Origin of the sequence: Actinomadura coerulea (assembly GCF_014208105.1) — a bacterium.
Lineage (GTDB): Bacteria > Actinomycetota > Actinomycetes > Streptosporangiales > Streptosporangiaceae > Spirillospora > Spirillospora coerulea.
The window spans coordinates 5837258-5893778 of sequence record NZ_JACHMQ010000001.1 but is presented as its reverse complement, the minus strand read 5'-3'; the positions used below and the strand labels follow the sequence as shown (position 1 = coordinate 5893778).

Annotated in this window: 54 protein-coding genes, 1 tRNA gene and 1 pseudogene (1 of these 56 only partly in view); 33 read left to right on the top strand and 23 right to left on the bottom strand. The window is 68.0% G+C overall.

Annotation, left to right across the window (positions count from 1 at the left end):
* The first annotated feature begins 597 nt into the window (after positions 1-597).
* Complete coding sequence (locus BKA00_RS27095; RefSeq protein ID WP_221493305.1) at positions 598-1176, top strand: dienelactone hydrolase family protein; 579 nt, start codon at positions 598-600, stop codon at positions 1174-1176.
* Between the two features lie 159 nt (positions 1177-1335).
* Positions 1336-3366: a DNA translocase FtsK gene (locus tag BKA00_RS27090; protein WP_185029480.1), complete on the top strand. Its 2031-nt coding sequence runs from the start codon at positions 1336-1338 to the stop codon at positions 3364-3366.
* 124 nt (positions 3367-3490) lie between these two features.
* Here the strand turns inward: BKA00_RS27090 and BKA00_RS27085 are convergent, their stop codons facing one another.
* Both BKA00_RS27085 and BKA00_RS38365 read right to left on the bottom strand, forming a co-directional pair.
* Entirely contained in the window at positions 3491-4273 is a 783-nt protein-coding gene (locus BKA00_RS27085) for a hypothetical protein (protein ID WP_185029478.1), read from the bottom strand.
* Positions 4274-4743: 470 nt separating this feature from the next.
* Positions 4744-5649, bottom strand: a complete 906-nt coding sequence (locus BKA00_RS38365; RefSeq protein ID WP_221493304.1) for an AAA family ATPase — start codon at positions 5647-5649, stop codon at positions 4744-4746.
* A gap of 769 nt (positions 5650-6418) precedes the next feature.
* Here BKA00_RS38365 and BKA00_RS27070 point away from each other — a divergent pair.
* A complete protein-coding gene (locus BKA00_RS27070; RefSeq protein WP_185029476.1) occupies positions 6419-7762 on the top strand; it encodes a tyrosine-type recombinase/integrase in 1344 nt (447 codons plus the stop codon).
* Positions 7763-7938: 176 nt separating this feature from the next.
* Here the strand turns inward: BKA00_RS27070 and BKA00_RS27065 are convergent, their stop codons facing one another.
* Entirely contained in the window at positions 7939-9162 is a 1224-nt protein-coding gene (locus BKA00_RS27065) for a hypothetical protein (RefSeq protein ID WP_185029474.1), read from the bottom strand.
* Between the two features lie 170 nt (positions 9163-9332).
* On the opposite strand from BKA00_RS27065, the gene BKA00_RS27060 reads away from it, so the two are divergent.
* The 4 genes from BKA00_RS27060 to BKA00_RS27045 all read left to right on the top strand — a co-directional run bounded on the left by BKA00_RS27060 (position 9333) and on the right by BKA00_RS27045 (position 12115).
* Positions 9333-9614 carry a calcium-binding protein gene (locus tag BKA00_RS27060; protein WP_185029472.1) on the top strand — a complete coding sequence of 94 codons (282 nt, stop codon included), beginning with the start codon at positions 9333-9335 and terminating at the stop codon, positions 9612-9614.
* Between the two features lie 42 nt (positions 9615-9656).
* Positions 9657-10832, top strand: a complete 1176-nt coding sequence (locus tag BKA00_RS27055; RefSeq protein WP_185029470.1) for a hypothetical protein — start codon at positions 9657-9659, stop codon at positions 10830-10832.
* Positions 10833-10892: 60 nt separating this feature from the next.
* Complete coding sequence (locus BKA00_RS27050; protein WP_221493303.1) at positions 10893-11354, top strand: NUDIX domain-containing protein; 462 nt, start codon at positions 10893-10895, stop codon at positions 11352-11354.
* Positions 11355-11527: 173 nt separating this feature from the next.
* Positions 11528-12115: a DUF6939 family protein gene (locus BKA00_RS27045; protein WP_185029468.1), complete on the top strand. Its 588-nt coding sequence runs from the start codon at positions 11528-11530 to the stop codon at positions 12113-12115.
* Positions 12116-12309: 194 nt separating this feature from the next.
* Here BKA00_RS27045 and BKA00_RS27040 read toward each other — a convergent pair whose 3' ends face one another.
* Positions 12310-12777 (bottom strand): NUDIX domain-containing protein, encoded by a 468-nt coding sequence (locus BKA00_RS27040; protein ID WP_185029466.1) that lies wholly within the window; start codon positions 12775-12777, stop codon positions 12310-12312.
* A gap of 24 nt (positions 12778-12801) precedes the next feature.
* On the bottom strand, positions 12802-14028 hold the full coding sequence (locus tag BKA00_RS27035; protein WP_185029463.1) for a helix-turn-helix domain-containing protein: 1227 nt from the start codon (positions 14026-14028) through the stop codon (positions 12802-12804).
* A 174-nt stretch (positions 14029-14202) separates the two neighbouring features.
* On the opposite strand from BKA00_RS27035, the gene BKA00_RS27030 reads away from it, so the two are divergent.
* The 6 genes from BKA00_RS27030 (at position 14203) to BKA00_RS27010 (ending at position 18292) form a co-directional block, all read left to right on the top strand.
* Positions 14203-15276 carry a radical SAM protein gene (locus tag BKA00_RS27030; RefSeq protein ID WP_230299342.1) on the top strand — a complete coding sequence of 358 codons (1074 nt, stop codon included), beginning with the start codon at positions 14203-14205 and terminating at the stop codon, positions 15274-15276.
* Positions 15273-15404 carry a hypothetical protein gene (locus BKA00_RS40065; RefSeq protein ID WP_268248267.1) on the top strand — a complete coding sequence of 44 codons (132 nt, stop codon included), beginning with the start codon at positions 15273-15275 and terminating at the stop codon, positions 15402-15404. Before BKA00_RS27030 ends, BKA00_RS40065 begins: the two co-directional genes overlap by 4 nt.
* Before the next feature lie 74 nt (positions 15405-15478).
* Entirely contained in the window at positions 15479-16240 is a 762-nt protein-coding gene (locus BKA00_RS27025) for an aminoglycoside phosphotransferase (RefSeq protein WP_185029461.1), read from the top strand.
* Positions 16241-16284: 44 nt separating this feature from the next.
* Positions 16285-16743, top strand: coding sequence for a hypothetical protein (locus BKA00_RS27020; protein WP_185029459.1), 459 nt, complete (start codon positions 16285-16287; stop codon positions 16741-16743).
* Entirely contained in the window at positions 16740-17336 is a 597-nt protein-coding gene (locus BKA00_RS27015) for a DUF6879 family protein (protein ID WP_185029457.1), read from the top strand. Before BKA00_RS27020 ends, BKA00_RS27015 begins: the two co-directional genes overlap by 4 nt.
* 197 nt (positions 17337-17533) lie before the next feature.
* Entirely contained in the window at positions 17534-18292 is a 759-nt protein-coding gene (locus BKA00_RS27010) for an FkbM family methyltransferase (protein ID WP_185029455.1), read from the top strand.
* Here the strand turns inward: BKA00_RS27010 and BKA00_RS27005 are convergent.
* The 5 genes from BKA00_RS27005 to BKA00_RS26985 form a co-directional block, all read right to left on the bottom strand.
* On the bottom strand, positions 18289-21786 hold the full coding sequence (locus BKA00_RS27005) for an aminoglycoside phosphotransferase family protein (protein ID WP_185029453.1): 3498 nt from the start codon (positions 21784-21786) through the stop codon (positions 18289-18291). The two genes, BKA00_RS27010 and BKA00_RS27005, sit on opposite strands and share 4 nt — an antisense overlap.
* A gap of 329 nt (positions 21787-22115) precedes the next feature.
* A complete protein-coding gene (locus BKA00_RS27000; protein WP_185029451.1) occupies positions 22116-22322 on the bottom strand; it encodes a DUF397 domain-containing protein in 207 nt (68 codons plus the stop codon).
* Positions 22319-22879, bottom strand: coding sequence for a DUF5753 domain-containing protein (locus tag BKA00_RS26995; protein WP_268248266.1), 561 nt, complete (start codon positions 22877-22879; stop codon positions 22319-22321). Before BKA00_RS26995 ends, BKA00_RS27000 begins: the two co-directional genes overlap by 4 nt.
* 54 nt (positions 22880-22933) lie before the next feature.
* Positions 22934-24775: a group II intron reverse transcriptase/maturase gene (gene ltrA, locus BKA00_RS26990; RefSeq protein ID WP_185025919.1), complete on the bottom strand. Its 1842-nt coding sequence runs from the start codon at positions 24773-24775 to the stop codon at positions 22934-22936.
* A gap of 508 nt (positions 24776-25283) precedes the next feature.
* Positions 25284-25673 (bottom strand): helix-turn-helix domain-containing protein, encoded by a 390-nt coding sequence (locus BKA00_RS26985; RefSeq protein ID WP_185029447.1) that lies wholly within the window; start codon positions 25671-25673, stop codon positions 25284-25286.
* A 396-nt stretch (positions 25674-26069) separates the two neighbouring features.
* Between BKA00_RS26985 and BKA00_RS26980 the strand changes: the two genes are divergently transcribed.
* The 9 genes and pseudogenes from BKA00_RS26980 to BKA00_RS26935 all read left to right on the top strand — a co-directional run bounded on the left by BKA00_RS26980 (position 26070) and on the right by BKA00_RS26935 (position 34752).
* Complete coding sequence (locus BKA00_RS26980) at positions 26070-26456, top strand: ATP-binding protein (RefSeq protein ID WP_185029445.1); 387 nt, start codon at positions 26070-26072, stop codon at positions 26454-26456.
* An 861-nt stretch (positions 26457-27317) separates the two neighbouring features.
* Positions 27318-27698, top strand: a complete 381-nt coding sequence (locus tag BKA00_RS40905; RefSeq protein ID WP_420829721.1) for a plasmid mobilization protein — start codon at positions 27318-27320, stop codon at positions 27696-27698.
* Positions 27695-29236, top strand: a complete 1542-nt coding sequence (locus BKA00_RS26970; protein ID WP_185029442.1) for a relaxase/mobilization nuclease domain-containing protein — start codon at positions 27695-27697, stop codon at positions 29234-29236. The genes BKA00_RS40905 and BKA00_RS26970 overlap by 4 nt, the downstream gene beginning before the upstream one ends.
* A 221-nt stretch (positions 29237-29457) precedes the next feature.
* Entirely contained in the window at positions 29458-30024 is a 567-nt protein-coding gene (locus BKA00_RS26965) for a hypothetical protein (RefSeq protein ID WP_185029440.1), read from the top strand.
* 506 nt (positions 30025-30530) lie between these two features.
* Positions 30531-31154 carry a YaaA family protein gene (locus BKA00_RS26955; protein ID WP_230298759.1) on the top strand — a complete coding sequence of 208 codons (624 nt, stop codon included), beginning with the start codon at positions 30531-30533 and terminating at the stop codon, positions 31152-31154.
* Positions 31151-31852 (top strand): GIY-YIG domain-containing protein, encoded by a 702-nt coding sequence (locus BKA00_RS26950; RefSeq protein WP_185029438.1) that lies wholly within the window; start codon positions 31151-31153, stop codon positions 31850-31852. The genes BKA00_RS26955 and BKA00_RS26950 overlap by 4 nt, the downstream gene beginning before the upstream one ends.
* A gap of 125 nt (positions 31853-31977) precedes the next feature.
* On the top strand, positions 31978-32424 hold the full coding sequence (locus tag BKA00_RS26945) for an EcsC family protein (RefSeq protein WP_185029436.1): 447 nt from the start codon (positions 31978-31980) through the stop codon (positions 32422-32424).
* A 1152-nt stretch (positions 32425-33576) separates the two neighbouring features.
* Positions 33577-34416, top strand: a pseudogene (locus BKA00_RS26940) (IS5 family transposase).
* 165 nt (positions 34417-34581) lie between these two features.
* On the top strand, positions 34582-34752 hold the full coding sequence (locus BKA00_RS26935; protein ID WP_185029434.1) for a hypothetical protein: 171 nt from the start codon (positions 34582-34584) through the stop codon (positions 34750-34752).
* A 513-nt stretch (positions 34753-35265) separates the two neighbouring features.
* On the opposite strand, the gene BKA00_RS26930 is transcribed toward BKA00_RS26935, so the two are convergent.
* From BKA00_RS26930 to BKA00_RS26920, 3 genes are all read right to left on the bottom strand, one after another.
* Positions 35266-35339: transfer RNA gene (locus BKA00_RS26930), tRNA-Pro, on the bottom strand.
* Positions 35340-35376: 37 nt separating this feature from the next.
* A complete protein-coding gene (locus tag BKA00_RS26925; protein WP_185029432.1) occupies positions 35377-36003 on the bottom strand; it encodes a class I SAM-dependent methyltransferase in 627 nt (208 codons plus the stop codon).
* A complete protein-coding gene (locus tag BKA00_RS26920) occupies positions 36000-36899 on the bottom strand; it encodes a metallophosphoesterase (RefSeq protein WP_185029430.1) in 900 nt (299 codons plus the stop codon). The genes BKA00_RS26925 and BKA00_RS26920 overlap by 4 nt, the downstream gene beginning before the upstream one ends.
* A 94-nt stretch (positions 36900-36993) precedes the next feature.
* Here BKA00_RS26920 and BKA00_RS26915 point away from each other — a divergent pair, with 94 nt between their 5' ends.
* On the top strand, positions 36994-37446 hold the full coding sequence (locus BKA00_RS26915; protein ID WP_185029428.1) for a GatB/YqeY domain-containing protein: 453 nt from the start codon (positions 36994-36996) through the stop codon (positions 37444-37446).
* Positions 37447-37481: 35 nt separating this feature from the next.
* On the opposite strand, the gene BKA00_RS26910 is transcribed toward BKA00_RS26915, so the two are convergent.
* The gene (locus BKA00_RS26910) at positions 37482-39779 is read right to left on the bottom strand and encodes a transglycosylase domain-containing protein (protein WP_185029426.1); all 2298 of its coding nucleotides are present in this window, start codon (positions 39777-39779) and stop codon (positions 37482-37484) included.
* Between the two features lie 326 nt (positions 39780-40105).
* Here BKA00_RS26910 and BKA00_RS26905 point away from each other — a divergent pair, with 326 nt between their 5' ends.
* Positions 40106-40417 carry a WhiB family transcriptional regulator gene (locus tag BKA00_RS26905; RefSeq protein ID WP_185029424.1) on the top strand — a complete coding sequence of 104 codons (312 nt, stop codon included), beginning with the start codon at positions 40106-40108 and terminating at the stop codon, positions 40415-40417.
* A 337-nt stretch (positions 40418-40754) separates the two neighbouring features.
* Here the strand turns inward: BKA00_RS26905 and bagB are convergent, their stop codons facing one another.
* The gene (gene bagB / locus BKA00_RS26900; protein ID WP_185029422.1) at positions 40755-41912 is read right to left on the bottom strand and encodes an ATPase BagB; all 1158 of its coding nucleotides are present in this window, start codon (positions 41910-41912) and stop codon (positions 40755-40757) included.
* Between the two features lie 88 nt (positions 41913-42000).
* Positions 42001-42996: an ATPase BagA gene (gene bagA / locus BKA00_RS26895; protein WP_230298760.1), complete on the bottom strand. Its 996-nt coding sequence runs from the start codon at positions 42994-42996 to the stop codon at positions 42001-42003.
* A gap of 235 nt (positions 42997-43231) precedes the next feature.
* On the opposite strand from bagA, the gene BKA00_RS26890 reads away from it, so the two are divergent.
* A complete protein-coding gene (locus BKA00_RS26890; RefSeq protein ID WP_185029418.1) occupies positions 43232-44272 on the top strand; it encodes a slipin family protein in 1041 nt (346 codons plus the stop codon).
* A gap of 11 nt (positions 44273-44283) precedes the next feature.
* Here BKA00_RS26890 and BKA00_RS26885 read toward each other — a convergent pair whose 3' ends face one another.
* A complete protein-coding gene (locus BKA00_RS26885) occupies positions 44284-45522 on the bottom strand; it encodes an MFS transporter (protein ID WP_185029416.1) in 1239 nt (412 codons plus the stop codon).
* A gap of 82 nt (positions 45523-45604) precedes the next feature.
* Between BKA00_RS26885 and BKA00_RS26880 the strand changes: the two genes are divergently transcribed.
* On the top strand, positions 45605-46123 hold the full coding sequence (locus BKA00_RS26880; RefSeq protein ID WP_185029414.1) for a MarR family winged helix-turn-helix transcriptional regulator: 519 nt from the start codon (positions 45605-45607) through the stop codon (positions 46121-46123).
* Here BKA00_RS26880 and BKA00_RS26875 read toward each other — a convergent pair.
* On the bottom strand, positions 46113-47060 hold the full coding sequence (locus BKA00_RS26875) for an NADP-dependent oxidoreductase (protein ID WP_185029412.1): 948 nt from the start codon (positions 47058-47060) through the stop codon (positions 46113-46115). The two genes, BKA00_RS26880 and BKA00_RS26875, sit on opposite strands and share 11 nt — an antisense overlap.
* Positions 47061-47188: 128 nt before the next feature.
* Between BKA00_RS26875 and BKA00_RS26870 the strand changes: the two genes are divergently transcribed.
* Complete coding sequence (locus BKA00_RS26870; RefSeq protein WP_185029410.1) at positions 47189-47617, top strand: winged helix-turn-helix transcriptional regulator; 429 nt, start codon at positions 47189-47191, stop codon at positions 47615-47617.
* Here the strand turns inward: BKA00_RS26870 and BKA00_RS26865 are convergent.
* Positions 47605-48804 carry an FAD-dependent monooxygenase gene (locus BKA00_RS26865; protein ID WP_185029408.1) on the bottom strand — a complete coding sequence of 400 codons (1200 nt, stop codon included), beginning with the start codon at positions 48802-48804 and terminating at the stop codon, positions 47605-47607. The genes BKA00_RS26870 and BKA00_RS26865 overlap by 13 nt on opposite strands.
* Positions 48805-48957: 153 nt before the next feature.
* Here BKA00_RS26865 and BKA00_RS26860 point away from each other — a divergent pair, with 153 nt between their 5' ends.
* From BKA00_RS26860 to BKA00_RS39295, 4 genes are all read left to right on the top strand, one after another.
* A complete protein-coding gene (locus tag BKA00_RS26860; protein WP_185029406.1) occupies positions 48958-49113 on the top strand; it encodes a Sp36 family protein in 156 nt (51 codons plus the stop codon).
* Between the two features lie 56 nt (positions 49114-49169).
* Positions 49170-49631 (top strand): RidA family protein, encoded by a 462-nt coding sequence (locus tag BKA00_RS26855; protein ID WP_185029404.1) that lies wholly within the window; start codon positions 49170-49172, stop codon positions 49629-49631.
* Positions 49632-49679: 48 nt separating this feature from the next.
* Complete coding sequence (locus BKA00_RS39300) at positions 49680-50534, top strand: NUDIX hydrolase (RefSeq protein ID WP_230298794.1); 855 nt, start codon at positions 49680-49682, stop codon at positions 50532-50534.
* Between the two features lie 137 nt (positions 50535-50671).
* A complete protein-coding gene (locus tag BKA00_RS39295) occupies positions 50672-51463 on the top strand; it encodes an MBL fold metallo-hydrolase (protein WP_230298795.1) in 792 nt (263 codons plus the stop codon).
* Positions 51464-51473: 10 nt separating this feature from the next.
* On the opposite strand, the gene BKA00_RS26845 is transcribed toward BKA00_RS39295, so the two are convergent.
* A complete protein-coding gene (locus BKA00_RS26845) occupies positions 51474-52160 on the bottom strand; it encodes a Crp/Fnr family transcriptional regulator (protein WP_067483689.1) in 687 nt (228 codons plus the stop codon).
* A 231-nt stretch (positions 52161-52391) separates the two neighbouring features.
* Between BKA00_RS26845 and BKA00_RS26840 the strand changes: the two genes are divergently transcribed.
* On the top strand, positions 52392-53066 hold the full coding sequence (locus BKA00_RS26840; protein ID WP_230298761.1) for a TetR/AcrR family transcriptional regulator: 675 nt from the start codon (positions 52392-52394) through the stop codon (positions 53064-53066).
* On the opposite strand, the gene BKA00_RS26835 is transcribed toward BKA00_RS26840, so the two are convergent.
* Genes BKA00_RS26835 through BKA00_RS26825 form a run of 3 tightly spaced genes read right to left on the bottom strand, consistent with a single transcriptional unit; the run spans position 53053 to position 55864 of the window.
* The gene (locus BKA00_RS26835; protein WP_185029402.1) at positions 53053-54405 is read right to left on the bottom strand and encodes an alpha/beta hydrolase; all 1353 of its coding nucleotides are present in this window, start codon (positions 54403-54405) and stop codon (positions 53053-53055) included. The genes BKA00_RS26840 and BKA00_RS26835 overlap by 14 nt on opposite strands.
* A 23-nt stretch (positions 54406-54428) precedes the next feature.
* Positions 54429-54986, bottom strand: a complete 558-nt coding sequence (locus tag BKA00_RS26830) for a carboxymuconolactone decarboxylase family protein (RefSeq protein WP_185029400.1) — start codon at positions 54984-54986, stop codon at positions 54429-54431.
* A complete protein-coding gene (locus tag BKA00_RS26825) occupies positions 54983-55864 on the bottom strand; it encodes an SDR family NAD(P)-dependent oxidoreductase (RefSeq protein WP_185029398.1) in 882 nt (293 codons plus the stop codon). Before BKA00_RS26825 ends, BKA00_RS26830 begins: the two co-directional genes overlap by 4 nt.
* 163 nt (positions 55865-56027) lie before the next feature.
* Between BKA00_RS26825 and BKA00_RS26820 the strand changes: the two genes are divergently transcribed.
* Positions 56028-56521, top strand: partial view of a sigma-70 family RNA polymerase sigma factor gene (locus BKA00_RS26820; protein WP_185029396.1) — the 5' portion only. Its footprint extends 937 nt past the window's final position; only the first 494 of its 1431 coding nucleotides appear in the window; the start codon lies at positions 56028-56030; its stop codon lies off the right edge, out of view.

The window sequence follows — 56521 nt, the reverse complement described above, 5'->3', positions numbered from 1 at the left end:
GACCCGCAATGGCGAGATCAGGTCATCTGCTCCGGCGGGGCACCCGCCGTGGATTCTCACGGCCACTGCTGGACAGAGCGACTCCCTGGCGCTTTCCGGAATCAGGTGATGTTCGGTGAGGGCGTTTCGCTCCAGTTGAGCGGCCTGGACGAGGACGCCGCGTGGGGCCTGCTCGTCCGGCAACTCGGCCGAGACCTGCGGGAGGTGCCAGTACGACGAGCGCTGACGCGAAGACCGGGTCCCGCGCGCCCGAGCCGCCGCGCCAAGGCTGGCGCTCCCCTTTTATTGGGGATCTGGCGCGAATTCCTCTCCCGGCTTGCGCGCCGTAGAGGCACTCGGGTCGGCCGAAGACGAGTCGTCCTTCAAGAACGGAGTCCGCTCCCAAAGGAAACGGACCGATCAACCATAAACCAACCCCAGAGCCTGGCCCGCCCGCAGGGCAGGCTGGGCTCCTCGTCCAGCCAGTGAAAGAGCCCTCGATGCCGGCTCCACCGACCGCGGGGAGTGGCGCCCGCGATGTCTGTCTGGACCCTGCGTCGGCGCGGGCCATACTCGTGCTGCGGTGCCGCCCGGGCTCCGCCGCACGAGGGGAGCGAGATGGCTGAGGTGCTGGTCTTCCACCACGGGCACGGGCTGACCGTCGGCATCCGTGGGTTCACCGAGCAGCTGCGACGTGCCGGACACACTGTTCACGTCCCGGACCTGTTCGAGGGGCAGATATTCGACAGCCTCCAGAACGGCATGAGCTACGTCGAGGACGTCGGGTTCGGCACGATCATCGCGCGCGGAACCGCCGCCACCGAGGGCCTGCCTGCTGAACTCGTCTACCTCGGGTTCTCGCTCGGAGTCCTGCCGGCGCAGAAACTGGCCCAGACCCGCCCCGGCGCGAAGGGTGCGCTGCTGCTGGAGGCGTGCCTCCCCGTCGCGGAATTTGGCGGGGCCTGGCCCGCCGCCATCCCGGTCCAGGTCCACGGCATGGACGCGGATCCGTTCTTCGCGGGGGAGGGCGACGTGGACGCAGCCCGGGCGCTCGTCGAGACGGCGGCGGATGCCGAACTGTTCCTCTACCCCGGTAACAGGCACCTCTTCATCGACAGCAGCCTGCCGTCGCACGACGAACACGCCGCAACGCAGACCACTGATCGAGTGCTGGACTTCCTCGACCGCATCAAATGACCAGGCCCTGGCTACGTGGATCGGTCGCCGTGCGTGCCTATTGCCAAAGGCTCGGTCGTTGCTCAGCTCCGTGAGCGATGCCCAGGGACAGCAGGTGAAATCTCCTAGGCTGGGTGGGAGCCTTGCGGGTAGGGCGACGGACGGTGCGAGGGCGGGATTGTGCAGCCGGGACTGGAATTGGCGGGCCGGTACCGCCTGGAGACGTTGCTGGGTCGCGGCGGCATGGGCGAGGTGTGGCGCGGGCTCGACTTGTCGTTGGAGCGTCCTGTCGCGTTGAAGGTTCTGCTACCCAACTGGCGCGATGAGAACGAAATGGTCCAGGCGATGGGCAGGTTCCGCCGCGAGGGCCGGGCCGCCGCCCGCCTGTCCCACCCGGCCATCGCTGCGGTCTTCGATGTCGGTGAGGAACGCGGGCACCCGTTCCTTGTCCTTGAGCTGCTGACCGGGCAGGACCTGCGCAAGATCCTGGAACGGCAACCCGGCGGCCTGCCCATTGAGCTGGTCCTGGACTACGGGGCCCAGGTGGCCGAAGGGCTGGCGGCCGCGCACGCGGCCGGGGTGGTGCACCGCGATATCAAGCCGGCCAATCTGATGCTGCTGCCAAGCGGGCAGGTGAAGATATGCGACTTCGGCATCGCCAGACTGCAGGGCGCCACGGCGGGACTGTCGGCGACAGGCGTCCGAATGGGCACCTTCGCTTACATGCCTCCCGAGCAGGCCGCCGGCAAGCCCCTGGACGGACGGGCCGACCTGTACGCCCTCGGCTGCACTCTGTTCCACATGCTCACGGGCCGGTACGTCTTCCCTGGCGACGATCTGCAGGCCATCGTCGCCCAGCACCTGGCCAGACCCGCCCCCTCCCCCCGCGCGCTGCGACTCGACACCCCCATCGAGCTGGACGCGCTCATCCTGGCCCTACTCGCCAAAACCCCCGATGACCGCCCTGCGGATGCCGCCGCCGTAGCACGCGAACTGAAGCGCATCGGGCGCCTGTCATCAACGGTCAACGCTCGGTACGTGCTGCCCGATCCGGCGGCGTTGCGGCCCGGCAGTGTGTCCAAGCCGCGGACGAAGGCCAATGACACGGTGGTGAACGCGCTTACCGGGGTGTTGGAGCAGTTCGACATCGATGCGCAGGTCACGGGGTTCACGCGGGGGCCGACGATCACGCGGTACGAGATCGAGCTGGGTCCGGCGGTGAAGGTGGAGAAGGTCACGGCGTTGACCAAGAACATCGCGTATGCGGTGAAGAGCGCCGATGTGCGGATCATCTCGCCGATTCCGGGGAAGTCGGCGATCGGGGTGGAGATCCCCAACACCGACAAGGACATCGTCAGCCTCGGTGACGTGCTGCGCTCGCCTGCGGCGACCAACGAGCATCATCCGATGATCGTGGGTTTGGGCAAGGACGTCGAGGGCCGCACGGTGGTGGCGAACCTGGCGAAGATGCCGCACATCCTGATCGCGGGCGCCACCGGGGCCGGCAAGTCGACGTGCATCAACGGGCTCATCACCTCGGTCCTGATGCGGGCCACCCCTGACGAGGTGCGGATGATCCTGGTCGATCCCAAGCGGGTCGAGCTGACGATGTACCAGGGCATCCCGCACCTGATCACGCCGATCATCACCAATCCCAAGAAGGCCGCCGAGGCCCTGGAGTGGGTCGTGGGCGAGATGGACCGCCGCTACGACGACCTGGCCGCCTCGGGGTACCGGCACATCGACGACTTCAACAAGGCGGTGAAGGCGGGCAAGCTGGTGCCGCCGCCCGGCAGCGAGCGCGTGTACACCCCGTACCCGTACATGCTCGTCATCGTCGACGAGCTGGCCGATCTGATGATGGTCGCGCCGCGCGACGTGGAGGACTCGGTCGTGCGCATCACCCAGCTCGCCCGCGCCGCGGGGATCCACCTGGTCCTGGCGACCCAGCGACCGTCGGTGGACGTGGTCACCGGGCTCATCAAGGCCAACGTGCCGTCCCGGCTGGCGTTCGCGACGTCCTCGCTGTCGGACAGCCGCGTCATCCTCGACCAGCCGGGCGCCGAAAAGCTCGTCGGGCAGGGCGACGCCCTGTTCCTGCCGATGGGCGCGAGCAAGCCCATGCGCCTGCAGAACGCCTACGTCTCGGAGAAGGAGATCCACAGCGTCGTCGACCACTGCAAGGCGCAGACAAAGGCGAACCACCACTGACGTGTTCGACCCGGCCGAACCCGGCAGCCGGGCCACCCGAAGCCTGGGTCTCCGAAGTAACACAACGTCCGCTCATGCCACTGGTCGTGCGCTGCTGATCGCGGTGCCCGCCCAGCGGGCGGCGTCACGATTCAGCTGGGACGTCGGTGAGGTCGAGCCGATACCAGTCCGTGCCGGTAAGGATGTGCAGATCAGGCCCACGTCCGATGACGCGCGCGTCGCCGGGGAGTTCCTCCCCACCCGGAAGGACCACCCGATACTCCCCGCTACTCCGCATCTGGCCGTCGCTCAGTTGGCCTACGACCAGCCGATCGCGGTCGGCGCTGTACCCGCCGTACAGGGCGATGCGTGAGCCGTCGGTGATGAGCGCGTTCGCGGCAGTGCCGTCGCCGCGCCAGCCGGCGAGAACACCATCATGAACGCGGACAATGGGGAAGCTCGTGTAGTAGCACGTCCAAGCGGTGTCCGCGTCGACGTTGAGCGCATAGCAGTCGCTGATCGCGCCCCACGGATTGTCCTCGTGAAAGGGGAACCGCCAGTCGACCTTCAAATCCGGGGAGAATCGCACGAGCCCGCATGAGCCGATCGGTTCCCGGCCGTCGGCCCTGCCCCAGCCGAAGTTTCCGAAGACACCTTCGTCGAAGTAGCCCACCCACACGTGGCCAGTGCCGGTGGTGAAGACGTGCTCGATGCCGTCCCCGAGCGTTTCGGCGGCCAGAGCGGTCCCGTCGGCGGAATAGATGATCGCATTGCGGTCCGGACCGTCCTGGCGCCATCGAGCCCTGGCGCCCACGGCCAGGACCCGGCCGTCCGGCAGCGGCTGGACGGTCGGGTGCGCGAGCGGGAAGTCATGGATCGTGACCACGTTGGACAACGCCGGCGAATGCAGCGTCACGCGAGCGGTCACCGGGCGAGAAGCCCGAGGGTCTGGGAAAACAGCCCAGCCCGGCTGCGTCGTCGTCGACCTCACAGCCGGCACATCGGCAGGAGCCGACCACAGCGCTATGAGGTCACCGCCGGGACCGATCGAGGCGTTCACCAATGCATCGCCGCTCTGGGACCCCGCGATGCGAGCATGGTGACGCACGGGAAGAGACACCTTAGGTTCCATGGACCGCCGCTTACGCTGCTGCTTCACCCCGCCACTCCACCACCGCGATCCAATTAGGGCCACCGATTATTTGAGGCCGTCCCAGCAGTACCCTTTGCCGCCATCAGTACATCGCCCTGCCGTCCGGCACGCCTCTACGTCAACATCGCGCCCTAGCCGTAACGGGCCCAACCCAGAACCTCACGGCCTCAGGACCTCACCCAGCCATTTGGCCGCCACCGTTGTCATGAAGTGAAGTGGCCGTACCTGAGTTCCCTTCGGCCGCATCAGACGAAACAGAAGCGAGCGGCGGCTTCAGCGGGCGTGGTCGCTTGGCCACGTCCGGGGACATCGTGGACGGCGGTCGCACCTTCGGACCGGAGCTGGTCGGCACCGGCATCCCGGGTCATGACGGCGGCGTAGTCACGCACCTCCCCGGAAGTGAGATCCGTGCGGCCTCGCTCGGTGTACTGCTGAAGGAGGTCGGTGACATCCGGGTCGAACCGCAACATGGTCACCGGAGCATTGAAGCGCCTGGCTATGGCGATGAGCCGCGCGCGTGCCTGCGGTGTGACGTTCGTCGACTCGGCGACCGCGGTGCGTCCCGCGGAGAGCCTGGCAACGATCCTGCGGTCACGTGTCTCGAAGATCCGCGCGTCCGCCGCGTCGGATTCGGTCTCCGAGGATGAGGTCCCGAAGAGCTCCGCGCGGATCGCGTCGCTGGACACCACGGCTTCCGCATCGATCTGCCGGCGCTCGATCAGTGCCTGGACGAAGCTGGTCTTGCCCGAGGCTGGCGGGCCGACCAGGACAACGAGTCCTGCCGGCACCCGGATGACCGGCGCGAGAGCACTGAGGTAGAGGTCCCCCGCGCAGTCAAGAGCTTCCTCCGGGGAGCCGACGGGCAGCCCGCTGGGCAGGAGTTGGTCACGGTATGCCTTGTTGCCGCCCAGGTATAGGGCGAAGCCCCAGGTTTGCAGACCGCCGTTAAATCGCAGTCGGCACAGCGGCAGCCTCTCTTCACCGGGGAACTCGGCTGCCACATAAGCGAATCCCTGGCGAAAGCGGACCGTGATGGCGTCCACGTGAGGCCAGCATTCGAGTGCATGGCGGTTCAGGCGCCGGAGCACGTGGCGCTGCATCGCTTCCGACGGATCCTTCGTCATGAACCCATCCTGCCGGTACTCCACCACCGCCGTGATCGTAGCCGCGAGGATGAACGAGAGACAGGACGCCGACCGGCCGAGCCCCAGGTCCGCGCAGCGATCACGGCCACGCAGCCAACCTACGGCCACTCCCAAAGACCGACCTGGCCGCACCGCCTCCCCTCAGCAGTGCCCGGACGCCTGCTCACACCCCCTGCGTCCGATGCGCTCACAACCTTTCGAAGTCGACCACCATGCCGCGACTTCCGGCACCCGGACGATCCTCTCGAGAACCTCACCATCGCCACGTGCCGCAGGCCGTACTACGACCTTGCCTCCGCATAGTTTCCTGCTCTAGGTGACTCCAGGGCGGCAGAGTACTGAGCTTAAAAAGATAGGTCGACGCGAAGGGCCGGACACCACCAGCCTTTCTCTCTCCCAAAAGTCAGGATTAGAAGGCGCGCGAGCGGCCTTAGCGGTACGGGCGAATAGAGCGGTATGCTTGACGAATATGCCAACACAGTGCATCCCTGCAAGCCAGGGCGAACGGCGTAACATCTCAAGTTAATGCGCCCTGGGCAGTGCAAGATTGACAACCTTAACGTTCTCCGGGCTAGCTAGATCTGAACCTGCGACCTCTTAATCCCGAAGGGCATATTGTACGTTTTCTGCGGCTCGCAGAAAACGCTGGATCTCGATAAAATCCCAGGTAGATGGCCTGTTCGGCTGCCAGCGCGTGATCTCCAGGGTCACGCCATCACTCGCAGTCCGGGGTCAAACGAGGGTCAGATGATCAAGCCTGGGAGGCGGGAAGCCCATGGGGCAGACACGCAAGAGAGTGGGTAAGGACGGCAAGCCACGTTACACGGCCTACTACGACGACATTCGCGGCCAGCGAAGGTCTGCTGGAACCTTTGCGAGCAAGAAAGAAGCGGACAAAGCATGGCAGCGCGCCGAAGTGAAGGTCTCGGAAGGTAGAACCGGAGAACCTGCCCGCGGAAGGCAGCGATTCAGAGACTACGTCGAGAACACCTGGCTCCCGAACCACGAGATGGAGGCCAGCACCCGGGAGGGCTACACCTACGCCATCCACAAGCACCTCATGCCGGAGTTCGGCGGCATGCGGATGGTCGACATCCTCCCCGAGCACGTCCGAGCCTGGATCGCCAAGCTCAAGAACCAGGGCATGAAGCCCGTGACCATCCAGTGCAACAAGATCATCCTCAGTGCCATCTTCACCACGGCACTGGACGACCAGGTCACCTACCTGCACCCCTGCCGTGGGGTGAAGTCTCCTCCCATCGCGCGCAAGCCGCTCCAGATCGTCACCCCCGAGCAGTTCGACGACGTCTACAACGCCCTCCCCGAAGGCACCTTCCGCCTCCTCGCCGAAACCGAGATCGAGAGCGGCCTCCGCTGGGGCGAACTCAGCGAACTGCGTCCCAAGGACCTCAACCTCAAGACGCGCATCCTCACGGTCAGCCGCACGGTCGTGGAGCTCAACCCGAAGTTCCACCCGAAAGGCGGCCACTCCCTCGTCAAGGACTACCCGAAGGACAAGGAGTACCGCCGCTTCAAGCTCAGCGCCCAGATGACCGAGAAGCTCGAAGAGCACATCAGGGCGGCACGCCTCACCCGAGACGACCTCTTCTTCCACATGCCGCCTCAAGACAAGCCCCGCGCCCGCATCACCGAGATCCCAGACCCGGAGACCCTCGGCCGAACCGAACCCAACGAGAAGGGCCGCACCTACAACCACGGCACCCTCAGCGGCTACACCGCCGGCCGCTGCCGCTGCGACTACTGCCGAGGCGCCTTCTCCCTCTACCGAGCCGCCCGCCGCGCCAACGGCAAAGACAACCCGCGCCCCCTACGCACGCGCATGACGGACGGCCACATCCCCAACGACTGGTTCCGCCGCAACATCTGGAACCCAGCCATCGCCGTCGCCGGCCTCGACTTCAGGCCGACCATGCGCGACCTACGCCACGCCCACGCCTCCTGGCTCCTCAACGGCGGCGCCGACCTACAGATAGTCAAAGAACGCCTCGGCCACGCCTCCATCGCCACCACAGAGCGCTACCTACACACCCTCCCCGACGCCGACGAAACCGCCCTCGAAGCCCTAGCCAGAACCCGCAGCAGGTCAACCGCGCGATAGTCGAGAAGAATCGGCGGGGAGGGTCAGCCAACCCTTCCCGCTCCAGTCCAACGATGTGAAGCCGGGGCGGGGGACCACTTGCATCCCGACCTGCCTCGGACTCCGCTCTTGCTCACGACCACGCTAGCTAACATGTCCAACTGGCATGGTCGTCCGTTCCTGCTCAAGAGTGCTGGTCACGGACGCAGCCCTGCCCGGTCCAGCCTGGCTACGAACGACGTCTTGCGCTTGTGGCGGTTCCGGAGGTCGGCCAGGTAGCCGGCGAAACCGTCTTCGTCACCTGATCGCCGGTACGCCTCACCGAGTCGGGTGATCGTTTTGACCGCCTTGTTGTAGCGGTACTTGTCGCCGGTCATCGCCAACCGCAGCTCGATCAGGTCCTGGTAGGGCGCGATCACGTCGGCGGGGTGCCCGATCTCCCAGAGCTCGATCAGCCGGAACCACTGCGACTCGTGCAGGTCGTTCGGATGCGCGACCGCGAGGTGCCATGCCTCGTCCAGAAGGTTCTCATCGATCAAGACGTTGAGTAGTTCCGTGACGTAGCGGTGGTCGACCTGTGCCCGGCCGCGGATCACGCTCAACGCCGAGTTGCGCAGGTCGGGCCACTGGCCGGCGCGTTCGGCGGTCTTGCGGAGCGCTACGTAGTCGATGTGCAGCGTCCGGTGCTCCAGTGCGGTCCGGCGCAATGCGATGGCCTCGTCACCGCGACCGTGGTCCAACAGGAGATCCACCAGACGGTTCCGCAGCTCGTCGGCCTGGTGGCCTCCGCTGTCACGCGTCAGCCCCTCGCGGGCCCACCGTTCCGCGTCACCGTCCCGTCCGGCCGCCCGGAATGCGTTCACGATCTCGGTGTAGCGGTAGGTGCCGCGCAGGTCCTCGGCCAGCACGGCGACATGCGCGTCCACGTCGCCCGAGACCGCCGCCAGTTGCTCCCGCAGGTCCCGCACGCCCACAGTCACCGCCCATGAGTCCGGATCATCGGTGGCACGACGCTCCTTCAAGAGGCGGGCGAGTTCGCTCAGGCCTCGTTCCCCCAGCGCGGCCTTGAACTCCGCCAGCCGGATGTCCGGCCAGCCTGGCCCGTCCAGTCGTGTCCTCACCAGCCAAGCAGCCAGCCGCTTGGCATCCGGCGGCGCCGCCGTGCACGCCCGGGCGTACAGGAGCATCAGCTCGCGCAATCGGTCGCCCACGATCCCCGACGAGTCGTCCAGATACAGCAACGCCGAGGTGACTCGCTCCACCGCCCGGCGCGCCAAGGGAACCGCCTGAGCCGCCGCCTCGCCTCTGATCAGGTGGTCGATCTCCGCCGCCACCTCGTCGGCCCGAGCCGCGTACTCGCGGCGTCCCCGGTAAGGGTCCCGGCGGCGGTCCCACCGCAATCCGTCGATCAACCGCCGCACCTCGTTGACCTGCGTGTCCGTCACAGAGCCATTCAAGCCGAACGGCGGAACCCGCCGAGCGCCGACATCCCGCGCAGCCAGGCATCCGAGCCGAGGACCGGCGCCACCCATTGATCGTCGGGTCGGGCGAAACCTCACATCCTCAGTCCGGCCTCACTACGCTGACCAGGGTGACAAGCCTGAGCGATGCCGAACTGGACGCCCTGGTTGAGCAGGCCATCGTCGACGCTTACGACGAGCACGAGCAACACGCCGCGTTCCATTGCCTGCTGGAAGAGCATTTGATCGTGCCCTTCCAGACCACTGTCCTGGGCGTCGAGGTGACCGTCACGAAGATTGATCTTTCGCCTGATGGGGAGATCGTTGGGATCTGCACCCGCGGCAAGCACCGGCAGGCTATCGGGATTCTCGATCTGCCGCTTCCAACGCCACGCCCGGCGGGCGCCGAATGAATCGACGCCTACCGGCACTGGGCCCGCTGACGACGAGCGAAGATGAGCGAATACCAGTACTACGAGTTCCTGGCCGTCGACCAGCCCCTGGACGAGCGGCAGCAGGCCGAAGTCCGCGCCCTGTCCACTCGGGCACGGATCACCGCCACCAGTTTCACCAACGAATACCACTGGGGAGATTTCCGGGGTAATCCGCGGACGATGATGCGGCGCTACTACGACGCCCATCTGTACGTCACCAACTGGGGAACCCACCAGGTGATGCTTCGCCTTCCCTGCAGCCTGCTCCCCATCAAGGCCGCCGAGCGGTACTTCATCGACCCCTACGTCACCGCCGAAGTTTCCGGAAAGCACCTCATCCTCGACCTGACCAGCCAGGACGAAGGCGGAGACTGGATCGAGGGCGCCGACGACTCCCTCTCGGCGATCATCGGAGTCCGCACCGAACTCGCCGCCGGGGATCTGCGTCCGCTCTACCTCGCCTGGCTCGCGGCCTACGGAACCTGGGAACGCGACGAGGACGCCTTCGATCAGGACGAGGACGACGAACTCGAGCCGCCGGTACCCGCAGGGCTGCGTTCCCTCACCGCCCCCCAGCGCGCTCTCGCCGACTTCCTGCGCCTCGACTCCGACCTGCTCCGGGTCGCCGCCCAGACGAGTCCGCCCCTGGCCGAGACCAAGGACGACCCCGGCAGACTCGCCAAGTGGATCGAAGAACTGCCCATGAAGGAGGGGAAGGTTCTCCTCCTCCGAGTCGCGCAGGGCCAGGGGCCCCAGGTCCAGATGGAGCTACTCCGCCGTTTCCGCGGCGAACCCGACGCCGCAAGCGCGGACCGTCCCCGCCGCACGGTGGCCGAGCTGCTGGACACCGCCGCCGCACTCCGCCACGAGCGTGAACGCAAAGCCGAGGCGGCACGCGCGGAACAGGAGGTCCGCCGCGAGCAACAGCGCGCGGCGGCCCGCGAGAAGAGACTCGACGCCATCGCCCGCGACCCGGAGATTACCTGGGCACGCATCGACGAACTGATCGACGCCCGCAAACCGTCCGACTACGACGTGGCCGTCGAACTCCTCAAGGACCTGCAGGTCATCGCCGACCGTGCCGGCCTCCGCCAGGAGTTCACCGCGCGGCTCACGCACCTGCGCGGAAAGCACCACCGGAAAACGGGCCTCATCGCCCGCTTCGACCGCGCCGCCCTGCCCGCGGCACGGTCATGACCACCGCGCCGCCGTCGTGAACACCGTCGCCTCGCTTCCCGGGTGGGCTAACCTCCCAGCGTGACCACCGCGTCGGGGCTCGACATCCGGAAATTGCATGCCGGCGCCGACCGCGACGGCATCACCAAACTCGTGGTCGGCGCCATCGTCCATGCCGATGGCCGAGTTCTCATCCTGCGCCGCTCTGCCGAGGACACGTTCATGGCTGGCATCGAAGAACTCCCCTCAGGCGGCGTCGAGCCCGGCGAGAACCTGCTCACCGCACTGGAACGCGAACTCGCCGAAGAAATCGGCTGGAGCGGACCGCTCATCATCGATCCCGGCTTTGTCACCTACTTCGACTACATCTCCGGTTCCGGCCGCAGAGCCCGCCAATATACGTTCGGCGTGCCTCACCAAGGTCAGCCCGTCGTCCTGAGCACCGAACACACCGCCTACCGATGGCTCCGCCCCGCCGACCTGACCGACTCCGACGTCACTGCCGAGACCGCTCGAGCAATCCGGGACTTGACCGCCTCTTGATCCGACAGGAAGGCGGCGCGGGTGCGACCTGGACGAGTAGGACCGTGTGATCGTCGCTGCATTCCCACTGACAACGGTCACAGGAGCACGCATGTGGGCTTGTCTGCGGCGTCCAGTCTGTCAGTGGCATCGGGGATGCTGGCGGCTCATGTCACCGAGGCAGGGGGCTTCAGTTGTCGATCCGTGTTGCCAGCCGTCGCCGCGGGTTGGCGTCGCTGACCGCCGCGTTCCCCGGTGCTGAGGTCATCGATGTGACCTCCAAGGCGTCGGAGCCGTGGGTGCGGCTGAGTCCGTTCTATCCGCACGGTGGCATCCCGGTCCCCTACTGCGACGGCGTGACCAGCGAATCTGTGGAAGGGATCTGGCAGGCCCTCAAGGTCTTCAAGGACTCCGATGTCGACCCTGCGAAGCTCAGGATCACCAAGATGAAGGGGCTGAAGCGGACGGTGCGTCGATACGGTCCCGTCAAAGGTCACCGCACTGGCCTGTACGGTGACCGGCTCCTGCCCTACGAGACGGCCCGGCGCCGGATCTACCTGCCGGCCTACCGATGGGTCCTCGAACACCGCGTCGCTGATCTGGTCGAGCAGCTTCGGGACAAGGAGGATGTCGTCCTCCTGGACTACACCACCAACGGCGACGTCTCCGATCCCGCCAGCCCGCTCTCCCACGCCGCGCTCCTCCAACTGCACATAGAAGGCCGCTGGCCCCGAGAAGACGACACAGATGCTTCCAGCGCGGTCAGTGATCGAATGCAATGAATGACCTGGTGAGGGTGCGCCTTCGGTGAATCGACTGTGCCGTCCTGCCCGTGGGACCGTCGTGACCGAACACGCCGCCGCCGTCGCCGAAATAACAGCGCGGCAGCCGCGTGGACCAGTCTTGCTTTCGGGCTCGAACCGACCTCATCTTGGACTCGGCCGCGCAGGTCACTATCGGGTCGGTCTTCTCCTGCTCAGATGCGTTCGCCGTGTTCGAGGTAGCGGGTGCTGCTGTCGCGGTGGGCGGCGTGGGCGTGGAGAAGACGGCGAGCGAGACGCGGGATGGTCAGGTCGTGGATCTGGGCGATGTCGTGGAAGTGGTAGCCGACCAGTTCGCTGGGTTCGAGGCGGATGGCATTGAGTTGGTCGGGGTTGAGGGTGCCGCCGTCGAAGAGGAAGAGGACCTTGTCGCCCTCGGCCGCGTTGGGGGCCCAGTCGGCGACCAGGAGGCGTCCGATCTCTGGGCGGATGCCTAGTTCTTCAGCGACTTCGCGCTTCGCGGCTTGGTAGGGGGTCTCGTCGCGCTCGACGTAGCCGCCAGGGATGTCGCGGTAGTCCTTGTAGGACGGGTCGACCAGCATGATGTGGTCTTGCTCGTTGAAGAACAGGACACCTGCCGCTGCTCGGGCGTGGGCGAAGGTTGCTGCCGGGTCATCGGTCACGGGTGTTGAGCGTAGGAGATCGGGTTAGATGATGCTCATTCGGCGAGCGAGATCAGCCAGGAGGCGGCTTCTCTTGCCGGTAGCAGTGCCGCGGAGCTGGTGGACGAGTTGGCGGCTCATGACGTGGGCGTGCACCTGTTCGGCAGCCCGGCGCTCAGCGGTGAGCAGTTCGCTGATGGCCTCATCGACCTTGTTGCGGGCCCGGTAGGCGTTGACGACTTCAAGGCTGTGGCGGACCGAACGTTCGACAGGTAGGTGGGCGGTGGTGATGCCTGGAATGAGGTCGAGCGCGGTGGGGACATCACCCAGCGCCATGGCTGCAGTGACGCGGTGGATGCGCACGTTTGTGGGGCCAAATGCCGTCCACAGGTGGTTGGCGTCCGCGCCGAGCGCGTCGGCCATCTGCTCGGCTCGTCTCAGGTAGTCCATGGCATCGGCGCGGTTGTGGGCGCGGGCGGCGGCGACGGCTCCGGGGAGTAGCAGGGTTCCGTGGATCGACAGCAGCGTAGGTGAGAGATCAGCATGCTGGTGTTGTAGGTATCGCGACGCGTGTTGAGCCATTGTCGCTGCCTCGTCGAGGCGGCCTTGGGAGTGCAGTGCGTGGATCACCGAGCGGAACAGCGACCCAATGATCGTGGGGTCTGCGGTGCGTTCGGCCGCTGTCAGTCCGCGCTGAGCGGCGATCCAGGCGAGGTCGGCCTCACCGAGCTTGGTGAGCAGCATCGCGGCCGACTGGTTGGCAAGGGCGGCAAGCCGATCGGCGTTCGGCCGCTGTTCCTCGCGGGCTTCCCTGGCAGCGATCTGGGTCTGGGTGAGCAGCGCGGGCAGGCGGGCGAGCAACTGTCCGTAACATGAATGCTGATAGGCGGCCATCACTTCTGCCACATCGCGGCGAAGTACCTCCAGCCGGGGCGCTTCGGGCTCTGCTTCGATCGCTGCCAGCAGTGGGGACAGTTGCCGGTAGTCGGTGAGCGCAGAACGGACCGCGCTGACGTCCAGGTGGGACGGCTCACGGCGCGTCGACTCGGCAGGGTGCGGGTCGATGATGTCGAAGACGGAGATGCGCAGGGCATCGGCGAGTGCCCTGATGATCGAGAGTCTGTCCAAAGCCGCACGATCATTCTCGATCTTGCTGAGCCAGTCCTCGGTCCGTCCGACAAGGCCGGCCAAGACCTCTTGAGACATGCCTCGCCGGACGCGGTGCCAGGCCACGCGCTGCCCTGGTGATAGGTGCTGCAAGTGATCGGACATTACAGCCCCCTGTCAGGCGACCCCGGAATTTCTTTCCGGGTCGCACCCCTCCTGCGGTTTTAACGTCTTGGACGTCGCGCCGCAACGCGTCCGACGGATTCGAGCCGAGGCAATATGTACGGGACGGGCCAGATGTACCAATTAATCGCAAGTCCATTCCTAGGCGACTTTCTAGTGCTGAAGTCAGGAGAGACCCGAGGAATCAAGATTTCGCAGGGGGCCTACCGAGCACTTGCCGATGCCGAGGTGCTTCCTGATTGGCTGACGGCAGCCGCCCGAACCGCTTGGGGGATCGACCTTCACGGGCAGCCGCCCGGCGATCACCTGCTCATCCGCTGCGAATCGGTCCACGGGTTCGGCAAGGCGACCTATGAGCTGAATCTTGGCTGCAACTACGACTGTGAGCACTGCTACCTCGGCCTCAAGACCTTCGATGGGCTGGGCTGGCCCGAGCGTGAGCGGTTGCTGGAGGCAATCCGGGATGCCGGCGTCCTTTGGCTCCAGCTCACAGGTGGGGAGCCGATGGTGGATCGGCTGTTCGCCGCCGTCCACACCAAGGCCTACGAGCTGGGCATGATGGTGGAGATCTTGACCAACGGCTCCCGGCTGGCCAACCCAAAAATGCTCGACCTGCTGACGACCTACAGGCCGAGCAAGATGAGCCTCAGCGTCTATGGCGCTACAGCGGAGACCTACGACGGCCTCACCCGGAGGCCAGGCTCCTTCCGCAAGTTCATGCGCGGACTGTCGGCGGCGCACGAGGCCGGCCTCCAACTGGATCTGAGCCTGATCATCACCAACCGCAATGCCCATGAACTCCACCTCATGCGCCAACTGGCCGAACGGTTCGGGCTACGACATCGCGAGTACGCCAACATGTCCCCGACCATCCACGGCGGTGCTGAGAGCCTGCCCTCCCAGTCACCCCAGTTCCTGAGCAAGCGGGCACCCTTCACCGGCTGCGACGCCGGACACACGTCGTTCCACGTCGACCCGTTCGGCCGCGCGAGCATCTGCAAGATCGGCCGTGACCCCAACATCGACCTGGTACGCGAGGGGCCACAAGGGCTCCAACGCCTGGGCGGCATCAGCGACGATCTGCTACGCCGCCAGGGCGGATGCACCGGCTGCACGCTCCAGAGCACATGTGGGACGTGCATGCCGCTGGTGCAGCTCTACCGCAAAGCCAAAGCCCCGCTGGCCACCTACTGCCAGTACCAAGAGCCCCGAGAGGAGGTACCCCAGTGAGCATCACGATCGAGGTGCAGGACGGCCCCGCGACCGAGGAAGCCGTCGTCGAGATCGTCGAGGATGTCAACGACGCAGCCGAATACGCCATCGGCCTCGGCTGCGGCGACGACAACCCCTATCAATGACGACGCGTAGGGCACCGCAGCACGGCCCCTCGCCCATTCCCGCAGGCGAGGGGCCCCTCCAGTACGGTTCCGATGTGACCGAACGGCTCCCCTGGCACCAGACGCAGGCACTGATCGAGAAGCACACCGGGCCGGTGATCACTGCTCGCCCGGTCAGCGAGGGCTTCAACTCCGAGATAGCCGTGATCATCAACGACACCACGTTCGTCAAAGGGCTGCGCACCGATCACCCCCGCGTCTGGACCCAGGAACGTGAACGCCGGATCAACCCGCACATCCAGAACGTCTCGGCTCCGCTTCGATGGTCGGAGATCACAGGTGGCTGGGACCTCAACGGGTTCGGCTTCATCGAGGGCCGTCCCGCATCCTACGAGGCGTCCAGCCTCGACCTCGAACTCATCATCGCCATGATGGCTCACTGGCCACCCGCCCCTGACGGTGTCGAACTCAAGCGAGCCGAGCAACGCTGGTCGAGTTACAGCGATAAATCCGAGATGTTCGCCGGCGAGTGGCTCTCGCACACCGACTGGTCACCCACCAACATCCTCATCGGCAGTGACAAGCGGGCCTACATGCTCGATTGGGCCTGGCCCACCAGAGGGGCCCGCTGGATCGACCCTGCCTGCTGGATCGTCTGGCTCATCGCCTGCGGACACCACCCGGCGCAAGCACAGGCCTGGGCGTCCAAAATCCCGCTCTTCGCCGCCCCGCCCGCCGACGCGGTGACGGCATTCGCCAAAGCGCAGGCCGCGATGTGGGAAGACATCGGCGACCACGCACCCCACCCCGGGCTTGCCGCAGCAGCAACTCGCTGGGTCAAGCACCGAACCACCTAACGCACCCCTCAACCCGGTGCGCCAAGAACGCTGGAAGGACACACATGGCCCTCCAGGTCCATCCCTCAACAACACTGGTTCCTCCTCACCAGGAGGAAGCGGTCCTCATCGACAACGCCATGGTCGACCTCGTCCGCGTCATCTGGGCGAGGCGCTGGCAAACCGCTGCCTGCTGCCAGGACACAGGTGAGGCGGTCGAAGCCGAACGCAACGCCGTAGAGCCTGTCGGCGAGCCGACGGGCAACGCTGGTTTCATCGAGTACTACCGCGGGTGGGCCTGGCTCAAGATGCCGCACGGCGGTGCGCTGGCCCTTCTCAGCGATCTGGCGACCGATGACCAGTTCCGCGAGTTCGTCACCACTCGATGGGCCCAGGGCTCCTGGCGACTCCACACGCCCGTAGTCTGGACAGGCGAGCGATTCACGACAGCCGCCTTCGTCCAGATCTACTTCCCGTCAAATCAGATCGTCGCGCTGACGAAGGCGCTCATCCCGGACGAATGATGCATCAACCGCCTGCATGGTCGCTGGACGGCAGTGAGCGGCTCACCTTGGAGGGCTTCCTGGAGTCGTTCGGTGAAGCCTGGGCACGCACCGAGCGGCGCTTCCTCAAGTTGGAGTGCTGGCAGTCATATCGTGAGGCCGACGGTGTCCGATCGCAGGAGGCGTTCCAAGCGGGCGACGTCGCGCTGGCCCGCCGCCTCCTGGAGGAAGAAGCGATGGAGGACCAGCCTCTTCGCGACGAGGTGAGGTCGCGGAACCTGGAGTTCACTCGGGTGCGGCTGCTCTCCTACCCGCTCACCAACTACCTGCACTACGAGATGATCAACTATGAGGTGCGGAGCCGGCTGGGAGAGCGCATCGAGTTCTTCGTGCCGCCGTCTCCGGTGCACAGCTACTTCGACTTCCTGCTGTTCGACTCCCACACCGCCCTCATCCACGACTACGGGTCCGGGCCCGTCGGCTACCAGACCGGCGGCTGGCTCACCCACGCCCCGAAGACGCTGCACGCCCTGGCGGGCATAGCCACTGACTTGCGCACCCGCGGTGAGCGGGCGTGGCCGCTGGAAGGCGCCCCGGACCGCCCCCGCGCCTAATCCGGCGGTGCCATGCCAGGCAGAATGAGGTGCTCCGGCCCATCAGTCTTGCGATCATCCCGCGGGCTCCTTGCAGTCGAGTTCCCCGAGTCACGGCTGGTGCTGTAGAGGGACGACCCCATGAAGGATGGGCTCCGCCAATCAGCTACCCGGTGGTGTGAGGCAGAGACGAGCGCGACGTGGTTACGGTTGGCGGTATGGGGTCGAACCTGCCCGCTGGGTGCGATCTGGTCGCGTATGGCGGGAACGCCGAGGACGTTGTGCTGATGCGGGCCTTCGGTGACCGGCCTGGTGGGTTCTTCGTAGATGTTGGGGCCGGGAACCCGGTTCAGGGGTCGCTGACCAAGAATTTGGTGGATCGGCTTGGATGGCGCGGGGTCAACATTGAGCCGCTGCCCGAGCGTTTCGAGAGCTTGCGGGCTGCCCGGCCGGGTGATGTGACGCTGAACGTGGCGATCGGGCAGCAGCCTGGTCTGGCGAGCTTCTTCCGGATCGTTCCGGGGCCGGGGAAGACTGGTGGCGGTGGCCTCAGCACTCTGGAGCGGGATGTGCTGGCCCTGCACCTTGCCGATGGATGGCGTTGTGAGGAGTTGCGCGTCGAGGTGACGCGGCTGGAGACGGTGCTGTCGGATTACGCGCAGCCGGGATTCGATCTGTTGAAGGTAGATGTCGAGGGGGCTGAGGTCTCCGTATTGGCCTCGGCGGATCTGGCGGCGTGGCGGCCCAGGGCGATCGTGATCGAGGCGACGGTGCCCTTGACCTCGCGTCCTAGCCATCACGAGTGGGAGCCAGGCGTGCTGGCCGCAGGGTATGAGCTGGCGCTGTTCGACGGACTGAACCGCTTCTACGCGCGAGACGACGAGCCTGAGCTCCGTGAGCGGCTGTCGGTGCCGGCCAACGTGCTGGACAACTACATCCCGTATCGATGGGCGGTGCGGCTGGGCCTGGCGGATTAGAGGCTCAGCTCGTCTTCCACTAGCGCCAGTAGGTCCGGATGGTTCTCGCCCAGATGACGGGCTATCCACTGGCCGTCTGTGTCGGATAGCCCCAGGGCGACGGTGTCGATGAGGCGGCGCAACAGCATGAGCGGAAGCAGAGCGTTCAGGGCCACCCGATCGACTTCGCCGTAGCCCTCCAGGAGTGGGGCGGTCGACCCGCCGTGTGGGAGGTCCACGGCAAGCGCCCAGGCCAGGTCGAGCATCGGCGGGCCCTGTTCGACGGCGCCGGGGTCCAGGACGCCGGTGAGGGTGTCGCCGTCAAACAGCGCGTTATGGCCGACGGCAACATCCCCGTGGATCGGCATCATTGGCATGGCTTCGCAGGCGTCGCTGAGACGTTGGGCGAGAGCAGGGTAGGCGCGAGGGACGGCGCGGCGTGCCCAGCCGAGCAGGACGCCGAGCGCGCCAGGGTCGTCCAGCCGCAGGCCGGCGGCTGGGCTGTGCGAGTGCCACGAGCGCAGCATGCGCCCCAGCGCGCGCTGCTGCCCGGGAGTCGGGTGGTCGCTGTGTGTTCCAGGGAGCCGTTCGAGGACGGCCCACCAGGTGCCGCCAGGAAAAGTGCCGTAGTCGAGGAGTCGTGGGGCCGGGATGCCGGTCGCGGTGCGGAGGCGCTCCAAGTGCAGGGCGGTCTCCAGGCGTTCGTGGGCGCGGCGCTGGAGCTTGATGACAGTGCGTTCCCCGTTGATGATCCCGTCGTCGGCATGCTGGACGGGTGGCCCATCGAATGCCGGAGAGGCGGACGCCGACCGCACAGTGCGATCGAGGACATCGCCGGGTAGCCGGTTGGTGGGGATATACGCCTCTCGGTCAGCCACGTCGAGCGGTGCGCACACACTACGGTGTCGGCGCCGAAGCCGGTCTAGGGGCTCCTTCCAACGCTGTAGGGCGGTGTCGGTGCTATCGAGCCATCGCAAGGCCGCATCCTCCGGGGCAGGGATGCTGGCCCACCAACTGGTCACTTGGACCCAGACGGGTAGGCACTCGGGTTGCGGACCTTGGGAGGATGCGGCGAGGCGCGTGGCGATGGCCGTGGCTTGGTCGACGCGTCCGTCGGCGGCGTACTGCAGTACCCGGATGGCTTCCGCGGGGGTGAGTTCCCCGGTGGCGCCGAGCTCGTCGTACTGGCGGGTTGCGCTTTCCAAGAGGTCTGCGGCCTGCGCGTGCTCGCCGCGTAGGGCGTGAGCCATGGAGGCGGCCAGGTCGCACTGGGCCACACCGATAAGTTCCCCGACGGAGGAGTTGAGGTCGCGGGCGCGGGGGACGAGGGCGAGGGTGCGGTCGGGGTCGAACCACATGAGTGCGAGGGCCAGGTGGCGCAGGGCGCGGGCTTCCCACAACGGCGTTCCCGCGGCCTGGGCGGCTTCCAGCGTGGTCTCGAAGAGACGGGCGGCGTCGGCGAAGCGGGCGTTGTGGATGTAGGTGTGGCCGAGCATGTCGGCGACACGAATGCGGTCGAGGCCTTCGTCGGTGGCCTTGTCCATCAGTTCGGCGACCTGCCGGTAGTCACCGCGGCGAAGGGCGTTGTCTGCCAGGCCGAACAGAGCGCTCGCGCCGATCAGCGAGCCGTCGGCCGTGATCGCTGACAGATGACCGATCGCTTCGTTCAGGTGTCCGGCGACGTGGGCGCGGGTGCCCAGCTCCCAGCGGTAGTAGTCGGCGAATGGGTCGTTGGACTCAGGGGTTGCGTGCTCACCGACCAGCCTCTGCATCGCCTGGTAGCGGTCCTCGGCGTTGATGTCGCCGCGGGTAGTCAGCCGGGCGACGGCTGACAGCCGCGTTAGCTCGGGTACGGCGTCCGGTGCGGGGAGGGACGCCAGGACCTGCCAGTGGCCGGCGACGCTCAGGCTGTAGGCGAGGTCCCCCAGCACCGGCGGCACTGCGCCGTGCTCGATCGCGGCACGCAACAGCAGTAAGAACGCGGCGACGGTCCGGCGGCTCCGCTCAGCCAGCGAGGACGACTCTTCCTCGTCCCAGATCGACAACGCGACCTTCGCGAGGTGGTTGATGGCGCGCTGCAGGTGTTCGCGACGTTCGCTGAGGGTCCATCCATCGGGTGTGTGGGCGTCACAGTCCAGGACACTGCGTCGCAGGTTGTCGTGCAGCCGGTAGGCGGGCCACACCGACTCCTCGCGCCGGACGAACGGGAGGGAGGTGAAGGCCTCGATCCGCCGGCGGCGGATGCCCGGGAGCATCGCTTGCAGCAGGTCGGCATCGAACGCTTCGAGCAGCGCGGCGGCACGCAGGAGGTCACGATCGGTCTCCGACAGGTCCCTCATCGTCCGCAGCACCAGCTCGGGGAACCCGAGTCCGAACACCTCCGGGGGCGGCGCCTGGCCGCGCGCGAGGTACTGCCCATACAGGCTCGCCGACAGGTCCAGATACAACGGTGAGCCGCCGGATCCGGCGATCATCCGGTTCCGCACCGCCTCGTCGATGGCGGGGCGGTCGTCCACGGTCAGCCGCGTCGTCAGATACTCGTTCGCGGACACTGGGTCGAAGCCGTCCAGCCTGAGCTGGACCGGTCCGGCGAGATCGGGCCAGCGGTGCGCGCCGCCGTAGGTCAGTCCAAGGGCACGGGCCGGGTCGTGCCAGCCCAGCGGCAACCGGCTGGCCGCTAGGAACGCCACGTTCGGCATCAGGTAGACCAACCGCGACACCAGGTCCTCCAGGCCGCCGCGCTCGGACGGCAGCCCTTGGACGATCTCCAGTGTGTCGAGAACACACACCGCGAGTACGGGCCTCTTGGCTCGGGCGCGTTCCAGGTCGGCCGACAGCAGGACGGGCATGTAGCCGAGCATCCGGTCGGGGTCTGGCTCATCGAGGATGGGGTCGAGCGCGGGCAACTCGTTACGCAGCGACTTCAGCTTGGCCTTATGCGCGACGGTGCGTCCGAGCTTGTCCAAGACCTGGTAAGTGACGCTGACCGCGCCGAACCCGCCGAGGAACTGGTCGACGGTCCCGCTCACCTGATCCGCTGCTCGCCGTCCGTCCACCGACCCCTTGCCGAGAAAGGCGGCCAGCGACTCACCTGGATGCTTGCGCTCCCAGTAGAGGGCCAGTGCGACGTCGAAAGCCGGCCAGGAACGGGCCAGGCCCCCCAGCCCAGCCCGGACGCGCAGCAGCAACGACTCGAAGCTGGAGCTGTCGGGGTCTGCGAAGTCCAGCACGGCGCACGCCCGATTCTTGGGAAGCCCGTCCAACTCTCCCCGAACCGCGAGGTCAGCGACGTGCCGCGTCAGGGTGGATTTGCCGATGCCGCCCTCTCCAGCCACCGCGAGGATGTTGACCGCGGGCCGCTGGAAGTCCATGAGCGCCTGGACGGGCCATTCACGTGCGGAGTGTTCGATCAGCCAGCGATGACACCGATCGATCTGCTCCTCCCTGTTGGTGAACACCTCGTTGGTGGCGAACGGAGCTTCAGGCCCGTAGCCGAAGAACTGGTCGATGCTCACCGGAACAGCCGACCACATGGGGCCGCTCGATGACAACGCCGTCCGCAGCGTGCCCTGTGCCAGGGGCGTCGTGAGCCAAGCGCTTGCGGGCTGTGGGCTGGCCTCGTGTGCTGGAGTACCTCCGGCCGAGAGCGGCATCCCTGGCCTTCAAGGATGAGGCTGAGCCCGTCCGGGTCCCTGGAGTCGCGCACAGCCGCGCAATCGGCGTTGGTCGCGCTCTGGCATGCCCACCAAATAGAGGAAGCTACGCACGCTCTTGTTACGCGAGCGAACCAATGCAGGAGGGCTGGACGGATCTGGCCCTCCTGCATTTTCAAGGTCGCTCTTGCCTACCGCTGAGCGTTGAAGCCCAGTTCGTTCCTCTTCGCCCTGGCGACAAGGCCGGCAAAGCTGCCCATGGAAAGCGAGAGGTGCCCGCTGCTCGGGGCCTTGCTGTCTCGTAGGCCGATGGCGTTGTCGAGCTGGGCAACCTCCACGCACTGGCCGCTCGTCCCATCGCTGGATCGGCTGCTTTTGCGCCACTGGGGGGAAGTCACGTCAAGGCCTCCATCAGATGCTTGATCAGGCTCCGACTGGAGTCTACGGGGAGGGCGACCGCCCCTATGCGGTCGAACCTGTCGAGTAGTCCGTCGACCTCGGCGGCCTCTGGGACGAGCCTTCCGCCGGTGGGGGCCTCGACGTAGCCGACCTGTCCCTCCCTGACCTTGATGACCTTGAACGGCCCGTCGAGCCCGGCATTCGCGCCCGCCGTGTTCGGGACGATCCGCAGCATTACGTTCGGCAGCTCCGACACCTCAAGCAGCTTGGCGAGTTGCTCCCGCATGACCGTCCTGCCACCCACCAGGCAGGCCATGGCTGTCTCCGCCAGGAGAACCCACAGATCGGCCGGGCTTTCCTTGGTCAGGATCTGCTGCCGTGACATCCGCGCTTCCACCATCGCGTCTATCCCTGGCTCTCGCCCCTCAACCAGGAGGGCGCGTGCGTAGGCAGGCGTCTGCAGCAGGGCAGGAATCAGCTGGCCGCTGTAGATCCGCAGCACGGACGCGCGTCCCTCAGACTCCGTGAAGTTTTTGGTCGGGTAGCGGGGACGCATTACTGCGTCCCCGCCCCCTCAGAACCGTGCGTGCCATTCGTCACGGCACACGGCTCAAGCAGATCCAAGCGACGGTTCAGGGTCACGCTGCGTTCTGCTTCGACGTTGGCTATAGAGCCAGCTTCGATGACAGTGTGTATGCACTAAGCGGGTCCTGGCGCCACCATGGCGGCCGGATTCCGGGGCATCCACGATCAGGAGATAGCTCGCCGCTATTGCTCGCCGGGTAACTTGCTGCCACCAGCTTTCCCACTGTTGTGGGGATTGCGGCGGCTGCTCTGCGGTCAGCAGATAGTCCCCGCACCTCGGGCATATGGCGTTCTGTTCGTCCAGTAGCCTGATGGTGTACCGATCGAGCGGCGGCTTACTCCGTCTGCGGCGGTGAGCCCAGTACTCGGCCAGGAAAGGATCGTCCGGAGACGCCCATCCTTTAACCATGACGTGCCGTTTAATTTCCGTCCACCGAAACATAACCAAGTAGGCGCCGGACTCGAGATCCCCGAACACCCACCTGTCGTTCCGGAACTTGTTGAACTGGCCATAGTACCTGGGGATAATCCATGACTTTGGCTTATTCTGATGGCTGTGCGTGGCCCACTTGTAGGTGAGTCTCCACACGTGCGTGTCGAGATCTTCGAAAACCTTCGACGACACCACCGGTCGATAATACGCCGCCCACCCCCGGATCACGGGGTTCAGGGCGGCAATCACTGCTTTCGCGTTTGCGCCGCGCAGCCGACGCATTTCAAACGCGAGTCTCGACCTGATCCGCTGTACGGCCGCCTTACTAGGCTTGATCAGGAGTTTGGAGCCATACCGGCGGACGTTGAAGCCGAGAAAGTCAAACCCCTCGGCCACATGGACAATGCGGGTCTTATCCTCGTTGAAGGACAGGCCCCGACCGCCCAGCCATCGCGCCAGTCGCTCCTTGATCAGCACGGCCTGATGGCGGGTGTGACAGAGCACCACCAGGTCGTCCGCGTACCTGACCACTACCGGAGAATCCGGATAACTTCGTCCTGCCTTGGGCCCGGTAGTTCTGTACCTGGCCCCAGCGACCGTTTCCAGACCGTGTAACGCGACGTTCAGCAGTAGCGGGCTGATGACCCCGCCCTGCGGAGTTCCTTCCTCGGTGGGAGCGAACCCGCGTCCCGCCTCGAACACTCCCGCCTGGAGCCACTCACGCACCATCTCCCGAGCGGGAAACAGGCCGATAGCCTCCATCAGCGTTTCGTGGTCGATCCGGTCGAATGCCGCAGCCAAATCCGCATCGAGCACCCATAGCCGTGCTGCGGTCTTGCTTTTGCACGTCTCATAGATGGCCTCGATCGCGTCATGGCACCCTCGGCCCGGCCGAAACCCGTATGACTTGGCCTCGAACCGAGCCTCCCACTCGGGCTCCAGTGCATTCCGGACTCGCGCTTGATGACAGCGGTCCATCAGCACCGGTATGCCGAGCGGACGCATGCGCGCGGGGTTACCGGCCTTGGGAATGTGCACTCGCCGGACCGGACGGGGGCGCCAATCCTGCCTGCTGCGATGGACTCGCTTCGCCATGCGCATTCTGGCCTGGTGGGTCAGAGCGACCTCGCCATCGACCCCCGCCGTTCGCCGTCCAGCGTTCCGCTGCGTCACCTGTCGCACGCTCACCAAAGTGTTCGCTTGCGACCGCAGCATGAGTTTCTGTAGATTCCTGGCTTTCGCCAGGTCCCCTTCCTGCACCGCCTTGAAGATCCGCTGTCGTAGGCGGCGTACCTGCTTCTCCTGTTCGGACCAGTCAATACGCCCCCACTCTGAACTCTCATCCAGATCGAGACGACCCTGTTCCGGGATCGGCAGGCCCTCAGGTCCGTTCGCCGTTTCGGCGTCCAACTTGCCCCTCGGTTCGGATGCCATAGACAGTTTCCTTCAAAGATCCACCTGCTCACGTCAGCACGCTTTCGCGTCCGGGCATCGGCCCGTATCCGGCCAGTTATACGGACAGTCCATCGGAGGGCTGGCTTCGCAGTCCGCTTTCCTGTCACCTTTCGGCCACCGGCATTGGCTTCTTGAGCATCCTGTCCAGGCCAGGGATTATGCCCCTCTTACGATCGGCCTACCAACCTCGTTGGACCTGACCCGGGTTTCCATGTTCCGCACGTTCGAGAAGCGGTCGAGCTTGGGTGCCTTCTTTACTCCGGGGACAGCGGTGCCCATGCGGTGCAAGTGGTTTCCTTGCCCACCGCCGGCCGCATCTCAACGACCCGTCCCTGTCACGCTGCCTTCCCACCCGTCTCAGCGAGTCCCTATAACGGAGCATCACCAAAGATTCACTTGCGTTCACCCCGCACTCGACCTTCCCCACCTGTAGGACCGAGACGGAATCGGCCCCCTTGGGATTTCCGTGAGCTTCACACCCACTGACTCAGGAAGCCAGCACGCATGTCACGACGGGGACAGGCTCAGGCACTAGCCTGGAATGCATTCCGACTTTCCATCGGCCTCCAATCATGCATTCACTCGAAACGTGCGACTTCACGTCGCACAACCAGTTGGGGTCGTGTCCGAGCCGCGCGTACCAAAGCATGATCGCGAACGTCCCGCCGGTGTTCCACCGCTCGTCGAGGACGGCCGCCTGAGCGTCGGTCAGCTTCGCTTCGCAGTTCTCCAGTCTGGAAATCGAGGAACGCGCACAGTTGAGGAGCTCGGCAAGGGCGTGTCCTGACATGCCGTGCTGCATGCGCTGGAAGCGCAGGTGGTGGGCCATCCACGCCCACATCGACGATCGCGGGTCGGGGGACTCGTTGATGTGCATCGTGTCTCCGTCCATCGGACGAATTTCCAGGTGATCCTAGGAATGGCGACACGGTAACTCTCGCGGAGCACGCTTGTCCCGGAAACTGCAGGTCAGAGCAGCGGACGGGAATTCGATTATGTCGGACAAAGCAGAACAAGAACTGCATCCAAGGCAGCGCTGTCATCTTCTGACATGGCTGGCTGGCCAGTTGCCGCATCACCACGTACACCCCGAGGTCCTTGGGGCTGGCGAGAGAGCCGTCCTTCGTGTCACGAGCCGTCGGACCAACAAGGTCCGTTTCGTCGCCTGTGTCCCTGCCCCTCAGGCAGGAACGTGGGCCTGGGTGTGGTCTCGCGACTGGGCGCTGGTCACTGACCCTCGTGCCGTCCCAGCCATCGCGAAGGCGATGAGCTCATGACGACGTGGATCACTCTCGGTCGCGTAACCCTCCCGGCCACCCCCAAGAGCGTCGGTGAGGCCCGCCGATTCGCCGCCGCGGTACTGGACGGCAGCGACCGCACCGCCACGGCACAACTGCTGATCTCCGAGGCCTGCACCAACAGCGTCAGGCACTCCGACTCCCGTCATGGCGGTTCGTTCACCCTCACGCTGTATGACTGCGGGAGCTCCCTGCGCTGCGAGGTCATCGATGCGGGCGCCGCCACCATCCCCACCCGCCACCAGGGCTCCGAACCCCGCGACCACGGCCACGGCATCGTCCTCATCGAGACCCTTGCCGACCGCTTCGGCTACGACACCGACACTGCCGGTCGCTTGCACACCTGGTTCGAACTCGCCTGACAGCTCGCTCGCGCTGAGGCTGCGCCACCGGCCCCTGTCACTCCCGCTCTGCGGGTTGGTCTGCTGGGCCGAGTGGCGAGCCACGCCTGCGGTGCACGCATGTTGACCAGCACGCTGGGAGTCTCTTCGCGGATTTGTCCAGCGAGCCCGCCGCCACGCTTGGCTGGCGAGGCCGCGCCTCGATCCCCAGCTTGCTCCCGAGCCTCCTCCAGCGAGGAAGCGATAGGCACGACTTGCCTCGGCCGTGCGTGCTGGCCCCGAGCGCCCTACCAACGGCCCGCCGCGCCCGTCCGCCGGTGTGGACGGCTCCGTCCGCTTGGACGGCGGCTGCGAAACAGCGGCGGACGGCTCGTCCGCCGCGCGGCGGACGAGTGGACGGGCGCGGACGGCGTTAGGGCCACATCGAGGCTTCCGGCCCGAGACTGACAGCGAAGCTGGCATCGGCGGCTGCCGGAAGCGAACAGCTGCCGTTCCGAATGTCGCCGCGACTCTGCACTGCTTGCCGGTCGGCTATGGGTGCTTGCGCGGGGACTCCCGTGAAAAATTACGGGAGTCAAGTGTCGCGGAGCCCACTCATCCTCGAGGGCAGATAACGTATCTCCTGTTCTCTGAAAACCTGAATTAGATGGCACTGAACGACACCCTTCGGCACGGCTTGGGCTCTACCGACTGAGAATATCCTCAGTCGGTAGAGTCGAAGGGGCGACCTAATAGAGGGCTGCAAGGTAGGGCCGTGTCGCGACACGGTATGGACCCAGGATGCTCCATACCGCGTCCCTTTGCTGAGTCGACCGGGCGCGGTCCGACGAGTACGGCAGGAGGTGGAACACGGACGAGGAGCAGGTCAGCAGGCAGAGCAAGCTGCAACGACGTTCGCAGCTCACAGGTGGGCGTCGACGAGATCGAGAGATGAGATTCCGAGTAAGCGAAGAGGAGTACAAGGAGATCTGCGAGGCAGCCCATCGAGCGGGCGCTGCCTACGGAACATTTATCGTCCACACCGTTCAGGCAGCCACTCGCCAGCACAGGCTCGGACAGCAACCGACCCTGGCGCTATGTGAGGAACTGCGCAGTATTGCGCGACAGCTGAACCGTATTGGTGTGAACATCAACCAACTGGCCCGAATAGCGAACGCAACGGGACGGGCTCCTCAGGAGCTATCCGCTTCGTTAGCGTACCTGGAGAAGGTTCTCCGGAGAGTGGACGCCTCGTCTGTTGAGGTAGGTCGGCTGCTGCGTTGATCGGGAAAGTGACACGCGGCCAAGGCCTCGCGCGACTGCTGTCGTACCTCTACGGACCAGGGAAACGTAACGAGCACGTCGATCCCCACCTTGTTGCAGGGTTCCGCCTGCCCATAGCTTTGGAGCCCGGCACGGACAGCAGAGGCGACCGCGACTATCGGCATCTGGTGGGAGTCCTGACCTCTCCGCTCGACACGCTTCGTCATACGCCGCTTGCCTTGCCGATCTGGCAGTGCTCGATCCGGGCAGCGCCGGCGGACCGACGCCTGTCGGATGAAGACTGGGCCGACATTGCTGAGGAGGTCATGCACCAGACCGGGTTGGCGCCGCGAGGTGATGACAGGGCATGCCGCTGGATCGCGGTCCGCCATGCCGATGACCACATCCATCTCGTTGCCGTCATGGCCCGCGAGGATGGACGCAACCCGAACCTACGTCGCGACTACTTCAAGGTCGCCCATGCCTGCCACATTGTCGAAAACCGCTACGGCCTAACCCCAACCGCACCCGCCGACCGCACAGCAGCGCCCCGACCAACCCGAGCCGAGACGGAACTCGCTCACCGAAAGAACTGGTCGGAACCGCCCCGCAGTACCCTCCGCCGGCACGTTGCCACCGCAGCTGCCGGAGCTGAGACCGAGGACGACTTCTTCGTCGCCCTTGAGCAGGCCGGAGTGCTGGTCAAGGCCCGCGAGAGCGTCCGCACTCCCGGGGAGATCACGGGCTACGCGGTCGCGCTTCCGGGCCACACCAACCGAGAGGGGCAGCCGGTCTGGTTTTCCGGCGGCAAGCTCGCCGCCAACCTCACCCTTCCAAAACTCCGCTGCCGCTGGTCGGCTCCCGATGAAGGTAGGCACTTCGGCCAGCGCTCTTTCAGCCAAGCGAAGCTGACTCACCAGGAGCGAGATGCCGCCTACCAACAGGCCGCAAGAGCCGCCGCGACAGCTACTTGGCAGATGCGCCACATCCATGACCCCGCCGTTCGTGCCGACCTAGCAGCCGCGGCCTCCGACGTCTTACACGTAACCGCGGCCATCACCGGCAACCGGGAACTCGCCCGCGCGGCCGACTTCTATGACCGAGCAGCTCGCGAACCCTGCGCGCGCCAGTCCCCCGCCACGCCCTATGGCACGAACCTTCGTACGGTTGCGCGGGTTCTGGCTCTGTCCCAGATCGGAGGGGCGCACAGTCATCGCCCGAGCCTCGCAGGCGTCCTCTCCCACCTGATCGTGCAGCTCGCTGCCCTTATCGAAGCGATCGCGGAGCACCGGCAATCGCAGCAACGCTTCGCCCAAGCAGCTGCAGCCCGTAAGGCTGCTGCCCAGCTCACCCGACTCCGCCAACCGACCCCACGGCCGACAAACCCGACGTTGTTCCGGGTGCCGGCCAACGACACACCCGAGCACAACGCTGCGCGACTCGCTGCCGCCGGCTTTCCTCTGCCCTTCCCCAACCTGGAGGCAGACCGTTCCCACCGATCTACCGGGCCTGCGCCCACACCGCCGGCGCGCACCGCCCCTCGCCGCCTATCGCAGTAGCGACCAGAGAAGTTGGCGCCACACCGATAGCGGTCGTGGCGTAACGACCGACGCCACCGCATACTAACGGAGCGTAAACAAGCGTAACGATACGCAGATGTGCGCCAGTGCGGCGTTCGAGACGACGAGCCTGCGCACCCTCACCCCACCACACAAGGAAGGCGAAGCCATGACGGACCACAGCCTCGGCACGTGCCCCAAGGCCACAAGGAGTGACCCACATGACCGACGAAACGAAGGCTCCCCCGACCGCTCGTAACGACGAAGACACCACGCGTCTCGCGGCCAACCTGTACGAACACGTCCGCCAGCTCAACCACGCCTCCGTCGGCCCTCCGAGCCTTACACTCCCCGCCACTGCGTACACCATCCTCGGCAACCTTAGCGCGGCCGTCTACGGCCTTGACCAGCTCCTCGAGCAGATCAACCGCTTCTTCCTCCGAGAACTGCGAGCCGACCGTCTCGGTCACGATCACGGTGAAGACCTGGCTGCTGTTCTGAGCCGCCACGGCCGAGCCCTGGCTGAAGCAAGACCCCACCTCCAAGCTCTCTGCTCGGCCCTAAGCGACGCGCAATCCACCATCAATGCAGTCCACTCCCGACCTACCCGTCGAGGCGCAGCGTCCCCGGCCATCGGCGACAAGACGTACGAGGCCGACGCTGGCGTAAGAGCGGCGGCCAACGACTTCCCGAGACCGATTACCGACCCGACACTCCTCATACCGCCTGCGGTCAGCGGACAAAACGCCCCCCTCGACAATCGCCGCGCGAACACTCAGGAGGCGTGACCATGAAACCGATGACTCATGAGGAGTTGGCGGCCCTCCCCACTACCACCACCATCGAGACGGCCGCCCGCGCTCTCGGCCTCGGCCGAACCCGCGCCTACGAGCTCGCCCGCGAGAATCGCTTCCCTTGCAAGGTCATTCGTATAGGCAGCACGTATCGCGTAGTCACCGCTGACCTCCAACGGCTCGTCTCCAGCAGCCAGAGCCCGTGAAGCTCAGGGGTTAGCGAAGCATGCTCCATCCGTCGGCCGCCTCGCGTCGACGCTGGCGCCCTGCTTCACCCGGCGCGACCACACCTGATACCTGGTGACCGAGATGACGTGCATCTTGTTCAGGTCGTGGTCGCGCACGGGCCACCGGAGTCGTCTCATCTCGCGCTGGGCGAGCAGCCGGTTATGCCGCTGACGAGATCCAGCCTGGACGGTACCTGACCATTCGCCCAGGGTGTCCGGCTCTGATGGGTATTGCTATCCTGCAGGAACACCGCGTCGACGGATGGCTGGCTAATGATCTTACAAAAGCTTGTTGCTGCCGAGACTCTTCTGGTGATTCCTTGCTCGAAGGGGAAACAATCCGGTGGCGAGCCGAGCTCTCGGCAGCAAAGCCCATGGCCATCCGATCTGCTGACAGCACGGCAGTCCAATCTGGAGACAGCGAAAGCAGACGAACGACAGTTGCTGCCTGCCTGGCTTCGGTATACCGGCGGCTTCTACACCACTGCTGGAAGCGAGCTGCGCGACGCGGTAGCTCGTGACACGCCACTGCTCATTCTCAGCGGTGGATACGGGGTGCTGCATGCCGAGGAACCGATCGGTGACTACAACAAGATCCTGCGCTTAACGGACTGGCCTGGCGGGTTGCTCGAAGATCTACTGATTCGCGAGGCTGGACGTAGGGACGTCTCGTCGGTCGTCGCTTTCGCGGCGAGTAGCTCGGACTATGCGAAGCTCATACGGCGCACTAAATGGAAAGATGCGGGGCTCGGGGCTTTCCTCGTCACCATCAGGAACGCGGGCATGGGAGCCTCGGGTAAGGTGCCGCGTCGACTAGGTCAGGCTTTCGCCTGCTTCTGGCGAGGACAACCTGCCGAGATGTACCCGGAGGGTACGACCGTGGAGATCCTGGGTTGAGCGCCTTGCGAGACGATCGCCGAGCCGACACCGATCGATTTTACGGATTGCTCGATGAGCTGGCCGAGCGGCTGGGCGGACCACGACTGCTCCGGGATTGCACCCAGGAAACCGGATGGCCGCAGTATGGCGTCGAGTTCTTCCTCGAAAATGGCCAGGTCCGAGCGGGAGGAGATCGGCTCCGGGTGGTGCGCGTAGGGAGCCACGCCTTGAGAGCCACCTCCCAGGCGAACTTCTGGACCAGGCTCGCCCAACATCGAGGACCGGTGGACGGGGCGAAAGCTGGGGTGGGTAATCATCGTGGCTCGATCTTTCGCCAACACGTGGGCAGCGCACTGCTACAGACCGGTCACTGGCTGGCCGAGGTAGCTGAGTCCTGGGGACAGAAGGAAGTGAGTCCTCCGCAGCGAGTAGCCGAGCACCACCTTGAGGAGGCGGTAAGCGACCACATCGCCACGATGCCGCTACTCTGGTTGGAAGTGCCCGATCGTGAGCAACGTAAATCCATACGGGCCAACTCGATTGCCCTCCTCTCTCAGCGAACCGGTGGCATTCACCGAACCACTCCTAGCTGGCTCGGATTGTGCGCAAAAAACGAGAAGGTTGCAACCTCAGGACTCTGGAACAGCGACCATGTCGACGACCTTTACGATCCGTCCTTTCTTGACAATATGGAAGCCTGTGTAAGGCTGCCTTGAGGTCGGATTGGAGAGGTGCGTCGTCGTGGTCCCTAAGATCTCACCGGCTTGCTTCCGGTACTACTTCCTGCCCTCAACTTGCCGGTAGAAATGGATCCTGCAATGGTGTAGTCCTGCTCGGCGAGTTGATCGCCGATGGAGAGGCCGGAAAGGTCGCTGCCTACGCGAAAATCAACAAGCTTGTCCAAGCGCTCGCCCGCCGTGCGACATGGGAGCAACTGAACCATAACGTCGTGATCAAGGTGGTGCAGAAGGTCTTCGCACGCTTCGGATTCACCCTCACGAAGAAGAAGCTGGGACAAGTGTTACCGGTCATAGGTATCGCGTTCGGTGCCGGGGCAAACACGATATTCCTAAAGCGTATTACAGATGACGCGGAGCATCTGTACCGCGAGCGCTTTCTACGTGAGCGCTACGGGATTGAAGCGGAACCAGACTTGGTTACCACCGATGCAGACTCTCGTGAGGACGTCGTCATGGTCGAGATCGTCGACGCCGGGATCCTCGGTGAGGACAACGAGCGCGAACGTGACGATCCTATGCCGGCCACCGAAGGCGATGAGCGAGGGTGAGCCTGCTAAACGACTTCACCGAGTTGCTTCAGCGAGGCTCAGCTGAGCTGTACGCCGACAGCCCCGATCTCGTGAGCACCGGAGAACTGACTCCCACGGCCAACACAATCGATGCCGGCTGTTGCGTTGTTCTTTGCGGGGCCAGGCCCTGTCCGGTGGATCGTCCTCATGTACCAGTCGGTGACGAAGGAAGCGGTGGCAGCGAAGGCCGACAAGTCGCCCGGCACTGCCTGGTTAGGCCAGAAGACTCCTGAAAACTCGGGACACAGGGGCTGGCAACGAAGTAAGCTTCTGACTGGCGGATGCGCCCGCCAGTCTGAGTGCTACGGACCTACGCACCTAGTACGCCGAAGACGCAGCGGCCCTTCTTATGACGACGCGCAGTGGGTGTCCTGTCCATGCCGTCCAGCGGCGCGTAGGGCTGCTAGAGGACGTCATGAGTTCAAGCAGTCGGTCATCCCGTCGAGTGCAGCGTCGTGTTCGCGAGGTTCAGAGGGCCTTCGAGGTTCCCCTCGCCGAGGCGCGGGATCTCTACGAAAGAGCTGTAGATTTCACCAGGACGGATGGACCTGGCCTGACTCGGATCGCGCCCTCTATGTTCTGGCCGCGCCTGGACAAACTGATCACAGATCCGGATTGCCTCGTGATCGGAATGTCTCTTGACAGATCGCTCACAAACTATCGCCCATGGCACCTCTCACCAGGTCCCTTTTTTTCTGCGGGGTGGAGTGACTGGCCAAGTCGGTCGCTGACCAGCCTAAATACCCCTGAGTGGACGATCATGCATGTCAACAGTGCCGGGAGATTGCGCATAGTTCGGGAGCTCACTTTGTTCCCGCTTCTCACGGACCCGCTGTTCGAGATCAACTACGAGGCCCTTCGGAGGCAGGGAAAAGAGGAAGTCATATGAGGTCGTTGGACATCCTCCTGCTCTTGCTCGGCCTCTCGGCATCACTGAATGCCGCCCTCTTTGCGTGCCTGGTTACCTGGAAGATTGGGGCCAAACCGGCGGAGATGGTCCGTAACGGCGCGGCGACATACGCTGGCGTGTTCGCCATTTGGATGCTGGTTGTGTCCACTTATCATCGCTAGGTCGTGTCTTACGGACTCGGCTGGCCGAGGTCGATCAGTACTTCGGCGTGTGATGGTGGCGTGATTGGTCGTCATGAGTTGACTGATGCCGCCTGGGTGCGGATTGATCCTCTTCTCCCTGCTCGTCCGCCCGTAGTGGCCGGTGGATCGATCATCGATGTTGGATCGGGAGCTTGTGCAAGTTGGCGACCGGGTGCATCGTGGCGGGATCTGCCCGAGCGGTATGGCCACTGGAAGAGCGTCTATGAGCGGTACCGGCGCTGGTCGGTGGCGGCATCTTCGACCGGCTCCTGCGTTACGTGCAGGTCCATGACGACTCTGCGGGCCGTATCGACTGGACCGTCAGGGTTGGACTCCAGCATCGTCCGCGCCCACCAGCACGCGGTCGGCGCCCGCAAAAGGGGAACCCGCAGGGACAAACCGGCGAGCCATCGGCCGCTCACGGGGAGGGTTGACCACCGAGGTCCACCTGGCCGTCGACGGTCGCGGCCTGCCCTCAGACTCTGGTGGTCACCGCCGGAACGTCAACGACTGCACCGTCTTCGGCCACGTGATGGCAGCCATCCGCGTGCCCCGGCAAAGACCGGAGCGCCCCCGCACCCGCCCCGACTGCGTCGTCGCCGGACAAGGCCTACTCCTCACGCGTAACCCGCTGCCACCTGCGAGGAAGCGGCATCACAGCCACCATCCCCGAACGCGCTGACCACCAGGCCGGACGCGCCCGGCGCGGCAGCCGAGGCGGACGCCCACCCACCTTCAACCCCGCCACCTACCGCCACCGCAACGTCGTCGAGCGCTGCATCGGCAAAACTCAAGCACTACCGCGCCATCGCCACCAGATTCGATAAATTCGCCCACCACTACCAAGCAGCACTCACCCTGGTCAGCACGCTCCTATAGCTCAACACCTGATCCACCGGACAGGACCTAGAGCGCGGACTCATCACCCTGCATCACGGGGCGCGATTCAACGCGCCCGACGCCCTTCGGCCGTTGGGGTTGCTGTCGCGGTCGCGTGCCGGCGGTTGGCACAACGCCGAGTACCTTCCCCAGATCGCGACGTACGTGGACGCGATCACCAACCTTCGGTACCCGGCCGAGCGGGTGCTCTTCGAGCTGCCTTCCGCAGCCCCGCAACTGGACCTGGCCATCGTCGCCGATGAGTCGAACGTTGTGATCCTCGGTGAGGCGAAGCGAGACCCCCGTGCGCTGGAACGCTACGTGAGGGCGTGTTGAGCCGGTTCGCCGACAGGGCGCGTCAGGACCTGAGACGAAGAAGCGAGGCGACGAGCAGCGGCAGCTTGCCTGGCGTCTGTGGACCGTCCGACCTCGCCTGACGTGGCTGATTGGCCCGGGTTGCAGGGCTGCGTTCGCGACTAGCGCGCCGCCGCTGCAACTGACGGCACTCCCATGCCTTCCGGATGCTGAGGCGGGCGGCCTCGCGGACCGGCCAGCACGGATGATGCCCCCGCCTGCCCTAGCGACGTTCTGCCCATAGCCTGCGGGAAGACGATCTGGTCTTGAGGTGGTCTCCCACTCCGAGGGGCAAAGCAGGGCGCGCGGATGTTGGAGGGGATGAACCGGTAGTTCAGATGGGGGCTGGAGGGAGCGGGGATGCGGCCAGCGGGTGATGGGGCGTGACCCTGGATATCGCGGGGTCAACGACCGAAGTCGGGGTCAGATGGGGGTCGAAAGATCTTGAGGCCGGTCTCCGTGAAGGAGAACCGGCCTCTGACCTGGCGGTTTCTGTCGGGGTGGCGGGATTTGAACCCACGACCTCTTCGTCCCGAACGAAGCGCGCTGCCAAGCTGCGCTACACCCCGGTGGCGGCTGCCCGGGAGTTGTACGTCCTCCCGGCGCCTAGTCCACCTTAGCGGATGCTGGGGAGTGGTGCGTCCCTGATTTTCGGGCTGTGAAGGCGGTCACGGCGCCCGAGGTGGTGAGGGTGATGTTGGTCAGGGAGGCCTTCTCCAGCCAGGTTCGGAGGTTGGTCCTGGTGCCTGGGTTGCCGAAGGCGCCTTGGCGCTGGAGGAGCTTGATCAGAGGGTCGCGGCCGGCGCCCTTGATGACGGTTGTGCCCTGGAGGGTGCCGCCTGGGCGTAGGACTCGGGTTAGTTCATGGAGGGCTGAGGGTGGGTCCTCCAGGCAGTGCAGGCCGTTGTAGGTCAGGCAGACGTCGAAGGTGTCGGTGGGGAAGGGGAGGTTGTAGATGTCTGCCTGGACGAGGGTTGTCGACTTGCGGCGGGCCCTCTTGAGCATGGTCTGGGAGAGGTCGGCTGCTACGTGACGGGGGTTGTCACGTATGGCCAAGCCGCCGCCGCAGGGGATGTCCAGGGTTAGGGCCGAGGGGTCTTGGGCGGCGATGAGCTCGTGAAGGTGGTCGACGTCGTAGTTCCAGAGGGCGCGGGCTCCCAGGCGGGAGAGGGCGCGGTTCTGGACGGCGAAGTCGTACAGGGTCGGTAGGAGGGGGGCGGTCTTCCAGTTCACCGTCGGGGGACGAGGGTGAGCAGGGAGGCCTCGGGCGGGCAGCAGAAGCGCATGGGGGCCTTCGGGGACGTGCCCAGGCCCGCGGAGACGTGGAGCCAGGAGCCGCGGTGCCTGTGGAGGCCCTTCACGCGGGGGCGGTCGATGCCGCAGTTGGTGGCGAGGGCGCCGTAGAAGGGGACGCAGACCTGGCCGCCGTGGGTGTGGCCGGCGAGGAGCAGGTCGTAGCCGTCGGCGGTGAAGCGGTCGAGGTTGCGGGGTTCCGGGGAGTGCATGATGCCGAGGTGGACGTCGGCCTGGGGGTCGACGGGGCCGGCGATCTTGTCGTAGCGGTCCCGGTTGATGTGGGAGTCGTCGATGCCGCCGAACTCGATGTCCAGTTCGCCGACCTTGAGGCGGCCGATGCGGTTGTTCAGGTCGAGCCAGCCGGCGGCCTGGAGGGAGGAGCCGAGCTCGCGGTAGGGGAGGTCGGGCTCGCGGCGGCGGCGGCCGTAGTCGGACTTGCTCGTGCGCCAGATGTAGCGGAGCGGGTTCTTCAGGACCGGGGAGTACAGGTCGTTGGAGCCGTAGACGAAGACGCCGGGGCGGTCGAGGAGGGGGCCGAGGGCGTCGAGGAAGGGGCCGATCGCGTCGCGGTGGGAGAGGGTGTCTCCGGTGTTGACGACGAGGTCGGGCTCCAGGGCGTCCAGCGAGCGGACCCAGTGGATCAGGCGGGATCTGCCGGGCGTGAGGTGCGCGTCGGAGATGTGCAGGATCTTCACCGGGGGGCGGCCGGGCGGCAGCACGGGCACGTCGAATCGGCGGAGGCGGAACCAGTTCCGCTCGATCAACGAGGCGTACCCGAAGGTCGCGGCGCCCGCGCCCAGTACTCCCAGCGGCACGGCGTGGATCTTTCGCACGGCTCTCCCTTCTCAGGGTTCCATGCTTTCAGACATGGGCGCCGGTCGGTAATCCTGATGAGGCGGAAGCTCGCGGACGGGCATGATGTTGGGCATGACCCTGAAGGAGAAGCTGGAGACCGATCTGTCGTCCGCGATGAAGGCGCGCGACGAGCTTCGCACGCGCACGCTGCGCATGGCGCTCACGGCGGTGAAGAACGAGGAGGTCGCCGGCAAGCAGTCGCGGACGCTTTCCGACGACGACGTCGTGAAGGTGCTCACGCGGGAGGCGAAGAAGCGGCGGGAGGCCGCGACGGCGTTCGGCGACGCGGGGCGCGAGGAGCAGGCGCAGGCGGAGCGGGACGAGGGCGAGGTGCTGGAGCGGTACCTGCCCGCGCAGCTGTCCGACGAGGAGCTGACCGCGCTGGTGGCGGACGCGATCGCCGAGACGGGCGCGTCGGGGCCCCGGGCGATGGGGCAGGTCATGAAGTCGGTGAATCCGAAGGTGGCCGGGCGCGCGGAGGGCGGGCGCGTCGCGGCAGAGGTGAAGCGGCAGCTCGCGACATGAGAAAGGGCCCGGCATCGCGCCGGGCCCTTTTCGCGTCAGTCGCCTGAGGGCGGTGCGCCGCGCTTCTTGCCGGCGCTCACGTAGAGGATGACGGTGGTGCCGGGCGGGACGGAGCTGCCCGCGTCGGGCGAGGTGGACACGACCGTGCCCTTCGGCTGGTCGGAGTCGACGGAGCCGGACGCGACCTGGACCTTCAGGTCGGCGCCCTTGAGCTTGGCGGTGGCGGCGGCGACCGTGAGGCCCTTCACCTGCGGGACGTTCGTGGTGTCGCCGAAGTCGCGGGTCGGGGTCTGGAAGCCGGGGGCGGGCTTGCCCGCGAGGGCGTTGCGCATGGACTGCTGCCACATGCCGCCGGGGATGTCCGCGCCGTAGACGCCGTAGACCTTGTACTGCCAGGGGCCGCGGAAGTCCCAGTAGGCGGTGGCGGCGGCGAGGTTCGGGGTGAACCCGGCGAACACGGCGCAGGTGAACTCTTCACAGGTTCCGGTCTTGCCGGCGGCGGGACGTCCGATGCCGCGTCCGGCGGCGGTGCCCTTGGTGAGGACGCCCTGCAGGATCGAGTTGACCTTGTCGGCGACGTCCTGGTCGAGGGCCTGGTGGCAGTCCTGCTTGGGAAGCTTGAGCTTCTTGCCCTCCGGGTCGACGACCTCGGTCACCGAGACGGGGGCGCAGTACTTGCCGCGGGCGGCGAAGCCGGCGTAGGCGGCGGCGAGGTGCACCATGTCGATGTCGTTGACGCCGAGGACCTGCGACGCGATCGGCATCAGGGGGTCGCCGGTGGCCTGCTTCATCCCGAACTTCTCGGCCATCTTGACGGCGTTGCAGACGCCGACGCGCTTCTCCAGGACGGCGTAGAAGGTGTTGACCGAGTGCCAGGTGCCGGTCTTCAGGTCGAAGTTGCCCTTCTCGCTGTCACCCGCGTTCGACAGCGTCCAGGGGCCGCCGCCGACCATGGCGTTCTTCACCTTCTTGCCGTCGAACATCCCGGTGTAGCGGCACGGCTGGAACCCGGTGACCGTGGTGGTCTGCGGCGAGTTGATGGTCGTGCTGACCGGGATGCCCTGGTCGATGGCGGCGGCGAGGGTGAAGACCTTGAAGGTCGAGCCCGCCGAGACGCCGCTTCCGCCGCCGTGCGCGGAGTCGGCCGGGAGGTTGATGGTCGTGCGTCCCTTGCCGGGGCCGTAGCGCTTGCTCAGCCCGATGGCCCGGATCTTGCCGGTGCCGGGCTCGACCATCGCCTCCGCGCCGACGCGGTTGCCGCCGGGGGCGACGGTGCCGCGCAGGGCCCTGTCGACGGCGTGCTGGTCGTCCATGTCGAGCGTGGTGCGGATGGTGTAGCCGCCGCGGTTCAGCTTGTTGACGACGTTCTGCTGCTGCTTCGGCTTGAGCTGCCAGTACTTGCCGTCCGACAGGATGTTGAGCATGTCGTACTTCACGTACTCGCAGAAGTACGGCGCCTTGCTGGTCTCGCAGCCGCCGACCGGGTCGGTGCGGTTCAGCTGGATGGGCTTGGCGGCCTCCGCGTCGGCCTGCGCCTTGGTGATGTGGCCCAGCTGCGCCATCCGGTAGAGGACGACGTCGCGCCGCTTGCGTGCGTCATTGGGGTTGCGGATGGGGTCGTAGGCCGTGGGGTTCTGGGTGATGCCGGCGAGCAGCGCGGCCTGGCCGAGCTCCAGCTTGGACGCGGGGATGCTGAAGTACCGCTTCGCCGCCGCCTGGACGCCGTACGCGCCGGCGCTGAAGTAGGCGACGTTCATGTAGCCCTCAAGGATCTGGTCCTTGGTGAGGCGCTGCTCGATGTCGAGCGCGTAGCGGAGCTCGCGCAGTTTGCGTCCGACCGTGGGCGCCGTGACCTCGCGGTACTCCTCCTCGGACTTGGCGCTGTCGACCAGGAGGTTCTTGACGTACTGCTGGGTGAGCGTGGAGCCGCCCTGCGTCTGCTCGGACTCGACGTTGGACGCCATCGCGCGGATGGTGCCCTTGAGGTCGAGCGCGCCGTGCTCGTAGAAGCGCGAGTCCTCGATGTCGATCATCGCCTGCCGCATGATGGGGGCGACCTGGTCGAGCCGGACGGACTCGCGGTACTTGTCGAAGAACGTGGCGACCGGCTTGCCGTTGCCGTCGTACATCACCGTCTTCTCGGACGGCGGCGTCGTCTTGAGCCGGCTGTCCATGTCCTCGAAGTTGTTGGCGGCGTCGCGGGCGGTCAGCCCGGCGCTGCCGACGGCGGGCAGCGCGATGAGCGCGACGATGAGGCCCGCCACCACCCCGGCACCTAGCAACCTGAACAGTGTGGACGCGGCCTGGGCCCGATCGTTCTTCGCAACGCGCACGGGGTCTAGGGTACGCGGGACGAGCAGTGCATTAGGGACAGGTCCCCCGGGGTTCGTGCTTTCCGGACCGACTGATCAGGTTCTTCGTCCGTTATGCCCTCATCGTGACAACCTGCGCGGTGTCTGGCGCGTCAACTACAGGTAACTAGTCCGTTCCGGCGGTATGGCCCCGGTGGGCTATATCGAGAATGGGCCCAACGGGGGCTGTTGAAACGTCCCTCGCTTCCGTAAGTTCTTCCCCACGGCTTTCGTTTGGCGGCCTGACGTCCGCGCCCGTCCGGCCAAGGAGCGCAAATCGACACAGACCCTAGGGGAGTGGGGCCAAGATGTGGATCACGGATTGGACCGCCCGCGCCGCCTGCCGTAACGCGGATCCGGACGCTCTGTTCGTGCAGGGGGCGGCGCAGAACCGAGCCAAGCTCATCTGCCGCGGCTGCCCGGTGCGCACGGAGTGTCTCGCCGACGCTCTCGACAACCGGATCGAGTTCGGTGTGTGGGGCGGGATGACCGAGCGGGAGCGCCGTGCGCTGCTGCGGCGGCGGCCGGATGTGCGCTCGTGGCGCGAGCTTCTGGAGACCGCGAAGGAAGAGTACGAGCGGTCGGCGGAGGTCGACGAGGAAGAGCTCGTCGCGAGCTGAGTTCGACGGGCCGCCGAGGCTCGTCCGGCAGCGGTTCGAGGACCGGCAAGGTCCGAATAAAGCGTGGCCGGTAGGCCCGTACCCCTTTTGGGTGCGGGCCTACCGCCGCGCCGTTAATGCCCGTTTCCGCTGATCAGAGTACGGAAGCGCGCACAATCCGAGAGACCGAGCGGCGTACGGTTTGCGGTGCTGCCGACCCGGTTCTTCTGATCGGCGCGCGTCGGTGCGAGGCTGAACCGCCGCCGTTCCGGAACGGTCGCGAGGATGCGTCCCGACACCGGGGAGGCCGTCGAAGTCGGCGAAAGGCCGGTGCTTCCGGCCCCGCTTCCGAGGCCCGTCAGGCGGCGGAGGGGGACGCGGCGGGAGCGGCGAGGTCCTCGCCGACCTGGCGCAGGCCGTCAAGGTCGTGGACGTCCTCAGCCTGCGCCGGGACGGCCGTGACCGGCACGGTCGGGTGCGTGGACGCGAAGTGGTCGCGCAGGCGCTCCTCGCGGGCCGCCAGTTGCAGGCGGTCGGTGTGCAGGCGCAGCAGTGCCGCGGTCAGCGCGTGCTCGCCGCGCTCGTCCAGCGTCTCGGCGGCGGCCTGGCTGCGGGCCGCGGACAGCACGTCCCCGGCGGACTCGTGGACGCGGTTGACGACGAGGCCGGCGAGCGGCATCCGCTCCTCGGCGAGGCGCTCGACGAAGTAGGACGCCTCGCGCAGGGCGTCGGGCTCGGGCGCGGCGACGACGAGGAACGCGGTGCCCGGGGTCTGCAGGAGCTTGAACGTCTTCTCGGCGCGCTCCCGGAACCCGCCGAACATCGTGTCGAAGGCGGCGACGAACGTCTGCACGTCGCGCAGCAGCTGCACGCCGAGGACCTTGTTGATGACGCCGGTGAACACGCCGAACCCGGCGCTGATCACCTTGACGCCCAGGCGGCCGCCGGTCTTGGCGGGGGCGGCGAGCAGCTTCATGAAGCGGCCGTCGAGGAAGCGGCCCATCCGCTCGGGGGCGTCCAGGAAGTCCAGCGCGTTCCGCGACGGCGGGGTGTCGACGATGATCAGGTCCCAGGCGCCGGAGCGGTGCAGCTGCCCGAGCTTCTCCATCGCCATGTACTCCTGCGTCCCCGACAGGCTGGACGACAGCGACTGGTAGAAGGGGTTGGCGAGGATCTGCTTGGCCCGGTCGGGGTCGGCGTGCGCCTCGACGATCTCGTCGAAGGTCCGCTTCATGTCGAGCATCATGGCGTGAAGCTCGCCGTCGCCGTCGATGTCGATCCGGCGGGGGTTGTTGTCGAGCTCCGACAGGCCCATCGACTGCGCGAGGCGGCGCGCCGGGTCGACGGTGAGGACGACGACGTCCCGGCCCCGCTCGGCGGCGCGGACGCCGAGCGCGGCGGCCGTGGTGGTCTTGCCGACCCCGCCCGACCCGCAGCACACGATGATCTTCGTGCGCGGGTCGTCGAGCAGCCCGTCGACGTCGAGCACCGGTGGGGTCCTGCTGGTCTGGCTCATCGGTTCACCTCTGCCGGTCGGTCCCCGCCCGCGCGGGGGGTCAGCCTCACCCAGGAGACGCCGCGGCCGGGACCGCGGGCGGGCGCGGTCATGCCGCGCCCTGGTCGCGGAGGGCGGCGGCCAGGTCGTAGAGGCCGGCCAGGTCCATGCCGTCGGAGAGCAGGGGGAGGGTGTAGCGGGGCCGGTCGACCGAGTCCAGGCGCTCCTTCTCGCGGCGCTGGAGGGCGGTGCGGCGGGCGTGGTCGGCGGCCTCCCCGGCGAGGACGGCGGCGATCGCCTCGGCGTCGTGCTCCAGGCCGGCGGCCTTCACGCCGCGGACGATCTCGTCGGTGTCGAGGGACCCGGCGGCGGCGACGGCGAGGTCGTCCTCGGCGAGGACGGGCTGGTGCTCCATGTTGACGATCACGCCGCCGACCGGGAGCCCGACGGCGGTGAGGTCGCGGATGCCGTCCATCGTCTCCTGGACGGGCATCTCCTCCAGGAGCGTGACGAAGTGCACGGCGGTCTCGGGGCTGCGGACGACCTTCATCACGGTGTCGGCGTGGTTGCGGACGGGGCCGACCTTGGCGAGGCCGGAGACCTCGTCGTTGACGTTCAGGAACTTCGTGATGCGGCCGGTGGGCGGGGCGTCCATCACGACGGCGTCGTAGACGAAGGAGCCGTCCTTCTTCTTGCGGCGCACCGACTCGGACGTCTTGCCGGTGAGGATGACGTCGCGCAGGCCGGGGGCGATGGTGGTGACGAAGTCGACGATGCCGAGCTTGGTCATCGCCTTGCCGGCGCGTTTGAGGTTGTAGAACATCTCGAGGTACTCGATGAGCGCCTCTTCGGTGTCGATGGCGAGCGCGTGGACGTCCCCGCCGTCGGGTGCGACGGCGACGCGGCGCTCCTCGTAGGGCAGCGGCGGGCAGTCGAAGAGCTGGGCGATGCCCTGGCGGCCCTCGACCTCGACGAGCAGCACCTTGCGGCCGCCGGCGGCAAGGGCAAGGGCGAGGGCGGCGGCGACGGTGGACTTTCCCGTGCCGCCCTTGCCGGTGACCACATGGAGGCGTACGCCGTCCCAGTCGGTGTCTCTCGCGCTCACCCGATCGACCATATCGTTCACTCGTCAAACACTTGAGGGGGCGGTCGCCCTCATGCAAGTGATCCCTGACACGGTTCCCCCGCCCGACGCTGTCATTCGGCCTGCCCGCGCGGTTAGCTTGAAAACGTGAGCCGTGTATGGACGGTTCCGTCCGGACCCTGACCGGTCCGGACGCCCGCCGGAGCTCCGGGGGCGCCTCCCGGGGCCCGGGCCCTCATGCGAAAGAGGTGCCGTGATGGAAGCGGTGGCCCTGATCATCGTGCTCGTCCTCGTCGTCGTCGGGCTGATCGCGCTGTCGTCGTCGATCCGGGTCGTGCAGCAGTTCGAGCACGGGATCGTGTTCAGGTTCGGGCAGGTCCAGCGGAACGGGCAGCTGCGTCCCGGCGCGGTGCGCACGCCGGGCCTGACGGTGATCGTCCCGATCGCCGAGCGCATGCAGAAGGTCAGCCGGCAGACGATCACGATGGGGGTGCCCGGCCAGGACGGGATCACCCAGGACAACGTGAGCGTCCGCGTGGACGCGGTGGTCTACTTCCGGGTGATCGACCCGGTGAAGGCGATCGTGAACGTGCACAACTACGGGTACGCGATCTCGCAGGTGGCGCAGACGTCGCTGCGGTCGGTGATCGGGCAGGCCGACATGCAGGAGCTGCTCGGCGAGCGCGAGAAGATCAACATGAGGCTGCGGGCGATCATCGACGAGATCACCGAGGGGCCGTGGGGCATCCTGATCGAGCGGGTCGAGATCAAGGACGTGTCGCTGCCCGAGGGCATGAAGCGGTCGATGGCCCGGCAGGCGGAGGCGGAGCGGGAGCGCCGCGCCCGCATCATCACCGCGGACGGCGAGTTCCAGGCGTCCAAGCGCCTCGCCGCCGCCGCGGAGATCATGTCGCAGGACCCGGCGGCCCTGCAGCTGCGCCTGCTGCAGACGGTGGTGGAGGTGTCCGCCGAGAAGAACAGCACGCTGGTGATGCCGCTGCCGGTGGAGATCCTGCGGTTCTTCGAGCGCGCCGCCGGCGGCCCGGGGCGCTCCGAGGACGGGGACGGTGGCGAGAGCAGGCTCGACCTCGGTGAGCGGCTCGCGAGGGCCGAGGCGGAGCTGGCCAAGGCGGCCGAGCGGCCGTCGACGCTGGAGTCGGCGGAGGACGTCCCGCCGGTCATCGGGCTGGACGAGCCGAAGCGAGGCGGGTCCGAGGTGGCCGCGCCGCAGGACGAGCAGCGGCGCGGCATCGGCGGTGCGGCGCGTGAGGCCCCGGAGGAGCAGCCGCCCCGCTGATCCCGCGGGTCTCACCGAGCCTGCGGCCGAGGTGAGGCGGTCGCGGCGTCCGGTGCGGCCTCGGGCATGGTCAGGCGCCGGACGCCCGGCACCGCCGCCGTGCCCAGGCAGGCCGCGCCGACCAGGAAGGCGGCCGTCCACAGCGGGGCGGAGGGGCCCCAGGCGGAGGCGGCCCATGGGGCGAGCGCGTAGCCGAGTGGCGCCGCGGCCAGCGACAGCAGCCAGTCGTAGGACGTCACCCGGGCCAGCGCCTGCGGCGGTATGGACATCTGCACGACGGTCTCCCAGGTGGGGTTGAGGACGCCGAGGCCGGTGAGCGCGAGCCCGTACGCCGCGATGAGCAGGGGCGCGGGCGCGGCGGCCGCGAACAGGGCCAGGGGCAGCGCCAGCGCGGCCAGGCCCGCGTTCGCGACGAGGACGGGACGGCGCGGACGGAAGCGGGCGGCGAGCAGCGCCCCGGCGACGAGCCCGGCCGCGCCCACCTGGACGGTCGCGATCCACACCCCCTCGCCGCCGAGCCGCTCGACGGCGAGGGCGGGGCCGAGGGTGAGCAGGACGGCGGACGTGCCGTTCCAGACGCCGTGCGCGATGAGGCTCGTCCAGTACCAGTCGCGCGAGCGGACCTCCGACCAGCCCTCCGCCAGGTCGGCCCGCAGCGAGCGCCTCGGGATCGGGACGTGCCCGACGCGCGTCAGGGCGAGGAGCGCCGCGCTCGCGGCGAACGACGCGGAGTCCAGCAGGAACGTCCAGCCGGGGCCGATGGTCAGCACGAACGTGCCGGCGAGGGCGGGCCCGGCGAGGCGGGTGGCGCCGTTGGCGACGCCCATCAGGGAGTTGGCCTTCTGGAGCCCGGACGGCTCGACGGTGCCGGCGATCAGGGGTGAGACGGTCGGCGTCTGGAAGGCCGAGGCCGCGCCGCCGATCACCTGGGCGGCGGCGAGGTGCCACAGCCGCGGCTCGCCGCTCAGCAGTTCCAGCGCCGCGAACAGCTGCGCCGCGGCGCCGGCGAGGTCGGTCGTGAGGGCGACGCCCCGCGCGTTGAGGCGGTCGGCGAGCACGCCGCCGAGGGGCAGCAGGAGCAGGCGCGGCACCATCGCGCAGCCGAGCACGAGGGCGAGCGCGGACGTGGAGCCCGTCGCCCGCAGGACGGCGAGCGCCAGCGCGGCGGGGACGGCGGCGTCCCCGGTCAGGGACAGGACGCGGGCGGCGAACAGCAGCCGGAAGTCCCGGCCGCGCAGGGGATGGGTCATGGTCGGACAATATAGTTCGTCACCGAACTAATCGACAACGAATTATTCGTCACCGAACCAAGAAACCGACTACGATCCCGGCATGGGCGACAGGGACCGGACCGACGAGCATGTGGAGCGGTGGGCGCCGATCGTGCCCGACCTCGATCCCGACATCGAGGGCGCCGTGACCCGGATGATCTTCTTCGTCAAGCACGTCCGGCGGCTGAAGGAGGAGCTGCTCGCCGCCTCCGGCCTGCAGCGGCACGAGTTCGACACGCTGCACGCGCTCGCCGGCCGGCATGGCACCGCCGCGCCCTCCCGGCTCGCCGCCGACCTCGCCATGCCCCCGAACTCGATCACCGGGCGGCTGGACGCGCTGGAGCGCCGCGGCCTCGTCCGCCGGTCCCCGTCCGCCACCGACCGCCGCCGGGTCGTCGTCGAGCTCACTCCCGCCGGACGCTCCGCCTGGCGCGACGCGATGGACGTCCTCGGCGTCGAGGAGACCCGCCTGCTCACCGCCCTCGACCCCGCCGAGCGCCGCACCCTCTCGGACCTCCTCCGCCGCGTCATGCTCCGCGCCGAACGCCCCGCCGACCCGCCGGAGGGCTCTACGGGGTGAGGACCAGCCGTCCGCGCAGGCCGCCCGCTTCCAGGCGCTCGTGGGCCTTGGAGGCCTCGGCGAGCGGGAGGGTGCCGGCGACGCGGGGGGTGAGGCGGCCCTCGTCCGCGAGTGCGGCGAGCGCGGCCAGCCGCGCGGCGTCCGCGCGTATCCACACGTTGTGGACGGTGATTCCGCGCAGCGGGATCGGCGTGGCCGGACCGCCGTTGACCGCCGCGAACGTCCCGCCGTTCCGGACGGCGTCGAGGGCCGCGACCGAGAGGAGGGCGGCGTCGAGGGCGCCGTCCACGCCGCCCGGTACGAGTGCGCGGACGCCGTCCCCGAGGTGCGCGCCGCGCGGGACGAACATGTCCGCGCCGAAACCGCGCACCAGCGCCTCGTCGGACGCGGATGCCGCGGCGACGACGCGCAGTCCGCGGTGGGCGGCCAGTTCGACCGCGTAGCCGCCGACGGCGCCCGCGGCCCCCGTGACGAGGAGTGTCGCTCCCGGGGGCAGATCAAGGAGGTCGAGGGCCTGCCAGGCGGTCAGCCCGTTCAACGGGATCGTCGCCGCCTCGGCGGCCGGGACCGACCGCGGCGCGGGCGCGACGGCGTCCGCGTCCAGGACGATCGCGTCCGCGTAGGCGCCCAGCGGCACGTCGAGCCGGTCCTTCAGGCCGATGGCCTCGTCGCCGGGGGCGACCCGGGTCACGCCCTCCCCGACCGCCTCGACGGTGCCGGCGACGTCCCAGCCGATGCCGACCGCGGGCCGCGAACCGAACGGCGGCATCAGGCCCGCGCCCGCGAGCGCCCCCGAGCGGGTCGCGGCGTCGACCGGGTTGACCGCCGCGGCCGCCACCCGGATCCGCACCTGGCCGGGCCCCGGGACGGGCATCGGAACGTCGGCGAGCTCCAGCGCATCGGGCCCGCCGGGTGTCCTCACGATGATCGCGCGCATGGCAGAACTCCCTGGACGAAGTGGGTAGGTGTGCGGGGGACCCCGCACCGGCCACTGTCGCCGGAACAGCCGCGGGCCGGAAGAGGTTACTTCGGAGTGCGTTCGGCACCCGGAGGTGAACCCGCGGCATGGCCACGATGACGGCGGCGGAGCGTCGCGAGCAGGAGAAGGCGGCGTTCGACGCCTACATGGACGAATGCCCGACCCATCAGCTGATGGGGATCATCGGCAACAAGTGGAGCATGCTGGTCCTCACGGAGCTGGCGCGCGGCACCCGCAGGTACGCCGAGGTCAGCAGAGCGCTCCCGGGCGTCAGCGCCAAGATGCTCACGCAGACGCTCCGTTCCCTGGAGCGAGACGGTCTCGTGGCGCGCAGCGTGACCCCGTCCGTGCCCGTCCAGGTCGAGTACACCCTGACCCTGCTGGGCGAGCGGATCGTGCCGCTGCTCACCTCCATCAAGGAGTGGGCCGGCCGCCACATCGACGAGATCAACGCGTCGCGCGAGCGGTACGACGGGACCCCAGAGCGCGGCGGGGAGCCCGATCACACGGTGTGAGGCGCCCGGCGCGGCTCGGGGTACTCCCTCAGCTTGATCGCCGTGGCGGCCTGCGTGGTCAGCTTGTTGAGGAGCTTGATGAACGGGCCCGCGGTCAGCAGCCGGTAGACCGTCGTGCGGCGGCGCAGCGCGCGTTCGTTCTTCGGGGCGAAGAACGGCCCGACGCCTCCCGCGACCCGCTGGCACGCCGTCGTGAACTTCTTGACGCGCTCCTCGTAGGCGGGGAACGCGGCGCGGTGGTCGCCGTCCGCGGCGGCCAGCTCGCCCGCGAGGACGTAGGCGCACACGACCGCGAGGCCCGTCCCCATCCCGCCGCAGGTGGCGCCGTAGCCGGCGTCGCCGAGCAGGGCGACCCGCCCCTTCGTCCAGGCGTCCATCCGGACGATGCTGATCGAGTCGCAGTAGAAGTACGGGGCGTCCCACATGTCGCGCATCAGGGCGCCGGCGTGCCAGCCCATGCCGGCGAACTTCTCGGCCAGCGCCCGCTTCTGGGCCTCCTGGTCGCGGCGGTGCGGCTCCAGTTCGTCGTCGGCGAAGACGCACATGACGTTCGCGCCGGTTCCGCCGCGGGTCGGGTACACCGACACGCCGCGCCCCACTTCGCTGTAGAGCTTGCCGGTGCCGATGCCGAGCCGGTTCGGCGCCTCGAAGATCGCGACGTGGTAGCCCGAGTCCCGGACGAACCGGGCCTCGTCGCCGAACGCGAGCCGCCGGACGTTCGAGTGCAGCCCGTCCGCGCCGACGACCAGATCGAACGTTCGCGGAGCCCCGCGCTCGAAGGTGACGTGGACGCCGTCGGCAGTCTCGGTCATGGACGCGATCGAGTCGCCGAAGACGTACCTGGCGGAGTCCCGGGTGAGCTCGTACAGGAGCTCGGCGAGGTCGCCCCGGTGGATCTCCACGTCCCCGCCGGTGAACGAGTCGGGCAGGGCGACCCGCGTCCGTCCTTCGGCGTCGATGAGGTCGAGCGCGCCGCCGTGGGTCTGCCTCCGCCGGATCTCGTCCAGGACGCCCATCTTCTCCAGCACCCGCATGTGCACCTCGCCGCGGAAGTCGACGGCCTGCCCGCCCGGCCGGATCGCCTCCGCCCGCTCCACGACGGTGACGTCGTACCCGTACCGCGCCAGCCAGTAGGCCAGGGACGGTCCCGCGATGCTCGCACCCGAGATCAGCACGCTCTTGCTCATCGTTCTCTCCGTTCGTCGTTGCCGTCGAACAAGAGATTCGCGACCCGCCCTGACCAAGCCCGCACCACCCGCTGACCGTCACCGTGCCGGTCCGTCAGCGCACCGGGGCGGGTTCGAGCGGGTCCGGGTATGGCGATCGCTAGGGTGAGGGCCATGAAGAAGTGGGAGTACGCGACCGTTCCGCTGCTGGTGCACGCGACCAAGCAGATCCTCGACAACTGGGGCCAGGACGGGTGGGAGCTCGTGACCGTCATGCCGGGGCCGAACCCCGAGAACCTCGTCGCCTACTTCAAGCGCGAGGTCCAGTAGCGGCGACCCTGCCGTAACAGCCCCGTCGTAACGGACCTCAACGAGGAGGAATGGCGATGAGCACGCCTGAAGAGCGGATCCGCGAGCTCGGAATCGAACTGCCGGAGGTCGTCCCGCCGGTCGCGTCCTACGTGCCGACGGCGCGGACGGGGTCGCTCGTCTACACCGCCGGCCAGATCCCCCTGGTCAAGGGCGAGCTGGGCGCCACCGGGAAGGTGGGCGCGGAGGTCAGCGCGGAGGAGGCGGCCCGGCAGGCGCGGATCTGCGCGCTGAACGCGATCGCGGCGCTGAAGGCGGAGGTCGGCGAGCTGTCGCGGATCGTGCGGATCGTGAAGGTCGTCGGGTTCGTCGCCAGCGCGCCGGACTTCCACGGCCAGCCGCAGGTGGTCAACGGGGCGAGCGACCTGCTGGCCGAGGTGTTCGGGGACGCGGGCAGGCACGCGCGCAGCGCCGTCGGCGTCGCCGTGCTGCCGCGGGACGTGCCGGTCGAGGTGGAGCTGATCGCCGAGGTGGCGTGAGGCCTCGGGCTTGACGGAACGCCATTCGGTATGTCCGAATGGCCCGCCATGGGGATCACCAACGGACTCAAGCTGCCCGAGTCGTTCCGGGGGCAGGTCGAGGACATCCTGGAAGGCCGGACCGAGCCGGTGCCCGCCAAGGACGCGGCGACCGTGGTCGTGCTGCGCGACCACGACGAGCACGGGCTCCAGGCGTTCATGCTGCGCCGCGTCCGGTCGATGGCGTTCGCGCCCGGCGCCTACGTGTTCCCCGGCGGCTCGGTCGACCCGCGCGACGGGGAGGCGGCGCTGGCGTGGTCCGGGCCGTCCCCCGCCGAGTGGGGCGAGGCGTTCGGCGCCGACGAGACGCTGGCCCGCGAGTTGGTCTGCGCGGCGGTCCGGGAGACGTTCGAGGAGACGCTCGTGCTGCTCGCCGGCCCGACCGGGGAGACGGTCGTGGACGACACGCGCGGCGACGACTGGGAGGCCGACCGGCAGGCGCTGCTGGACCGCTCCCAGTCGTTCGGGGGGTTCCTCCACCGCCGCGGCCTCGTGCTGCGGTCCGACCTGCTGCGCCCGTGGGCCCACTGGATCACTCCGAAGATCGAGCGCAGGCGCTACGACACCAGGTTCTTCGTCGCCGCGATGCCGGCGGGCCAGCGGGCCAGGGACGTCAGCACCGAGGCCGACCAGGTCGCCTGGGTGAGCCCGGCGGAGGCGGCCGAGCGGGCCGCGCGCGGCGAGTGGATGATGCTTCCGCCGACGGTCGCGACGCTGGCCGAGCTCGCCGGGTTCGCCACGGTGGCCGACGTGCTGGCCGCGCGACGGGAGATCGTCGTACAGGAGCCGGTCGCCGAGATCATCGACGGGGACGCCTACCTCGTCCTGCCCGAGGGCGTCGCGCGGCACTACCCGGGGGGCTGAGGAAGGTGGCCCGCCGGGTGCCGCGGGGCCAGGCCGTCCTGTGGCGGCTGGCGGGCACGTCCGCGCTCCGGCGGCTGGAGCGCCTCGGCTGGAACCCGGCCCGCCACCCCGATCGCGCCTCGGGCAGGATGGGAGACATGACGGAGATCGACGGGATGGGTACCGAACGGGCGACCTGCGTGCTCGCCCCGAACCCGTCCGCCATGACCCTCGACGGCACCAACACCTGGATCATCGCCGAGCCGGGCGCCGCCGAGGCCGTCGTCGTCGACCCCGGCCCGAAGGACGGCGTGCACCTGCGGCGCGTCCTGGAGACGGTGGAGGCGCAGGGGCGGCGGGTCGGTCTCGTCCTGCTCACGCACGGGCACCCCGACCACTCGGCGGGCGCCGGGAAGTTCGCGAAGATGGCGGGCGGCGGGGTCGGGGTCCGGGCGCTGGACCCCCGGCACCGGCTCGGCGACGAGGGCCTCGCGGAGGGCGACGTCGTCACCACGGGCGGTCTGGAGCTTCGGATCATGGAGACGCCGGGGCACAGCGACGACTCGCTGACGTTCTGGCTTCCGGCCGACGGCGCCGTCCTCACCGGCGACACCGTCCTCGGGTACGGGACGACCGTGCTGGAGGGGAGGCTCGGCGACTACCTCGGCTCGCTCGACCGGCTCCGCCGGTTCTCCGCCGACCGGGGGGCCGCGACGATCCTCCCCGGTCACGGGCCCAAGCTGGACGACCCGATCGCCGTCCTCGACCACTACATCGACCACCGCCGCGAGCGCCTCGCCCAGGTCGAGGCGGCCGTCGCCGCGGGCGCCCGCACGGCCCGGGAGGTCGTCGAGCGCGTCTACGCCGACGTGGACCGGTCGCTGTGGCCCGCGGCCGAGTGGTCGGTCCAGTCCCAGCTCGACTACCTCGCCGAGCGCGGGGCCGGCTGACCCCCTTCCGCTACTTCGAGCGCTTGCGGAGGCGCTCGATGTCGAGGATCACGACGGCGCGGGCCTCGATGCGCAGCCAGTTGCGCTGGGCGAAGTCGGCGAGGGCCTTGTTGACCGTCTCGCGGGACGCGCCGACGAGCTGTGCCAGTTCCTCCTGGGTGAGGTCGTGGTGGACGTGCAGGCCCGCCTCCGACGGCTGGCCGAACCGCTCGGCGAGGTCGAGCAGCGCCTTGGCGACGCGCCCGGGCACGTCGGTGAAGACCAGGTCGGCCATCACGTCGTTGGTCTTGCGGAGCCGCTGCGCGAGGGCGCGGAGCAGCTGCACGGCGACCTCGGGGTGGCCGGTGAGCCAGGGCCGCAGGTCGTCGTGGCCGAGCCCGGCGAGGCGGCACTCGGTGACCGCGATGGCGCTCGCGGTGCGGGGGCGCGGGTCGAACAGCGACAGCTCGCCGAACATCTCGCTCGGGCCGAGCACGCTCAGCAGGTTCTCGCGCCCGTCCGGCGCCGTCCGGGTCAGCTTGATCTTTCCTTCGAGGACGACGTAGAGCCGGTCCCCGGTCTCGCCCTCGTTGAACAGCGTCTGTCCGCGGGCGAGACGCACCTCGGTCACGTTGGCGCGCAGCGCCTTGGCACCCTGCTCGTCGAGAGCCTCGAAGAGCGGGGCTCTGCTCAGAACGTCCACGTCGCGATCGGTCACGCTATTCCTCCTCGAACACCTACTTGCCTAGTGTGACGTACGTCCCACCGCGTACGTGAAGGCAGGGTCACGGCGCGCCGAAACGCGGGACCAGGGGTGATCCGTCCCGGGGGGCGGCCGTGATCCCGTTCGCCCAGTGTACGGACCGCCGGGTGAATGCCGTCACACCGGTCTCATCGCCCGTTACGGGATGGCCCGGGCAGGGTAGCGCCTGTGCCCTAACCTGAGCGGATGCAGACGTCCGAGTCCGGAGGCACACCGCGCCGCCTCCCGAGGGGGCGCCACGCGCTGTCGCGCTCGGAGGTCGAGCGGGTGCACCGTGACCGCCTGTGCGGCGCCATGGCGCAGGCGATGGCGGAGAAGGGGTTCGTCGGCACGTCCGTGGAGGACGTCCTGAAGCGGGCCAGGGTCTCCCGGCAGAGCTTCTACGCGCTGTTCTCGTCCAAGCTCGACTGCTTCATGGCCGCCTTCGACCAGGCGGGTCTGCTGCTGTACCTCCAGTTGGAGGCGGCGATGCAGGGCGAGGGCGACGCGCCCGGACAGGGGCCGGCGCAGGGCGAGGGCGACGCGGCCGAACGGTTCGAGCGCGTCATGACCGCCTATCTGGAGGCGCTGGCGGCAGAACCCGCGTACGCGCGGCTGTTCCTGGTGGAGGTGTACGCGGCGGGCCCGGAGGCCGTCCGGCGGCGTACGCGCATCCAGCGCGGCCTGGCGGCGAGCCTCGCCGACCTCATGGGCGTGACGGGCGAGGCCGGCCGGTTCGCCTGCGAGGTCGTGGTGGCGGCGGTGAGCTCGATGGTGACTCCGGCCGTGGCGGCGGGCGACATGGAGGCGCTGCGCGCGATCAGGGCCCCGGTCATCGAGCACGTGCGGCTCCTGCTGCGCTCGGGCGTCATGGACGGCTGACGCCGACCAGCGTGACCGCGGCGCCGCGCGCGGGCGGGAGCGTGAGGGTGAGCCGCCCGGACGGCCCTGCGGCGGTGCTGATGAGCATGTGCGTCCTCCCGCGCGTCACGCGGACGACGACGCGGGCGCCGGGGCGGTAGGACGCGGGGGTCGTGACGGTGGCGGTCCCGGAGGCGCGCAGGGCGAACCCCGTCGCGGAGGCGTCGGTGAGCTCGCTGAACTCCTGGGCCTTCGGCCGCTTGAGCGAGACCGTCCAGCCCCACTGCGACCAGACCGGGTCGGCCGACCGGTAGGAGATCTTCGCGGGTGGGCGCGGCGGGGCGGCGAACGTCCGCGTCAACGGGCCGATGTGCCGCCGCAGGTCGCGGGCCCAGTAGGGGAAGATGTGGGTGCCGAGCACGTGGTCGTCGTAGTGGCTGGGGATCTCCAGGGCCTCCAGCCGCCGGTGGAAGCTGACGGTCGAGGCGTGCGTGAGGGCCTCGATGCCCATCGCGACCGGATCGGGGACGGGCGGGTCGAGCGGCCCCGGCACGCCGGTGGCGGTGTGGAGCGCGAGCCGCATCCCGCGCAGGTTGGGCGCGAGGGTCGCCGGATCGTGGCCGCGCCAGTTGACCGCGTTCGCGAGCCTGGAGCCGAAGATCGCGTCGGGGTGGACACCGTCGCCGGAGGCCGCGACGTAGGAGACGACTCCGGTCGCGCCGACGGAGACGACCGGGTCGTAGGCGATGTCGGGCGCGCCCGAGAACGAGGCGGCCGACACGAACAGTTCGGGGTGGCGGGCGGCGTAGCTCATCGCTCCGAAGCCGCCCTGCGACAGGCCCGCGACGGCTCGGCCCTCCCGCCGTGGCACGGTGCGCAGGTTCCGGTCGATCCAGGGGATGAGCTGGGCGACGTGGAAGGTCTCCCACTTGGACGGTCCGAGCCTGGTCCGCGGGTCGGCCCAGTCGGTGTACCAGCCGCCGCCGTTGCCGTCGAAGCCGCCGTCCGGCATGACGGTGATCAGCGGCCGTCCGGCGGTGGTGCGCTCGGCGTCGCCGCGCTCGACCCAGTCGGACGCGCGCCCGGACGTCCCGTGGAACAGGTAGAGGACGGGGAAGCGGGTGCCGGGGCGGCGCTCGTAGCCGGTCGGCAGCAGGACGCGCACGTCCACGGCCCGTCCCAGCGCCGCCGTGCTGACGCGCAGCGCGTACTGGCGGTCGTCGACGCGCCGCACCTTCACGACGTGGATGCCGCCGGAGTCGGTGAAGCGGACCGTCCCTCCGGCGGCGTGGGCCGCGGCGGGCAGTCCCGTGGAGGTCGTGGCGACGGCCAAGGTGATGGCGAGGGCTCGGGTGCGCATGGGGACCTCCTGGGACGTGCCGGTCAGCGCCCTCCGGCGGGGCGGCGGGGCCGGTCGGGCTGGACGCGCAGCGCGGTGATGACGGTCGCGAGCATCTCGTAGTGGGCGGCGAGCATGGTCAGCTCGACGCACTCGGCCTCGGAGAGGTGGGCGCGCAGCCGCGTCCAGGTCTCGTCGTCCAGGTCCTGCTCGGCGTGGAGGCGGTCGGCGGCGGTGAGGATCGCCCGCTCGCGGGGCGTCCACCCGTCGGCGTCCGGGCCCGCCCTGAGGCGCGCCACGTCCGGCTCGCGCACGCCCGCGCGGCGCGCGAGCCGGACGTGGTGGCCGAACTCGTAGCGGCAGTCGCGCAGGTGCGCGACGCGCAGGATGACCAGTTCGGTGTCCCGGCGCGGGAGGGTGCCGCCGGGCATGAGCCGTCCGGCGAACCACAGCCAGCCGCGGAACAGCCCGCGGCGGCGCGCCAGCGTCAGGAACAGGTTCGGCGGCCCGGTCCCGGCGGCCCGGCCCGCGGCGCGGCAGGCGAGCCAGTTGACCACCCCCACCTCGCGGATCCCGCCGGGAGTGGCGCGGGGCGCCGTCACCGCCCGGGGTCGGGCTGCGGCGTCGTCAGCTCCACCCGCTCGCTCCTGGCGATCTCCAGGATGTCGCGCAGCCCGCGCTGGACGAGGTGGTCGGCGACCGGCTGCACGGCCATCCGGACCGGCAGGACGGCGCCCACCCACCAGGGGGCGACGATCCGCCTGGAACGGCGGGCGACCCCCCGCTCCAGCGCGTCGATCCCCACCTTGAGCGGCGCGACGCCGAAGGCCAGGCCGGTCCGGGGCGACGCGTCCATCAGGGCGGACGCGGCCTCGGTGCCGAACCCGCGGCGCGTCATGTCGGTGTCGAGCTCGGCGAAGTACGCGACGCCGGCCTTCGCGCCCCAGGGGCGCAGTTCGGCCCGCAGCGTGTTGCCCAGCGCCTCGACGGCGGCCTTGGACGCGCTGTAGGCGCCCAGCAGGGGCGCGTTGACGGCCGCGGCCAGGGACGACACGGCCAGCGCGTAGCCGCGTTCATGGCTGAGGTGGGGGCCGGCGGCGCGGAGCGTGTTGTAGACGCCCAGGACGTTCACCCGCAGGCTCTGCTCCATGACGGACGGGTCGCCGCCTATGACCGGCATCTGCGCGGCCACGCCCGCGTTGGCGACGACCACGTCCAGGCCGCCCAGCTCCTGGACGGCACGCTCGACGACATCCTCGACCGTGCCGCGGTCGGTCACGTCGCACGTCCACCAGGGCGCCGTCCCGCACCCGGCCGCGACGTCGGAGAGGAGGTCGGGCTCCAGGCCGGCGAGCGCCACGCGCGCGCCGCGCTCGTGCAGCCGGGCGGCGAGCGCCGCGCCGATGCCCCGCGCCGCGCCGGTGATCAGCACGCGCCGTCCGGCGAGGGTCGCCGTCCAGCGGGACGAGTCGAGGATCATGCGGTGACCCTAACACTGGAGAACAGGTATGTCTTTTTAAGATTGCCTACAAATCCCCGTAATCCGGACGCCGGGGAGGTGTCTACTCCTTCGGTGAGCAAGCGACCTTCGAAGGTTGTGGTGAGATGCGTGCCTTGGGTTGGATGGCGTGGTGGTAGCGGGCGTGGGAACGCGGCCGGACGCCGACCTTCTGGCGGCCGCCGCGGAAGGCGACGACGAGGCCTCTGACGAGCTGTTCCGGCGCCACCACACGGCGGTCCTGCGGTACGCGCGCGGACTGGTCCGCGACCAGCACCTCGCCGAGGACCTGACCAGCGAGGCGTTCACCCGCACGTTCGCGGCGATGCGCCAGGGCGGTGGGCCCCGCGACGCCTGCAGGCCCTACCTCTACACCGTCGTGCGGAACACGGCCACCGACTGGGCGCGCGGCGCCCGCCGCACCGTCGTGACCGACGAGGTCGCCGAGTGGGCGTCGGACTCCGAGGACGAGCCGCCGGACGTCGACGAGCTCGACGCGCTCGTCCGCGCCTTCCGGTCGCTGCCCGAACGCTGGCAGACCGTCCTCTGGTACACGGTCGTCGAGGAGGAGCCCGTCGGGCAGGTCGCGGAGCTGCTCGGCATGGAGAAGGGCGCGGTCTCCCAGCTCGCGTTCCGGGC

Bases quoted from the DNA above. Each gene is read 5' to 3' on its own strand.
- BKA00_RS27095 (WP_221493305.1), top strand. From the start codon at position 598: ATGGCTGAGGTGCTGGTCTTCCACCACGGGCACGGGCTGACCGTCGGC.
- BKA00_RS26855 (WP_185029404.1), top strand. From the start codon at position 49,170: ATGAGCACGCCTGAAGAGCGGATCCGCGAGCTCGGAATCGAACTGCCG.
- BKA00_RS26965 (WP_185029440.1), top strand. From the start codon at position 29,458: ATGACCGACGAAACGAAGGCTCCCCCGACCGCTCGTAACGACGAAGAC.
- BKA00_RS26870 (WP_185029410.1), top strand. From the start codon at position 47,189: ATGGCCACGATGACGGCGGCGGAGCGTCGCGAGCAGGAGAAGGCGGCG.
- BKA00_RS26915 (WP_185029428.1), top strand. From the start codon at position 36,994: ATGACCCTGAAGGAGAAGCTGGAGACCGATCTGTCGTCCGCGATGAAG.
- BKA00_RS27070 (WP_185029476.1), top strand. From the start codon at position 6,419: ATGGGGCAGACACGCAAGAGAGTGGGTAAGGACGGCAAGCCACGTTAC.
- BKA00_RS26890 (WP_185029418.1), top strand. From the start codon at position 43,232: ATGGAAGCGGTGGCCCTGATCATCGTGCTCGTCCTCGTCGTCGTCGGG.
- BKA00_RS26865 (WP_185029408.1), bottom strand. From the start codon at position 48,804: ATGAGCAAGAGCGTGCTGATCTCGGGTGCGAGCATCGCGGGACCGTCC.
- BKA00_RS26840 (WP_230298761.1), top strand. From the start codon at position 52,392: ATGCAGACGTCCGAGTCCGGAGGCACACCGCGCCGCCTCCCGAGGGGG.
- BKA00_RS27055 (WP_185029470.1), top strand. From the start codon at position 9,657: ATGAGCGAATACCAGTACTACGAGTTCCTGGCCGTCGACCAGCCCCTG.
- BKA00_RS26905 (WP_185029424.1), top strand. From the start codon at position 40,106: ATGTGGATCACGGATTGGACCGCCCGCGCCGCCTGCCGTAACGCGGAT.
- BKA00_RS26955 (WP_230298759.1), top strand. From the start codon at position 30,531: ATGATCTTACAAAAGCTTGTTGCTGCCGAGACTCTTCTGGTGATTCCT.
- BKA00_RS26825 (WP_185029398.1), bottom strand. From the start codon at position 55,864: ATGATCCTCGACTCGTCCCGCTGGACGGCGACCCTCGCCGGACGGCGC.
- BKA00_RS26995 (WP_268248266.1), bottom strand. From the start codon at position 22,879: ATGCGTCCCCGCTACCCGACCAAAAACTTCACGGAGTCTGAGGGACGC.
- BKA00_RS27010 (WP_185029455.1), top strand. From the start codon at position 17,534: ATGGGGTCGAACCTGCCCGCTGGGTGCGATCTGGTCGCGTATGGCGGG.
- BKA00_RS27020 (WP_185029459.1), top strand. From the start codon at position 16,285: ATGGCCCTCCAGGTCCATCCCTCAACAACACTGGTTCCTCCTCACCAG.
- bagB (WP_185029422.1), bottom strand. From the start codon at position 41,912: ATGAGCCAGACCAGCAGGACCCCACCGGTGCTCGACGTCGACGGGCTG.
- BKA00_RS26875 (WP_185029412.1), bottom strand. From the start codon at position 47,060: ATGCGCGCGATCATCGTGAGGACACCCGGCGGGCCCGATGCGCTGGAG.
- BKA00_RS39295 (WP_230298795.1), top strand. From the start codon at position 50,672: ATGACGGAGATCGACGGGATGGGTACCGAACGGGCGACCTGCGTGCTC.
- BKA00_RS27015 (WP_185029457.1), top strand. From the start codon at position 16,740: ATGATGCATCAACCGCCTGCATGGTCGCTGGACGGCAGTGAGCGGCTC.
- BKA00_RS39300 (WP_230298794.1), top strand. From the start codon at position 49,680: ATGGGGATCACCAACGGACTCAAGCTGCCCGAGTCGTTCCGGGGGCAG.
- BKA00_RS26860 (WP_185029406.1), top strand. From the start codon at position 48,958: ATGAAGAAGTGGGAGTACGCGACCGTTCCGCTGCTGGTGCACGCGACC.
- BKA00_RS26880 (WP_185029414.1), top strand. From the start codon at position 45,605: ATGGGCGACAGGGACCGGACCGACGAGCATGTGGAGCGGTGGGCGCCG.
- BKA00_RS26980 (WP_185029445.1), top strand. From the start codon at position 26,070: ATGACGACGTGGATCACTCTCGGTCGCGTAACCCTCCCGGCCACCCCC.
- BKA00_RS26835 (WP_185029402.1), bottom strand. From the start codon at position 54,405: ATGCGCACCCGAGCCCTCGCCATCACCTTGGCCGTCGCCACGACCTCC.
- ltrA (WP_185025919.1), bottom strand. From the start codon at position 24,775: ATGGCATCCGAACCGAGGGGCAAGTTGGACGCCGAAACGGCGAACGGA.
- BKA00_RS26885 (WP_185029416.1), bottom strand. From the start codon at position 45,522: ATGACCCATCCCCTGCGCGGCCGGGACTTCCGGCTGCTGTTCGCCGCC.
- BKA00_RS27035 (WP_185029463.1), bottom strand. From the start codon at position 14,028: ATGTCCGATCACTTGCAGCACCTATCACCAGGGCAGCGCGTGGCCTGG.
- BKA00_RS26985 (WP_185029447.1), bottom strand. From the start codon at position 25,673: ATGCACATCAACGAGTCCCCCGACCCGCGATCGTCGATGTGGGCGTGG.